This is a genomic window from Vibrio bivalvicida (assembly GCF_001399455.2).
Classification (GTDB): domain Bacteria; phylum Pseudomonadota; class Gammaproteobacteria; order Enterobacterales; family Vibrionaceae; genus Vibrio; species Vibrio bivalvicida.
This window is the reverse complement of sequence record NZ_LLEI02000083.1, coordinates 115,343-171,889: the sequence shown is the minus strand read 5'-3', so window position 1 is coordinate 171,889 and position 56,547 is coordinate 115,343. Positions and strand designations below refer to the sequence as shown.

59 protein-coding genes (2 of these 59 only partly in view) are annotated in these 56,547 nt (G+C 44.5%); 31 read left to right on the top strand and 28 right to left on the bottom strand.

Annotated elements, in window-relative coordinates; translation table 11 throughout:
* Positions 1–73, bottom strand: partial view of a M20/M25/M40 family metallo-hydrolase gene (locus tag APB76_RS20700; protein WP_049843936.1) — the 5' end (the start) only. The gene continues 1,034 nt to the left of window position 1, outside the view; 73 of the gene's 1,107 nt are visible here — the first part of the coding sequence; it begins with the start codon at positions 71–73; its stop codon lies beyond the left edge, outside the window.
* Positions 74–528: 455 nt separating this feature from the next.
* Here APB76_RS20700 and hppD point away from each other — a divergent pair, with 455 nt between their 5' ends.
* From hppD to maiA, 4 genes are read left to right on the top strand one after another with little or no spacing between them, the layout of a single operon-like run.
* Positions 529–1,602 (top strand): 4-hydroxyphenylpyruvate dioxygenase, encoded by a 1,074-nt coding sequence (gene hppD / locus APB76_RS20695; RefSeq protein ID WP_049843937.1) that lies wholly within the window; start codon positions 529–531, stop codon positions 1,600–1,602.
* Entirely contained in the window at positions 1,595–2,725 is a 1,131-nt protein-coding gene (locus tag APB76_RS20690) for a homogentisate 1,2-dioxygenase (protein WP_054962496.1), read from the top strand. The genes hppD and APB76_RS20690 overlap by 8 nt, the downstream gene beginning before the upstream one ends.
* 13 nt (positions 2,726–2,738) lie before the next feature.
* On the top strand, positions 2,739–3,752 hold the full coding sequence (locus tag APB76_RS20685) for a fumarylacetoacetate hydrolase family protein (protein ID WP_054962495.1): 1,014 nt from the start codon (positions 2,739–2,741) through the stop codon (positions 3,750–3,752).
* On the top strand, positions 3,745–4,401 hold the full coding sequence (gene maiA / locus APB76_RS20680) for a maleylacetoacetate isomerase (RefSeq protein ID WP_054962494.1): 657 nt from the start codon (positions 3,745–3,747) through the stop codon (positions 4,399–4,401). Before APB76_RS20685 ends, maiA begins: the two co-directional genes overlap by 8 nt.
* Here maiA and APB76_RS20675 read toward each other — a convergent pair.
* From APB76_RS20675 to APB76_RS20650, 6 genes are all read right to left on the bottom strand, one after another.
* Positions 4,352–5,536: a GGDEF domain-containing protein gene (locus APB76_RS20675; protein WP_049843941.1), complete on the bottom strand. Its 1,185-nt coding sequence runs from the start codon at positions 5,534–5,536 to the stop codon at positions 4,352–4,354. The genes maiA and APB76_RS20675 overlap by 50 nt on opposite strands.
* A gap of 152 nt (positions 5,537–5,688) precedes the next feature.
* A complete protein-coding gene (locus APB76_RS20670) occupies positions 5,689–5,874 on the bottom strand; it encodes a hypothetical protein (RefSeq protein ID WP_049843942.1) in 186 nt (61 codons plus the stop codon).
* A gap of 170 nt (positions 5,875–6,044) precedes the next feature.
* The gene (locus APB76_RS20665) at positions 6,045–7,076 is read right to left on the bottom strand and encodes an SEL1-like repeat protein (RefSeq protein WP_054962493.1); all 1,032 of its coding nucleotides are present in this window, start codon (positions 7,074–7,076) and stop codon (positions 6,045–6,047) included.
* 146 nt (positions 7,077–7,222) lie between these two features.
* Complete coding sequence (locus APB76_RS20660; RefSeq protein ID WP_157633231.1) at positions 7,223–7,885, bottom strand: OmpA family protein; 663 nt, start codon at positions 7,883–7,885, stop codon at positions 7,223–7,225.
* 150 nt (positions 7,886–8,035) lie between these two features.
* Positions 8,036–8,719: a DUF2786 domain-containing protein gene (locus tag APB76_RS20655; RefSeq protein WP_049843944.1), complete on the bottom strand. Its 684-nt coding sequence runs from the start codon at positions 8,717–8,719 to the stop codon at positions 8,036–8,038.
* Positions 8,720–8,908: 189 nt separating this feature from the next.
* The gene (locus APB76_RS20650) at positions 8,909–9,592 is read right to left on the bottom strand and encodes a DUF3334 family protein (protein ID WP_049843945.1); all 684 of its coding nucleotides are present in this window, start codon (positions 9,590–9,592) and stop codon (positions 8,909–8,911) included.
* Between the two features lie 204 nt (positions 9,593–9,796).
* Here APB76_RS20650 and ydiJ point away from each other — a divergent pair, with 204 nt between their 5' ends.
* Together ydiJ and APB76_RS20640 are read left to right on the top strand one after the other, a co-directional pair.
* Positions 9,797–12,829, top strand: coding sequence for a D-2-hydroxyglutarate dehydrogenase YdiJ (ydiJ, locus tag APB76_RS20645; RefSeq protein ID WP_054962491.1), 3,033 nt, complete (start codon positions 9,797–9,799; stop codon positions 12,827–12,829).
* Between the two features lie 65 nt (positions 12,830–12,894).
* Positions 12,895–13,356: a methyltransferase family protein gene (locus tag APB76_RS20640; RefSeq protein WP_054962490.1), complete on the top strand. Its 462-nt coding sequence runs from the start codon at positions 12,895–12,897 to the stop codon at positions 13,354–13,356.
* A 68-nt stretch (positions 13,357–13,424) separates the two neighbouring features.
* Here the strand turns inward: APB76_RS20640 and hutH are convergent, their stop codons facing one another.
* The 5 genes from hutH to hutC all read right to left on the bottom strand — a co-directional run bounded on the left by hutH (position 13,425) and on the right by hutC (position 19,799).
* On the bottom strand, positions 13,425–14,966 hold the full coding sequence (gene hutH / locus APB76_RS20635) for a histidine ammonia-lyase (protein ID WP_054962489.1): 1,542 nt from the start codon (positions 14,964–14,966) through the stop codon (positions 13,425–13,427).
* An 11-nt stretch (positions 14,967–14,977) separates the two neighbouring features.
* On the bottom strand, positions 14,978–16,675 hold the full coding sequence (gene hutU, locus APB76_RS20630; protein WP_054962488.1) for a urocanate hydratase: 1,698 nt from the start codon (positions 16,673–16,675) through the stop codon (positions 14,978–14,980).
* Between the two features lie 88 nt (positions 16,676–16,763).
* Entirely contained in the window at positions 16,764–17,762 is a 999-nt protein-coding gene (gene hutG, locus APB76_RS20625) for a formimidoylglutamase (protein WP_054962487.1), read from the bottom strand.
* Positions 17,755–18,972, bottom strand: a complete 1,218-nt coding sequence (hutI, locus tag APB76_RS20620; RefSeq protein WP_054962486.1) for an imidazolonepropionase — start codon at positions 18,970–18,972, stop codon at positions 17,755–17,757. Before hutI ends, hutG begins: the two co-directional genes overlap by 8 nt.
* Positions 18,973–19,088: 116 nt before the next feature.
* Positions 19,089–19,799 carry a histidine utilization repressor gene (gene hutC / locus APB76_RS20615; protein WP_054962485.1) on the bottom strand — a complete coding sequence of 237 codons (711 nt, stop codon included), beginning with the start codon at positions 19,797–19,799 and terminating at the stop codon, positions 19,089–19,091.
* A 189-nt stretch (positions 19,800–19,988) separates the two neighbouring features.
* Between hutC and APB76_RS20610 the strand changes: the two genes are divergently transcribed.
* Positions 19,989–20,732: a sporulation protein gene (locus tag APB76_RS20610; protein WP_049843953.1), complete on the top strand. Its 744-nt coding sequence runs from the start codon at positions 19,989–19,991 to the stop codon at positions 20,730–20,732.
* On the opposite strand, the gene APB76_RS20605 is transcribed toward APB76_RS20610, so the two are convergent.
* Entirely contained in the window at positions 20,729–21,703 is a 975-nt protein-coding gene (locus APB76_RS20605; RefSeq protein WP_049843954.1) for a DUF3187 family protein, read from the bottom strand. The genes APB76_RS20610 and APB76_RS20605 overlap by 4 nt on opposite strands.
* Positions 21,704–21,808: 105 nt before the next feature.
* On the bottom strand, positions 21,809–22,582 hold the full coding sequence (locus APB76_RS20600) for a RelA/SpoT domain-containing protein (RefSeq protein WP_054962484.1): 774 nt from the start codon (positions 22,580–22,582) through the stop codon (positions 21,809–21,811).
* 339 nt (positions 22,583–22,921) lie between these two features.
* Here APB76_RS20600 and APB76_RS20595 point away from each other — a divergent pair, with 339 nt between their 5' ends.
* Entirely contained in the window at positions 22,922–23,572 is a 651-nt protein-coding gene (locus APB76_RS20595; protein WP_049843956.1) for a thiopurine S-methyltransferase, read from the top strand.
* Positions 23,573–23,624: 52 nt separating this feature from the next.
* On the opposite strand, the gene purT is transcribed toward APB76_RS20595, so the two are convergent.
* Positions 23,625–24,800, bottom strand: coding sequence for a formate-dependent phosphoribosylglycinamide formyltransferase (purT, locus tag APB76_RS20590; protein ID WP_049844108.1), 1,176 nt, complete (start codon positions 24,798–24,800; stop codon positions 23,625–23,627).
* Between the two features lie 293 nt (positions 24,801–25,093).
* Here purT and APB76_RS20585 point away from each other — a divergent pair, with 293 nt between their 5' ends.
* Positions 25,094–26,299: an HD-GYP domain-containing protein gene (locus APB76_RS20585; protein WP_049843957.1), complete on the top strand. Its 1,206-nt coding sequence runs from the start codon at positions 25,094–25,096 to the stop codon at positions 26,297–26,299.
* A 50-nt stretch (positions 26,300–26,349) separates the two neighbouring features.
* On the opposite strand, the gene cdd is transcribed toward APB76_RS20585, so the two are convergent.
* The 4 genes from cdd to sbcB all read right to left on the bottom strand — a co-directional run bounded on the left by cdd (position 26,350) and on the right by sbcB (position 30,090).
* Positions 26,350–27,237, bottom strand: a complete 888-nt coding sequence (cdd, locus tag APB76_RS20580; RefSeq protein WP_049844109.1) for a cytidine deaminase — start codon at positions 27,235–27,237, stop codon at positions 26,350–26,352.
* Positions 27,238–27,480: 243 nt separating this feature from the next.
* Positions 27,481–28,158 carry a CidB/LrgB family autolysis modulator gene (locus APB76_RS20575; protein WP_049843958.1) on the bottom strand — a complete coding sequence of 226 codons (678 nt, stop codon included), beginning with the start codon at positions 28,156–28,158 and terminating at the stop codon, positions 27,481–27,483.
* The gene (locus tag APB76_RS20570) at positions 28,158–28,523 is read right to left on the bottom strand and encodes a CidA/LrgA family protein (protein ID WP_049843959.1); all 366 of its coding nucleotides are present in this window, start codon (positions 28,521–28,523) and stop codon (positions 28,158–28,160) included. The genes APB76_RS20575 and APB76_RS20570 overlap by 1 nt, the downstream gene beginning before the upstream one ends.
* 142 nt (positions 28,524–28,665) lie before the next feature.
* Positions 28,666–30,090 (bottom strand): exodeoxyribonuclease I, encoded by a 1,425-nt coding sequence (gene sbcB, locus APB76_RS20565; protein ID WP_049843960.1) that lies wholly within the window; start codon positions 30,088–30,090, stop codon positions 28,666–28,668.
* 372 nt (positions 30,091–30,462) lie between these two features.
* Here sbcB and APB76_RS20560 point away from each other — a divergent pair, with 372 nt between their 5' ends.
* Together APB76_RS20560 and APB76_RS20555 are read left to right on the top strand one after the other, a co-directional pair.
* The gene (locus APB76_RS20560; protein WP_049843961.1) at positions 30,463–30,768 is read left to right on the top strand and encodes an NIPSNAP family protein; all 306 of its coding nucleotides are present in this window, start codon (positions 30,463–30,465) and stop codon (positions 30,766–30,768) included.
* A gap of 214 nt (positions 30,769–30,982) precedes the next feature.
* Complete coding sequence (locus APB76_RS20555) at positions 30,983–31,510, top strand: GNAT family N-acetyltransferase (RefSeq protein WP_049843962.1); 528 nt, start codon at positions 30,983–30,985, stop codon at positions 31,508–31,510.
* Between the two features lie 62 nt (positions 31,511–31,572).
* Here APB76_RS20555 and APB76_RS20550 read toward each other — a convergent pair whose 3' ends face one another.
* Together APB76_RS20550 and APB76_RS20545 are read right to left on the bottom strand one after the other, a co-directional pair.
* The gene (locus APB76_RS20550) at positions 31,573–32,946 is read right to left on the bottom strand and encodes an L-cystine transporter (RefSeq protein WP_049843963.1); all 1,374 of its coding nucleotides are present in this window, start codon (positions 32,944–32,946) and stop codon (positions 31,573–31,575) included.
* 189 nt (positions 32,947–33,135) lie between these two features.
* On the bottom strand, positions 33,136–33,822 hold the full coding sequence (locus APB76_RS20545) for a Rossmann-fold NAD(P)-binding domain-containing protein (RefSeq protein WP_237767932.1): 687 nt from the start codon (positions 33,820–33,822) through the stop codon (positions 33,136–33,138).
* 508 nt (positions 33,823–34,330) lie between these two features.
* On the opposite strand from APB76_RS20545, the gene APB76_RS20540 reads away from it, so the two are divergent.
* From APB76_RS20540 to btuD, 9 genes are all read left to right on the top strand, one after another.
* Entirely contained in the window at positions 34,331–34,942 is a 612-nt protein-coding gene (locus APB76_RS20540) for a flavin reductase family protein (protein WP_049843965.1), read from the top strand.
* A 7-nt stretch (positions 34,943–34,949) separates the two neighbouring features.
* Positions 34,950–35,981, top strand: coding sequence for a nicotinate-nucleotide--dimethylbenzimidazole phosphoribosyltransferase (gene cobT / locus APB76_RS20535; RefSeq protein ID WP_049844110.1), 1,032 nt, complete (start codon positions 34,950–34,952; stop codon positions 35,979–35,981).
* The gene (locus APB76_RS20530) at positions 35,981–36,754 is read left to right on the top strand and encodes an adenosylcobinamide-GDP ribazoletransferase (RefSeq protein ID WP_049843966.1); all 774 of its coding nucleotides are present in this window, start codon (positions 35,981–35,983) and stop codon (positions 36,752–36,754) included. The genes cobT and APB76_RS20530 overlap by 1 nt, the downstream gene beginning before the upstream one ends.
* Positions 36,754–37,296: a bifunctional adenosylcobinamide kinase/adenosylcobinamide-phosphate guanylyltransferase gene (gene cobU, locus APB76_RS20525; protein WP_049843967.1), complete on the top strand. Its 543-nt coding sequence runs from the start codon at positions 36,754–36,756 to the stop codon at positions 37,294–37,296. Before APB76_RS20530 ends, cobU begins: the two co-directional genes overlap by 1 nt.
* Positions 37,297–37,929, top strand: a complete 633-nt coding sequence (locus tag APB76_RS20520; protein ID WP_049843968.1) for a histidine phosphatase family protein — start codon at positions 37,297–37,299, stop codon at positions 37,927–37,929.
* Entirely contained in the window at positions 37,926–39,716 is a 1,791-nt protein-coding gene (locus APB76_RS20515) for a M3 family oligoendopeptidase (RefSeq protein WP_054962483.1), read from the top strand. The genes APB76_RS20520 and APB76_RS20515 overlap by 4 nt, the downstream gene beginning before the upstream one ends.
* Positions 39,717–39,919: 203 nt before the next feature.
* A complete protein-coding gene (locus tag APB76_RS20510; RefSeq protein ID WP_054962482.1) occupies positions 39,920–40,948 on the top strand; it encodes a succinylglutamate desuccinylase in 1,029 nt (342 codons plus the stop codon).
* An 87-nt stretch (positions 40,949–41,035) separates the two neighbouring features.
* The gene (gene btuC / locus APB76_RS20505; protein WP_049843971.1) at positions 41,036–42,031 is read left to right on the top strand and encodes a vitamin B12 ABC transporter permease BtuC; all 996 of its coding nucleotides are present in this window, start codon (positions 41,036–41,038) and stop codon (positions 42,029–42,031) included.
* Positions 42,018–42,773, top strand: coding sequence for a vitamin B12 ABC transporter ATP-binding protein BtuD (gene btuD, locus APB76_RS20500; RefSeq protein WP_054962481.1), 756 nt, complete (start codon positions 42,018–42,020; stop codon positions 42,771–42,773). The genes btuC and btuD overlap by 14 nt, the downstream gene beginning before the upstream one ends.
* A 292-nt stretch (positions 42,774–43,065) precedes the next feature.
* On the opposite strand, the gene APB76_RS20495 is transcribed toward btuD, so the two are convergent.
* The gene (locus tag APB76_RS20495; protein WP_054962480.1) at positions 43,066–43,641 is read right to left on the bottom strand and encodes a nucleoside triphosphate pyrophosphohydrolase family protein; all 576 of its coding nucleotides are present in this window, start codon (positions 43,639–43,641) and stop codon (positions 43,066–43,068) included.
* Between the two features lie 186 nt (positions 43,642–43,827).
* On the opposite strand from APB76_RS20495, the gene APB76_RS20490 reads away from it, so the two are divergent.
* Complete coding sequence (locus APB76_RS20490; protein ID WP_049843974.1) at positions 43,828–44,913, top strand: sensor domain-containing diguanylate cyclase; 1,086 nt, start codon at positions 43,828–43,830, stop codon at positions 44,911–44,913.
* Positions 44,914–44,994: 81 nt separating this feature from the next.
* Here APB76_RS20490 and APB76_RS20485 read toward each other — a convergent pair whose 3' ends face one another.
* Entirely contained in the window at positions 44,995–45,567 is a 573-nt protein-coding gene (locus APB76_RS20485) for a DUF1415 domain-containing protein (protein WP_054962479.1), read from the bottom strand.
* Complete coding sequence (locus APB76_RS20480) at positions 45,564–46,799, bottom strand: MFS transporter (protein WP_054962478.1); 1,236 nt, start codon at positions 46,797–46,799, stop codon at positions 45,564–45,566. Before APB76_RS20480 ends, APB76_RS20485 begins: the two co-directional genes overlap by 4 nt.
* Before the next feature lie 111 nt (positions 46,800–46,910).
* Here APB76_RS20480 and APB76_RS20475 point away from each other — a divergent pair, with 111 nt between their 5' ends.
* The 3 genes from APB76_RS20475 (at position 46,911) to APB76_RS20465 (ending at position 49,711) form a co-directional block, all read left to right on the top strand.
* Positions 46,911–47,780: a LysR family transcriptional regulator gene (locus APB76_RS20475; RefSeq protein WP_054962477.1), complete on the top strand. Its 870-nt coding sequence runs from the start codon at positions 46,911–46,913 to the stop codon at positions 47,778–47,780.
* Between the two features lie 117 nt (positions 47,781–47,897).
* Positions 47,898–49,361, top strand: coding sequence for a molybdate ABC transporter ATP-binding protein ModF (gene modF / locus APB76_RS20470; RefSeq protein ID WP_054962476.1), 1,464 nt, complete (start codon positions 47,898–47,900; stop codon positions 49,359–49,361).
* Positions 49,362–49,465: 104 nt separating this feature from the next.
* Entirely contained in the window at positions 49,466–49,711 is a 246-nt protein-coding gene (locus APB76_RS20465; protein WP_054962475.1) for a Rho-binding antiterminator, read from the top strand.
* Here APB76_RS20465 and APB76_RS20460 read toward each other — a convergent pair.
* Positions 49,708–49,941: a glutaredoxin family protein gene (locus tag APB76_RS20460; RefSeq protein WP_049843979.1), complete on the bottom strand. Its 234-nt coding sequence runs from the start codon at positions 49,939–49,941 to the stop codon at positions 49,708–49,710. The two genes, APB76_RS20465 and APB76_RS20460, sit on opposite strands and share 4 nt — an antisense overlap.
* A 115-nt stretch (positions 49,942–50,056) precedes the next feature.
* Between APB76_RS20460 and APB76_RS20455 the strand changes: the two genes are divergently transcribed.
* Genes APB76_RS20455 through APB76_RS23340 form a run of 3 tightly spaced genes read left to right on the top strand, consistent with a single transcriptional unit; the run spans position 50,057 to position 51,836 of the window.
* A complete protein-coding gene (locus APB76_RS20455; RefSeq protein ID WP_049844112.1) occupies positions 50,057–50,560 on the top strand; it encodes a M48 metallopeptidase family protein in 504 nt (167 codons plus the stop codon).
* 4 nt (positions 50,561–50,564) lie between these two features.
* Positions 50,565–51,617, top strand: coding sequence for a 23S rRNA (adenine(1618)-N(6))-methyltransferase RlmF (gene rlmF, locus APB76_RS20450; protein WP_049843980.1), 1,053 nt, complete (start codon positions 50,565–50,567; stop codon positions 51,615–51,617).
* A 27-nt stretch (positions 51,618–51,644) separates the two neighbouring features.
* The gene (locus APB76_RS23340; RefSeq protein WP_049843981.1) at positions 51,645–51,836 is read left to right on the top strand and encodes a hypothetical protein; all 192 of its coding nucleotides are present in this window, start codon (positions 51,645–51,647) and stop codon (positions 51,834–51,836) included.
* Here APB76_RS23340 and pilW read toward each other — a convergent pair.
* The gene (gene pilW, locus APB76_RS20445) at positions 51,833–52,531 is read right to left on the bottom strand and encodes a type IV pilus biogenesis/stability protein PilW (RefSeq protein WP_054962474.1); all 699 of its coding nucleotides are present in this window, start codon (positions 52,529–52,531) and stop codon (positions 51,833–51,835) included. The genes APB76_RS23340 and pilW overlap by 4 nt on opposite strands.
* A 122-nt stretch (positions 52,532–52,653) precedes the next feature.
* Here pilW and APB76_RS20440 point away from each other — a divergent pair, with 122 nt between their 5' ends.
* Positions 52,654–53,472 (top strand): alpha/beta fold hydrolase, encoded by an 819-nt coding sequence (locus tag APB76_RS20440; RefSeq protein ID WP_049843983.1) that lies wholly within the window; start codon positions 52,654–52,656, stop codon positions 53,470–53,472.
* Here the strand turns inward: APB76_RS20440 and metA are convergent.
* Positions 53,469–54,410 (bottom strand): homoserine O-acetyltransferase MetA, encoded by a 942-nt coding sequence (gene metA / locus APB76_RS20435; RefSeq protein ID WP_049843984.1) that lies wholly within the window; start codon positions 54,408–54,410, stop codon positions 53,469–53,471. The genes APB76_RS20440 and metA overlap by 4 nt on opposite strands.
* Before the next feature lie 120 nt (positions 54,411–54,530).
* Between metA and APB76_RS20430 the strand changes: the two genes are divergently transcribed.
* Together APB76_RS20430 and APB76_RS20425 are read left to right on the top strand one after the other, a co-directional pair.
* Positions 54,531–54,926, top strand: coding sequence for an ATP-binding protein (locus APB76_RS20430; RefSeq protein WP_049843985.1), 396 nt, complete (start codon positions 54,531–54,533; stop codon positions 54,924–54,926).
* Entirely contained in the window at positions 54,902–55,339 is a 438-nt protein-coding gene (locus APB76_RS20425; RefSeq protein ID WP_049843986.1) for a DUF3859 domain-containing protein, read from the top strand. Before APB76_RS20430 ends, APB76_RS20425 begins: the two co-directional genes overlap by 25 nt.
* Positions 55,340–55,439: 100 nt before the next feature.
* On the opposite strand, the gene APB76_RS20420 is transcribed toward APB76_RS20425, so the two are convergent.
* Positions 55,440–55,823 (bottom strand): hypothetical protein, encoded by a 384-nt coding sequence (locus tag APB76_RS20420; protein WP_049843987.1) that lies wholly within the window; start codon positions 55,821–55,823, stop codon positions 55,440–55,442.
* Between the two features lie 273 nt (positions 55,824–56,096).
* Between APB76_RS20420 and APB76_RS23505 the strand changes: the two genes are divergently transcribed.
* Positions 56,097–56,547: the beginning of a methyl-accepting chemotaxis protein gene (locus APB76_RS23505; RefSeq protein WP_049843988.1), read on the top strand. 845 nt of this gene lie beyond the right edge of the window; the window shows 451 of its 1,296 coding nt (coding positions 1–451); its start codon is at positions 56,097–56,099; the stop codon falls past the right edge of the window.

Here is a 56,547-nt window from a genome sequence, read left to right as displayed (position 1 = left end):
TGCGAGATTCACTGTCAATTTTTACCAATTGAATAAAGTGCTCGACCAGACGTTCGCGGTTGATTTGAGTCATTGTTAAACCTCGTTAAGGAACAGAAGGCATACCTTAATGGCTAGGTAGTCAGATTAGTCTGAGCTATATCAATCTATTAGCAACTCTAATGTCAATTTACGGTTAGCTATACGTTTGGTGGATATGAGTGGTGATTGCAATAATTAGTTTCAATATTTAGTGGTGAGCATTCCAGTAGTGCATTGTAGCTTTCGGCTTGCAACTCGTGACTAATCTATACTTACTGTTAAGTTGAAAGTAATAATACATGGTTAAATGTAAATTAATTGTTACTTTAAGTTGTTTTGTAACTAGCTGATTTTTAACGCTTAAACTAAAAAGTATTGAACGTGTTTACAGTTTTGAGCTACATGCTGTTAACTTTGATTTGGGCTGGCAAGGTTCAAATTTGCATTTAGTTGAGCCAAGTTATTGATAGTTACACGGTAGTTGGATCAATAACGAGGGATATAGAAATGAACGAAGCGTACAACCCACTGGGTACAGATGGATTTGAGTTTGTCGAATACACAGCTGCAAATGCAAAAGGTATTCAAGATCTTAAAGACCTATTTAATTCACTTGGGTTTGCAGAAGTGGCTAAACACCGTTCAAAGGAAGCATGGTTGTATCGACAAGGTGATGTGAACTTTATCGTTAATGCTCAACCTCATAGTCAGGCTCATGAATTTGCTAAAGTCCATGGCCCTTCGGTGTGCGGCATGGCATTTCGCGTTAAGGACTCTGCTGTTGCCTTACAACAAGCATTGGATAACGGTGGTAAAAAATACACCACTGAAATTGGTCCGATGGAGCTGAGTATTCCTGCTATTTACGGTATTGGTGAGAGCTTACTTTATTTTGTCGATCGCTACCAAGACGGCAGTATCTATGAAGTTGACTTCCGTTTTTATGATGATGCAAAACAGCGTCTAGAGAAAATGGATGTAGGCCTGTATGAGATTGACCACCTAACTCACAATGTGAAACAGGGTAATATGGATGTATGGTCTGGTTTCTACGAGCGTATTGGAAACTTCAGAGAGATTCGTTATTTTGATATCGAGGGCAAACTGACGGGGTTGGTTAGCCGAGCGATGACGGCACCTTGTGGCAAGATTCGTATTCCTATCAATGAATCCTCAGATGATAAATCGCAGATCGAAGAGTTTATCCGTGAATACAACGGTGAAGGGATTCAGCATATCGCACTAACCACAGATGATATCTATCAAACAGTACAAACACTGCGTGATCGCGGTATGGACTTTATGCCAACACCAGACACCTATTATGAGAAAGTTGACGGGCGTGTTGAAGGCCATCAAGAAGACGTCTCAAAGCTGCGAGATCTAAGAATCTTGATCGATGGTGCGCCAATGAAAGATGGCATTTTGCTTCAGATTTTTACTCAGACAGTCATTGGTCCTGTGTTCTTTGAAATTATTCAGCGCAAAGGTAACGAAGGTTTTGGCGAAGGCAATTTCAAAGCTTTGTTTGAATCGATCGAAGAAGATCAAATCCGTCGCGGGGTATTAGACGATGCATAAATGGATAACATTCCCTCATCGGGAGGGAGTGTGCTCCAAGCAGGCGCACGCTGATTTCCCCGAAGAGGCAATTTATGAACGCGAAGCGGGACGCAGTGGGTTTTTTGGCCCTGCTGCTCATTTCCATCATCAACATGCCCCGACAGGTTGGAGTGAATGGGAAGGAGAACTAAAACCACGCGCGTTTAACTTTAATCATGTTGAAGCGTCTCAGCAGGTTTCTCCTTGGTCTGTACCGCATCTTCTCCACAACGCAAACTGCAAAGTACGCGTGTGGAAGCTTGATAGTGTTATGTCTCACTTAGTCAGAAACGCAGATGGTGATGAACTCTTGTTTATTCATCAAGGAACGGCGGATCTCTACTGTGATTACGGGCATTTAGAAGTCGTTGAAGGGGACTATGTGATGATTCCCCGCTCGACGAATTGGCGTTTAGAGCCTAATGAGCCCATGTTTGTGCTGATGATCGAAAACACCGATGCTGCCTACACGCTTCCAGAGAAAGGCATGGTGGGCAATCACGCTGTGTTTGATCCGGCGGTATTGGATGTGCCAAAAATTGATGATCATTTTAAAGCTCAATACTCGGAAGAGTCGACACAAGTCCATATCAAACGCCACGAACAGGTCAGTGCCGTAACTTATCCGTTTAACCCGCTTGATGCGATTGGCTGGCATGGGGACTTATCCGTGGTGCGTGTCAACTGGCGTGATATTAGACCGTTAATGTCACACCGTTATCATTTGCCACCATCGGCGCATACCACCTTTGTTGGACAGGGGTTTGTGATATGTACCTTTGTCCCAAGACCGATTGAAAGCGATCCTGGAGCGCTTAAAGTCCCGTTTTATCACAATAACGATGATTATGACGAAGTATTGTTTTACCACGCGGGTGACTTTTTTAGCCGCGACAACATTGAAGCGGGTATGGTGACGTTTCACCCCGCAGGCTTTACTCATGGCCCACATCCGAAGGCATTCAAAGCTGGTCAAGAGCACAAGAAAAAATTCACTGATGAAGTAGCGGTGATGATTGATACTCGGCATGCGCTCCAGATTGGTGACGAGGCACAGCAAGTCGAAAACGAACAGTACGTATACAGTTGGCAAGAGAAGTAAAAAGGGATTTAGTATGAAGTTAGCAACCCTAAAAAATGACAGCCGCGATGGCTTATTGGTTGTGGTAAATAAACAATTATCTAAATGTGTCGCGGTACCAGAAATTGCGCAAACGCTGCAAGAAGCGCTTGATAACTGGCAACGTGTTGAATCTCAACTGAGTGAAGTTTATGTTGCGTTAAGCAATGGAGAACTGACCAGTGAGATGAATTTTGATGCTTCATTGTGTGAATCTCCGTTACCTCGTGCGTATCAATGGGCTGATGGTTCTGCTTACGTAAATCATGTGGAATTGGTTCGCAAAGCACGTGGCGCGGAGATGCCGCCGAGTTTCTGGACTGATCCGTTAATGTATCAGGGCGGATCCGATGCGTTTATTGGACCGTATGATGATGTTCCGGTTGTCAGTGAAGAGTGGGGCATAGATTTTGAAGGAGAAGTTGCAGTTGTAACTGGCGATGTACCTATGGGCGTCTCAGTGGAAGAGGCGGCGAAGTCAATCAGGCTCATCATGTTGGTCAATGATGTTTCTTTACGCGGCCTTATTCCTAATGAGCTGGGTAAAGGGTTTGGTTTTTTCCAATCTAAGCCTTCTTCAGTCTTCTCACCGGTTGCAGTGACGCCAGATGAGCTTGGAGATGAGTGGGATGGTGGTAAAGTCAACTTGCCACTCCTAAGTTTTTACAACAACTATCCCTTTGGCTGCCCGAATGCAGGTGTTGATATGACATTTGAGTTCCCGCAACTGATTGCTCATGCAGCGAAGAGTCGTCCGTTATCAGCGGGGGCGATAATAGGTTCGGGGACTGTATCAAACAAACAAGGCACTGATTTTGGTACCGCGATTTCTGAAGGTGGAGTCGGGTACTCTTGTATCGCCGAAGTGCGTATGATCGAAACTATTCGCGATGGTTCGCCATCAACCAGCTTTATGAAGTTTGGTGACCGTATCAAGATGGAAATGAAAGATGCAGATGGCAATTCCATCTTTGGCGCTATTGACCAGCAAGTGGTGAAATATGAGTGATCGTATTCTCTACGGATACTGGCGTTCTTCAGCTGCATACCGTGTGAGAATCGCGCTTAACCTGAAAGGATTAAGTTACCAGCAGCGATCGGTGCATCTAGTGAAAAACGGCGGAGAGCAACACTCCGCCGAATACAAAAAGCTTAACCCTAACCAGTTGGTGCCCGTGTTAGTTGATGGAGATGTATCTCTCAATCAATCGTTGGCCATTATTGATTACCTTGATGAAACCTATCCGCAAGTGCTTTTAACACCACAAGACAAAGAAACTCGTTATTTGGTTAAAGCATTGGCGCAAGATATCGCTGTGGACATTCACCCGCTGAACAACCTTAGAGTGTTGCAATATTTATCGGGTAAGCTATCGATTAGTGATGAAGACAAAGGCCAGTGGTATCGTTATTGGATTGAGCAAGGTTTCTCGGCGTTAGAAAAACGGCTTGATTCGTGCAGTGGTAAGTATAGTGTGGGTAATAACGTCAGTTTGGTTGATGTTTGCCTAGTCCCACAGGTCTACAATGCTAAACGCTTTAATGTCGACCTAAGCCTATATCCAAATATCATTGGAGTGACAACGTCACTAAATGAGTTAGATACATTCAAGAGTGCTGAACCTGAAGCTCAACCGGATGCAGATGTTGCTCGCTAGCCGCTACCTGATTTCTACCGCCCTCTTTCGCTTTATAGAGGGCCTTGTCTGCTCGCTCCATCAATTCAATAATCGAAGAGCTTTCTTCTAGTGAGCTAATCGCCACTCCTGCGCTAATGGTAATGACATCTGAGCAAGAGGAATATTGGTGTGAAATCGAAGCACTTTCTATGTCTAATCTAATTCGCTCTGCAAGCTGAATCGCTTTGTCTATAGTTGTGTTGGGTAGAACTGCTACGAACTCCTCGCCACCCACTCTGGCAAAAAAACTGTATTCCGCTTCAAGATCGATAAGTTTAAGCCGTTTGGCAACTTTGCGTAGAGCTTTATCCCCAGCGATGTGTCCATAGTTGTCATTGAAGGGTTTAAAGTGGTCGATATCAAACAAGATGACACAAAGGTCTTGGCGTTTTTCTAGAGTTCGTTGCCACACCACTTCTATCTTGTGATTAAAATAGGTCCGGTTTTTCAGCTCAGTTAAAGCATCCTGCTCAGCGAGTAGTTTGATTGAAAGGTTTGCCTCGGAAAGCTGGTGGATGAGCTGCTCTTTTTCAATTTCTTCTGTAATTCTCTTGATCGCTTTATTGTGTAGGAACCGAGTATATAAGCTGACATATATAACGCCACATAGCACTAAAATAAAGGCTTCAAACAATCGCTCTAGCCCAACTGAAAAATACGCCACTAGGGGCAAAATCAGTGACCAAAAATAGATTTGCAGAGCGGAAATTGAATTAATGTGGAAGATAGTTCCAGCGAAGGCAAGGGCAGTACACCAAATGGTGGTAGAAAGTAAATTGTCTTCAGGTGCAATCTGAATGTACCAAATGGAGCCCAGTGACCAGACGAAGCCAATTAAAGAGCGGGTAGTCAGTAGGCCAAACCAATGCACCTTGGTCATACTATGAGTATCTATCCGAGGCCGAAGCGAATGGTCTATGGCATAGCGCGCTGTAATAACGCAAACAAACAATAATGCCCAGACAATACTTTGATCTGATAGCCCATAGTTTAAGACGGTTACACTTAGCACTAAAGTGGCCAGAGCCCCTTGCAAAAGAGCGATCATAGGAAAGGCATCCATCATTTCAAGATGCTTTCTGCGCTCTACTTCGATTGCAATATCTGGGTTCATTAAGCGGCTACCATTCCTAATACTTAGTTTGAACCTACCTTAATCTCAATATGATGTAAATGAAGTGTTAACAAAACTGATGCTTATGACATTAATACAAAAAGCCACCGTAAAAGGCGGCTTTAGTGTCGTCCTTGGAGAAAGAGCACGAACTAACGTAGTGAGCTAACTTGTTGCTCACGCTGTTGCAACTCTGCAATGTTGAACTGACGTACATCCAATGTCGCTAAGTCATTGCATTCAATACACGCGCAATGACTTTTGCCGTCAACGTATTCATGTTTGGTTAGCATGCTTGGTTTTTTGCACCAATCGCATACACCTTCAATTGTAAACATAGATTTCTCCCCACCTTAATGTACTAGGTGTTATTTTTGGGGCGGATTATGACATGAACTACGATGGGTGGTTAACTATTTGTTACGCGTAATGGGAGGGTGATCGATTGCGTAAGCCCGTAATTAAAGACGTGTCGGAAACTGAGAATTAAACCCCAATGGAAGTGTAACTATTTGTTAACGTGTTTTAGGATGACTTTTAGCGCTTGGTTTAAGCGTTTCATTTCCTCTTCGCTACCTTTTAGATCTGGATGATACACCTTCGACAATTGCTTGTAGCGCAGTTTGATTTGTTTCTCGTCTGGAATTTTGGTTGGGTTAAACCCAAATAGGGTGCAAGCTAAAGCGATGGGCTTGTCCTGCGCAGAAACCGGCTGCTTGGCGCTTTGTTTAGGTTGGGCTTGTAGCTTTTTAATATGCCGATACATCGCTTCCATTTGACGTTTTTGCTGTTTTAGGGTGTCATTTTTACGTCGCAGCTCTCTATCAAGTTTGAGTTGCTGCCTCTGGGCGTCTGAATCAGAGGTGCTATTCAGTGCTCTTAAAGTGCGATTGGATCGAAGCAGCCAAAATATGATGGCACTAGAAAGAACGATGATGGCCAACAAAGCGTATAAAGACGTATTTTTCGTTTGTTCATGGTGAGCCAGTGACTTGGCTTTGGGGCTTAACTCGATATCTTGGTGATCAAAGGCGACTTCTAACTGATCGATAGCGGCAACTTGCTTGGCTCTACGATTATTAAACTGTTGCTCGAGTACGCGAGCATAATCTTTTTCTGCTTGTGGGTTTTCTTTCGCCGCTTGCTCGTACCAAAGTTCGGCTAGATCGAGATTATCGGGTTGTTCTGTGGTTTGTTCGTACAGCTGGCCCAGTAGCAATGGGGCTTGCTTATCACCAGATATTGCTGCTTTGCTAAGCCAAAATATCGCGTTTTCGATGTCTATTTTTGTGCCTAGTCCTTTATAGTATGCTCGGCCTAGGTTTCCAGCTGCCGCATCACTCCCGTTGTCCGCAGCTTGCTGATACCAATAGAATGCCTCGGAATCTGACTGTTCAATACCTTGTCCTTTTGAGTATCGTTCGGCAAGCTCTAGTTGGGCATGGACATTATTGTTTCGGGCACTCTGGGTAAGCTCTTCTACTGTTTGAGCAAAACTTATCGAAGAATACGCAAGGAGTAGAAGGGGTAAGATTCGCAAATCAGCCTCTAGTTACTAAGGTAAAATGGTTGTATTTGCTAAGTATATCAATTGACCAGAAAAAATAGACAATTATTGTCGTAATTCCGCATGCCAAATAAAAAATGGCTTCCGTTGAAGCCATTTCTAGTAGAGGAGTCAATGTCCTATTTGAGGGGCAATATCTGAATTTCTACTCGTCGGTTACAAGCTCGTCCTTCGGAAGTGCTATTGCTACATAAAGGGTAGCGTTCACCATTGCCGCGAGCGACGGCGCGACCAGTTGCTACACCTTGTGAAATTAGGTATGAGCGCACCGATTCTGCACGGCGTTCTGACAAGATCTGGTTTGTGGTATCACTACCAGTGCTATCGGTATGACCATCAATCACAAGGCTAGTTTCTGGGTACTCAATCAATATACGTGCGACGCCGCGAAGGGTTTTATGAATGCTTGGATCAAGCTGATATGAGCTGGTCTGAAAACCGATGCCATTTTCTAGTCTTAGTAGCAGTTGATTCTCACCCACGCGTTCGACTTGCACACCAGAATCTAAAAGCTCTTTACGCAGTGCCGCTTCTTGTTGATCAAAGTAGTAACCAATACCACCACCAACCGCAGCACCACCCGCAGCGCCAATTAAAGCGTGCTGTCGACGCTCTTTTGCATCATCACCTGTTGCCAGTCCAACCGCTGCGCCAGCGATGGCACCGATGAGTGCACCTTGCGCTGTTGAATTGGTCTCGGTTTCACCAGTTGTTGCGTTTTGGCGTTGAGTGGCTTGGCAGCCTGAAAGGGCAATTGCGATGGCTAAAGCAGCCGTAATCATTTTCACAATAACATCTCCGTGTATCATTATTATTTGCCAGAGAAGAGAGTCTGGTCGTTGAATGCCATGAATAAAACCCATGGCATTCGTTATGTCAACGCAGAAAAGATTAATTGACTGAATATTAACGGTGGGTGAACAAAGCTTGCTCTATCTGAGCATTTTTGGTGCTTGAGCACCGTTGATTGGACGGTTGACAGAAACAGTGCGACCCTTTTTCAGACCGACTTCATAATCTTCGGTTAGGTTCTTCATTGCTTCTCTTAGTTGCTGCTTAAATGTTTCACGGTCGATATTTTGAAACTCTTTATCGATGTAATCATCGATCTTTTTTGCCGACTCTTCATCAGGGCTGATGATAGGTAGTTTCTCTAATGCCCCTTCAACCCAGCCAGATAAGAAAGAGTTAACACGACGAGTCACTTCAGCCGTTGGTGTGCCAGAGCCCGCAAAACCATTGCGAAAGCGGCCCGTTTGCTCGTTCATTTCTCGGTAAACAATATCAAAGGCAAACGCGGCAAAGATTGCTCGGTCGGCTTCGCCGATGAACTCAACTCGTTTTAAGCCTTTATGGTTTAGCAAAACGGCTTCGACTCCAAACTTGGTATTAATACCACGGATGATTCTTAAGATGTTTGAGCCAACATTGGCTGGTAGTAGATGCGTCGACTGGGTTTTGCCCATCTTGATAAACTCGATATCGTCTTTATCGAGGCCGTACTTCAGCATCAAGCGGTGCGCCATCTTGATTGCATTCGCCGCTTCGTTGACGTTAGCAGAGTTACCAAGCTCTAAACATTTGGCAATTTTCTTGAGGGCTTTTTGTTTATCCATCGACCGCATCAAATCTCACTAATTTAGCAAAGTCGGACATTTTACCGCTTTCAGGCTCAAAACGGAAATGAGTTGTAGTTATAAGCTGAGAATTCAAGATATTGAGAATTGACAATTGACAATTGAGAATTGAGAATGCCACCGAGTGTTCGATGACATTCTTATTGAAGTGAAAAGTTATTCGCTAAGTTAGATGCCTAGTTCGTCGAGTAGGTCGTTAGCGTTGCTGTCTTGTTTCTCTTCTTTTTTGTCGGTCTTTGCTTTCATCTTTTGTTGAGCTTGCTCCAAGATATCATCCGGGCATTCATCTTCAGTTGCTTCAAATTCTTCTAGCTGAATAAATTCGGTTTTATCCATTGCTAACTCTAGATAAAAAATGTTGCCTTGCTCTGTAGAGAAGGTTACACGACGCGCCTGAGGACGATCTAGGTTGGTGTCGACAGACAGGTTTACCTGCTTGTTCAAAGAAAGCATCTTTGGTTGGTTCTGGGTAATGTGAGTTTGAAGGTCTTTACGTACTTGGTTGGTGAAGTGACCAACCAATTGGTTCATCAGTTCGCCGAGCACATCTGCCACTTCGTCTGATGTATGCAAAACAGCAAGCTCTTCTTCAGGCATACCCATATTGCGCATGTAGTTGGTGTAGACCTCTAGGGCGGCTTTAGAGGTGAAGTTGATAACGACTAAGCCCGAAAATCCTCCATCAAATAGTACGAAACAACCAAAGTCAGGCTTTAAGCTTGTTTTGGTAATCTTTTGTACCATTGCTGAGTACGAAACTTGCGAGCTAGTTGCAGAGGTTAAAACGCCAGAAACGGACTGGCACAATTTCAAAAGAATATCTTCTGTTGTGATGACTTTATTTTTTTTCATTGATGATTCGCTCATAAGAGACACTTAAATTTAATCCAATTTCTTTAAGTGTGGGAAAAAAATGCGATAAGTTCCATTCTGACACTGCATTTCTGTTTTGATCACCCTTTTAAATGTTGTAAAGTGACCTGACTCAAATAATAGTTTTTAAACTGAAGCAAACCCACTGCTGATTGGATCAGCGTCGTAGGGGGCAGGAAGCAAATGTTACCAAGATTACATTCACAATCGGATGTGGATCCGATCGTACTCACCTTTCTCGAACAACTTAAAGCCGCTGGGTTTAGTGGTGACATCGAAAGCCAGTTTTCTAGTCGCTTAGCTGTCTCCACCGATAACAGCGTTTACCAACAGTTACCTCAAGCAGTTGTGCATCCTAAAACTACCGAAGATGTTTCACTTATAGGTAAGCTTAGTACTCAATCTCAGTTTGAACGAATCAAGTTTTCACCGCGTGGTGGTGGTACAGGCACAAACGGCCAGTCTTTAACGAAGGGCATCGTGGTTGATTTGTCTCGTCATATGAACAAGGTTCTAGAGATTAACGAGAAAGAAGGCTGGGTTAGAGTCCAAACGGGCATTATTAAAGACCAGCTCAATGATGCGGTTAGGCCATTCGGTTATTTCTTCTCGCCAGACTTGTCGACTAGTAACCGTGCGACGTTAGGCGGTATGATCAACACCGATGCCTCTGGTCAAGGGTCTCTTAAGTATGGCAAAACGTCTGATCATGTTCTTTCTCTTCAAGCGGTATTTGCCGATGGCTCATGTTTAGAATCTGACTTATCCAGTGGAATGCCTCTGGAAGGGGAGAACGCTTTTGAAGCTTTCCACGTCACCGAAAAGGTTTGCCGAGAAAAGCGTCCTCAGATTGATGAAAAATTTCCGCCGTTAAACCGCTTTTTAACCGGTTATGACTTAAAGAATGCGTTGGATACCCATGCAGATAAGTTTGATTTAACGCGCGTACTTTGTGGTGCGGAAGGCTCTCTTGCTTTTATTACTGAAGCCAAACTTAATCTGACTCCAATTCCGAAAGCACGTACCTTGGTCAACGTTAAGTACAATAGCTTTGACTCTGCTCTACGTAATGCCCCCTTTATGGTTGAGGCAAATGCGTTGTCTGTTGAAACCGTCGACTCGCGAGTGCTTAATTTAGCCAAGCAAGACATTGTTTGGCATACAGTCAGTGATCTATTAACCGATGTTCCCGGCAAAGATATGCAAGGGATCAATATGGTTGAATTTGCCGGTCAAGATGTTCAGGAAGTTGAACAACAGGTTAAAGCACTGACAGATCGCCTTGAAACTATGCTTGAAAGCAGCGAAGCAGGTATTATTGGTTATCAAGTATGTAGTGATATTGCTAGTATTGGCCGTATCTACAACATGCGTAAAAAAGCAGTGGGTTTACTGGGTGCCGCCAAAGGACGCGCAAAACCTGTGGCGTTTGCAGAAGATACCTGTGTTCCACCAGAAAACCTCGCTGATTTTATTGTTGAGTTCCGCGAGCTTCTTGATGCTAAATCTCTCAATTACGGTATGTTTGGTCACGTCGATGCAGGTGTCCTTCATGTTCGACCTGCACTTGATCTGTGCGATCCAAAGCAAGAAAGCCTGATGCACGAAATCTCCGATGAGGTGGTTAAGCTGGTGGCGAAATACGGTGGCTTGATGTGGGGTGAGCACGGTAAGGGATATCGTTCCGAATACGGTCCTGAGTTTTTTGGTGAAGAGTTGTTTACCGAGCTACGCCGAGTGAAAGCGGCGTTTGATCCTCATAACAAGATGAATCCGGGTAAGATCTGTACGCCGCTAGAAAGTACCGAAGCGCTGGTGAAAGTCACCGATACTAAGCGCGGATACTTTGACCGTCAGATCGATGTTCAAGTGCGCGACAGCTTTAAGCAAGCGATGGAGTGTAACGGCAACGGCTTGTGCTTTAACTACGACACGTCATCACCAATGTGCCCTTCAATGAAGGTGACAGCAGACCGCAGGCATTCTCCAAAAGGCCGGGCTGGTTTAGTTCGAGAATGGTTACGTCAGTTAACAGAGCAGGAGATCGATATCCTTGACCTAGAAAAGCAGGTGCTTGAAGGAAGCGCTTCAATCAAAACCATGATTGATCGAGTGCGCAACAACATAAACAAGCGACATGAGTATGACTTCTCTCATGAAGTCTATGAAGCGATGAACGGTTGTTTAGCCTGCAAAGCGTGTGCAAGTCAGTGTCCAATTAAAGTGGATGTGCCTAGCTTCCGTTCGCGATTTTTAAATATCTATTACTCGCGTTATCAGCGTCCTGCTAAAGATTACTTGGTCGCTAATATAGAGTCTCTGTTGCCTATATTGGCAAAAGCACCCAAATTGGTTAATGGTGCGTTGAAGCAAAGGTTGGTTCAAAATTTAACCGCAAAATCAGTCGGTTACGTGGATTCTCCTTTACTTTCAGTGCCCACGCTCTCTAAAAGACTGTCGTCACTTAAGTCATTTGATCTGCAAGATCTTGCTGCGTTGTCAAAAGAAGACAAAGCCGATCATGTCGTGATTGTTCAAGACCCGTTTACCAGTTACTACGATGCCCAAGTTGTCGAAGATTTTGCCTCTTTGGTTACTAAACTCGGGAAGACGCCCGTATTACTTCCATTTAAACCCAATGGCAAAGCCCAGCACATTAAAGGCTTCTTAAAACAGTTTGCTGTTAATGCGAAAAGTACCGCTGCCTTTTTACAGCAGGTAGCTGATATCGGTATCCCGTTAGTAGGTGTAGACCCTGCATTAGTGCTCTGCTATCGCGATGAATACCAAGAAGTGTTGGGTGATAAGCGCGGTGATTTCCAAGTCCTCACTGTTCATGAATGGCTTGGACCTAAGTTGAGTGAATTGGATAAACAGCCACCAAATGGTCAAGAGCCTTGGTATCTATTTGCTCATTGTACCGAAAAAACCAAGATGCCAAATGCCGAGAAAGAGTGGGGGGCGATATTTGCTCACTTTGGCGCAAGGCTAGATACGGTACCTGTGGGTTGTTGTGGTATGGCAGGAACTTTCGGTCATGAAGTCGATAAGCTGCAAATGTCGAAAGATATATATGGCCTTAGCTGGAAGCCTAGTTTACAAGACTTGCCCAAAGAGCGTTGCTTGATTACTGGTTACTCATGCCGAAGCCAAGTAAAGCGCTTTGAAGAGGTCAAAGTGAAACACCCACTGCAAGCTTTGCTGCAGATAGTCTAAAGTTAATAGCTCAGTCCAATTGGCTGAGCTATTTTACTTGTAGCGGTACAAATCAAGGAAGACTAATGGATATGCTTGAAAGGAAGATCCCCCCTGTTGCTCTGTTTTTGCTGTTCTTTGTGGTGATTAATCATATCAGTCATGAGTTTCTGGCCTTTAAAGTCGGTTTGCCCTTCAATTCAATTATTTTCGGATTGTGTTTTTTAGCCGCAGGCATTGCGGGATTAGGCGGGGTGTATGAGTTTAAGCGAGCGAAAACCACAGTGAATCCGATCAAGGTAGAAACGGCCTCTTCCGTGGTTGATTCGGGAATCTTTGGCTACAGCCGCAACCCGATGTACCTCGGTTTGTTTCTTCTGCTGTTTGGTTTTGCTTACTGGCAACAAAATTTGGCGGCAATTGTCTTTAGCTATGGTTTTGTCTTGTATATGAATCGTTTTCAAATCCTGCCTGAGGAACGCGCATTAGAAACACTATTTGGCGCCGAGTATTTAGATTACAAACAGCGAGTTAGGCGTTGGATATAATGCCTATACAAACAAAAAGCCCTACTCATTGAGTCAAATGAGTAGGGCTTTAGCTTATATAACGGTGATTAGTTTACAGTTAAGCTAGGTAGAATTGCCTCTGGCATTAGGTGATTGTGCACCGCTAGTTTTAGAAGCGCGTTGGCAGCTTCGATATCGGGTGCGAAGTAGCGGTCTTTATCGTAGAACGATACTTTTTCGCGCAGAATCTGCTTCGCTTCTTCGATACGAGCAGAAGACTTGTTTGGCGCTCTGAAATCTAACCCTTGAGCGGCCGACAAGTACTCGACAGCCAAGATGCCACGGGTGTTCTCTGCCATGTCACGTAAGCGTCGGCCTGCAAAGGTTGCCATCGAAACATGATCTTCTTGGTTTGCTGAGGTAGGTAAGCTATCAACAGAGGCTGGGTGAGCTAGCGTTTTGTTTTCACTTGCCAGTGCAGCAGAAGTCACCTGCGCAATCATAAAGCCAGAGTTTACGCCGCCATTGTCTACTAAGAATGGTGGAAGTTTGCTCAACGCACTATCAATCAGCAGAGCCATGCGACGCTCTGACAAGCTGCCTACTTCTGCAATCGCGAGAGCGAGATTATCTGCAGCCATAGCAACAGGTTCGGCGTGGAAGTTACCTCCCGAGATAATGTCGCCATCTTCCGCAAATACTAGTGGGTTATCAGAAACGGAGTTAGCTTCAACTTGCAAAATATCAGCAGCGTTACGGATCTGCTGCAAGCAAGCGCCCATGACCTGAGGCTGACAACGAAGTGAGTATGGATCTTGAACTTTCTCACAGGCGGTGTGAGACTGGCCAATTTCACTATTCACATCAAGCAGGTGACGATAAGCGGTTGCAGCATCCATCTGGCCTCGATGACCGCGAACGCGATGAATACGTGGGTCAAATGGACGACGACTCCCTAATGCGGCTTCAACCGACATCGCCCCACACACAGCGGCTGAGGCAAATAAGTCTTCTGCTGCGAACAGGCCTTCTAAAGCGAAAGCAGTGGATGCTTGAGTACCATTGAGAAGGGCTAGACCCTCCTTAGGAGCAAGTGTGATAGGCTCTAATCCTGCAATTTTAAGCGCTTCAATACCTGAGATAATTTTACCATTGTGACGAGCTTGCCCCTCACCAAGCAACACCGTGCTCATATGGGCGAGTGGCGCCAAGTCACCTGAAGCACCGACTGAGCCTTTTTGTGGCACACAAGGGTAAACTTGTGAGTTAACTAAGTCGATCAATGCTTGGATGACTTTCAAACGGATACCTGAGTAACCGCGAGACAAGCTATTGATTTTCAACACCATCATCAGTCTGACGGTTTCATCAGACATAAACTTGCCGATGCCTGCTGCATGAGAAAGGACGATACTCTTTTGCAGTGTTTCCAAATCTTCTGGTGCAATGCGAGTGTTTGCCAACAAACCAAAACCCGTATTAATGCCGTAGACAGTGCGATCTTCAGCAATCACTTGCTCTACGACTTGAGTACTCTCCTCAATCGCCGGAAATGCTTCTGGGTCTAACGCTAGATTGATCGGTGAGCGACTCACTTGGCGCAGTACAGGAAGGCTAAGCTGCCCCGGTTGTAAGGTTAAGTTTAACATCTTCATAATCCTTATTTCAGCTTACGCAGTTCTTCGTTGAGCATTGGCAGGTCAAGTTTCTGTTCAGAGGCACACTGTTTAGCAATGTCGTAGCCTGCATCAGCATGGCGCATAACACCAGTGGCAGGGTCATTGTGCAGAACACGTGCAATGCGTTCAGATGCATCTTGGCTGCCATCACAACAGATCACCATACCAGAGTGCTGAGAGAAGCCCATACCCACACCGCCACCGTGGTGCAGTGATACCCAGGTGGCACCGCCTGCCGTGTTTAGCAGAGCATTCAGTAGCGGCCAGTCAGATACTGCATCAGAGCCATCCATCATGCCTTCGGTTTCACGGTTAGGGCTGGCGACAGAGCCTGAATCTAGGTGGTCACGGCCAATGACAACTGGCGCTTTTAGCTCACCGTTTTTCACCATCTCATTGAATGCTTGGCCTAGACGCTCACGATCTTTCAGGCCAACCCAGCAAATACGTGCAGGAAGCCCTTGGAACTGAATACGCTCACGTGCCATATCAAGCCAGTTGTGTAGATGCGGGTTATCTGGAATTAGCTCTTTTACTTTTTGGTCTGTCTTGTAAATATCTTCAGGATCACCAGACAGTGCTGCCCAGCGGAACGGACCAATACCTTCGCAGAACAACGGGCGGATATATGCCGGCACGAAACCTGGGAAGTCAAATGCGTTTTCCACGCCTTTCTCTAAAGCCATTTGGCGAATGTTATTACCATAATCTAGAGTTGCTGCACCACGGTTTTGCAGAGTCAACATAGCTTTAACTTGAATAGCCATCGATTCTTTCGCTGCGTCGACAACCATTGCTTCGTCTTTGAGGCGCAATTCTGCGGCATGCTCCATAGACCAACCGATAGGTAAGTAGCCGTTTAGTGGGTCGTGCGCAGAGGTTTGATCCGTGACGACATCTGGTGTGATATTGCGTTCTACTAATTCTGGGAATACATCTGCTGCGTTGCCTAGTAGACCAACAGATACTGGTGTTTCTGATTCATAAATGATCGCTAGTGCTTCGTCTAGACTTGTGGCTTTTTTATCGACATAACCTGTGCGCAAACGGTAATCGATACGCGACTCATCACACTCTACAGCGATCATTGAGAAACCCGCCATAGTTGCAGCTAGAGGCTGAGCGCCACCCATGCCACCAAGACCCCCAGTTAACACCCAGCGACCTTTTGCTTCGCCGTCGAAGTGCTTCTTAGCAACAGAAACAAAGGTCTCGTAAGTACCTTGAACAATGCCCTGAGAGCCAATGTAGATCCAACTGCCTGCCGTCATCTGGCCGTACATCATCAAACCTTCTTTGTCGAGCTGATTAAAGTGCTCCCAGTTTGCCCAGTGAGGAACGAGGTTCGAGTTGGCAATTAAAACTCGTGGTGCGTTCTTGTGAGTTGGGAAAACACCGACAGGTTTACCAGACTGCACAAGTAGGGTTTGGTCATCTTCCAATCTTTCTAAGACTTCAATGATTTTGTCATAGCACTCCCAATCACGTGCTGCGCGACCAATACCACCATACACAACCAAAGCGTGAGGATGTTCTGCAACATCAGGATCTAGGTTGTTCATCAGCATACGAAGTGGTGCTTCTGTGAGCCAAGATTTTGCTCTCAATTCCGAGCCGTGTGGGGCGCGAATAGTTCTACTTGTATCGAGGCGCATCTCTTCAACTTGGCGCTGTGTCATGGTAAGACTCCTTTTGGTTCACGTTATCCAGACAAACGCGGGGCTAGGGCGCTTTCTAGCACCCACAATTGCCACCGTTTCTGGTTAGTTATTTTTCGGAGAAAGCGTTCGCAATATCCCAACAAAGTCGAGCGGCCAAACGAGCGGTCTGGCTGTCAACGTCATAAGTAGGGTTGTATTCTGCGATATCTGCAATCACCAGTTTTTGTTTGTAATGTAAGATTCTGTCGATAAAAGGAGCAAGCATATCCATACTGACTCCTCTCGCGGCCGGAGCACTCACGCCCGGAGCGGTTGCAGCAGGAAATACATCTAAATCAATAGTGAGGTAAATGTAGTCACACCTGTCGATAAAGTGCTGCAATTGTGTAAGGTGGTAAACATGATTTAAGTGCGCTAGGTCTTTGTCTTCAATGTACCAAACACCCAACTCATCTGCGCGCTGGAATAGGGCTTCGGTATTGCTGGCTCGGCTGACACCTAGGCAAGCGTAGTGAAATGGCCAATCTTTCTTCACGCAGTAATGTTGTATTTGGTTGAAGGGTGTGCCAGAGCTAGGTTTTATGTCTGTGTGTTCACATTCAAATGCTCTTAAATCAAAATGAGCATCGAAGTTGATAATACCAATCTTAGGTGGTTTAGCAGGATTGAGGTATTCGAAGTACTCAGCAAGGCCTTGAAACGACGCCCAAGCGACTTCATGACCGCCACCAAGAATGATGACTGGTGTAGATTTTAGTGCGGTAGCAATCACGTCGGCACAGTGTGATTGGCTTTGCTCCAACTGGTCATCGTCGCAAACCACATTACCGAGATCGATCAATGCGCTTTCTCTATGCCATGCCATGTTAGCAAGAGCACGACGAATCAGATCCGGTGCCCTTTTGGCACCAACACGGCCTTTGTTACGAACGACACCAGCATCGCAACAAAAACCAAGTATGCTAACGGCATTACGGTAAGGTTGAAGCTCATCCACTTGAATTTGTTTGATTACATGATGGACACGTTTACCTTGTGATCCATCCTCAGCGTCGTGGCGACCTTGCCAATGAAACTCTTGATTAGTGGTTAAATGATTAGACATGATCGAGCTCTCCAGTAACAAGGCGAGCTGATAAACGAGGCGCACCTTGCAAATAGCTAAACTCGGCTGGGTGAGCCACATCCCATATAGCGAGATCAGCATCAAAACCTGGTTTGATTTGACCTCTGCTTTCACCATAGCCGAGGGCTTGAGCTGCGTGATTGGTTACGCCACGTAAGGTTTCTTCCGGTGTTAAACCAAATAACATGCAACCCATATTCATCATCATAGTCAAATCTGCGAATGGTGACGTGCCAGGGTTCAAATCAGTGGCGATTGCCATCGGTACTTTATGTTTGCGAAGTAAATCTATAGGTGGCAATTGTGTCTCTTTTAGAAAGTAAAATGCACCCGGTAGAAGGGTTGCCACAGTGTTGGATTGAGCCAAAGCTTCAACACCACTCTCGTCTAAAAACTCAATATGATCGGCTGATAAGCCAGAATATTTTGCTGTTAATGCTGCGCCACCAAGGTTTGACAACTGCTCTGTGTGCCCTTTAATTGCGAGTCCATTTTCAATCGCTGCTTGGTACACTTTCTCTGTTTGAGCGAGGTTGAAACCAATCGACTCACAAAAAACGTCTACGCTGGTCGCTAGCTCCTCTTCGGCGGCAGCAGGAATAATTTCCTGACAGATAAAGTCAATATAATCGTCTGCACGCCCCGAGTACTCGGGTGGGAGAGCATGTGCAGCGAGTAAAGTCGTAGAAACACGAATTTTTCTGTGCTCTTCTAACGCTTTTGCTGCTCGAAGCATTTTTAGTTCGTCATTTAGTGTCAACCCATAGCCTGATTTAACCTCAACCGAGGTTACGCCAGATTGAATCAGACCATCTAAACGTGGCAGTGCTAATTCTGTTAACTGTTGTTCACTAGCTTGACGTGTTGCGCGAACAGTAGAAAGAATGCCGCCACCTTGTTTGGCTATCTCCTGATACGGCACACCTTGCAAACGTTTTTCAAATTCGTCAGCACGGCTGCCCGCGAAGACAAGGTGGGTATGGCAATCAATAAAACCGGGTGTGACAAGTTTGCCTTTGCAGTCGAAATAGCGATTAGACGAGGTTGTTTCACGATCTATGGATTCTTGAGTAATTGATTGAATCAGTCCGTTTTTGATGGAAATGTTGCAAAGTGGCGAAATCGCATAGCCACCCACGTCGTGTGTCATCGTGACTAGCTTTGCATTTACCAATACCAAATCGCTCATAAGGCTCAAAATCCGTACTAAAAATTAAATGTATATACAAATATTGATTCAAGTATAGATTTTGATCAAGCGTAATGTTGCGAAAATGTGATCGGTAAAAAGTATGTAATGCTATATCAGAGAAGAACCTTAGAGCTTAATTTGTACCGAGCCCCAGGGTGGTAGAGTAATGCCGTACTGACGAGCTTATCTTCACTCCATGTGCGTCGGTTAAGAAGTAAGCACGGTTCATTGACGCCGATACGAAGTGCCGAGCGAACCGATTCATCAGCGACGATCGCTTCGACGGTATGTTCAATTGCACTTAAAGGGCAGTTTTCTGAAAGATACTGGTTCGGGGTGATTTCTGAAAAGTCTTGATCTAGATAGTTAGGAGCGTAGTTCGCATTGACCCAGCGAATTTCAAGTTGAATCGGCGACTTGTCTTCAAAGTGAATGATTTCACTATAAAAAATAGGGCTACCTAACATGACACCTAACTTCATGGCGACATTATCATCTGCAGATAGCGCTACTTGCGTTACAACTTTACTGCTGTAATCTTTACCCCGTTGTTCGACCTCTTTAGCGATATTTCGAATATCGAGTAGTGGAGATTCTGCTTTATCGTCTGGAGCACAAACGAATGTGCCTAGGCGTGGTCGTCTTACCAGCCTTCCTTCAGAAACCAGATCACGGATCGCTTTATTTACCGTCATCCGACTGACATTAAACTGTTTGGTTAGCTCTAACTCTGTAGTAATTCGGTGACCGATAGGCCAGATCCCTTGCTCGATTTGCTCAGTAATGTAGGTTTTGATTTGCAGGTAGAGAGGCGAATTACTCATAGGGATCTGATTCTTAAATTGACTATACAAATGGTTATACATTTATTATATAAATGCAAGAAATTAAGTGGTAATGAGCTTCAAATTGGAGTATTTCGCACGTTTTCTCTGTGAGTATTCAACAAAGGGCTTGCCAAATACATCGCAGTAAGCAAAATCATCACTGCAATAGAATCATAAGGATAAAGTATGTTTGGAAAGTTAAAAGCTTCATTGGGAATTGGTGCAGCGAAGGTAGATACAGTGCTAGAAAGCTTGTCTGTTTTTCAAGGTGAAACACTAAGAGGCAACGTCCATATTCAAGGTGGTGATGTCGAACAACAGATTGACGCAATTAATCTAAAGTTGTGTACTGAAATGAAGGTTGAGAGCGATGAAAGTACCAGCTACCAAGATTTTGTCTTGGCTAAGCTTGAAGCTGTCCAACCATTTGTTATCCAACCGAATGAAACCAAACAGGTTCCGTTCGAGCTGAGTTTAGATGATGAAACGCCGATTACGGCTCTAAACGCTGCTAAAAATCAGTGCCACGTTTGGTTAGAAACGACGTTAGATATTGATTTCGCCATTGACCCTAAAGATCGAGACTTTGTTGAAGTGAAACCTCTACCTGTGGTCGCTAAGGTATTATCTGCAATTGAACAAGCGGGATTTGGTATGGTGAAAGCTGATGTGGAAAAGGGCTTTCTACGCGGTGGTAACTTTTCTTCTAAGTCGGGGTGTTACCAGGAAATTGAGTTTCGTAACAATGGCTTTGTCAATAAGAAAGAGATTGAGCTTTCGTTTGTGCTTGAAGGGGGATTGGTGCACTGCTTGGCTGAGGTTGATCGTTCGTTGAGTATGCGTGGCGACCAGTACATTTCTTTCTCGCTGAATCAAAATGCTTCAGATACAGAGATTGCTTCAGCGGTCAATCGCATTCTTTCGGTTTAGGCACTGGCGCCAAAACGATAGCGATACGCAACGCCAATAGCGATATCGGTACTATTGTCAGCGTGAAACATGTTTTCGACTAGTGTGATTTCGATGGCGCTGTTTTGTAACGTGTAGCGATAGCCATAGGTAAACTCGGTGGAGGGTTTAGAAAACTCTCCGCCATCATCTATTAGCCCTTGATGTGTCGCCAGTTGAGCGATTAAAGTGTGGTTTTCGAACCACTGGTAACGGTAGCTTAACCCCAGAGTCCAGGTAGTGCTACGATAGGGCATATGTGTAAAGTCGGTGGGCGTATCTCTGATGGTTATTGCAGCCGTCGTATCAAGAGCATGTTTATCTTCAACATAGCCATAATTAATTTGTACACTTTGCTCAAATCTCGAACCGCTAAATAGACCATTACTGGTGTCGTTGTAATAGAGTGAAGCACCAAATGATAGCCCGTGGTGGTCATCGGCAAAAGCTTGATACTGGATATAGCCTGTTAACGCGCTGCTTAACGTCTCTCCCCTAAATCCTTCTTCCTGAACACCATAGCTAGGCATATCGATAACAAACCTATGTCGATCGACATCTTCACGTCCATTTTGGTCAATACCAACGAATTCATGAAACGCCATCGTCGGTTTATCTAGGTGATTGTTGGCTGCGAAATTCCAACGATATTGTAGATCAACTTGCCAACTTGAATCGAGCTGCCATTTACTGCCAATGGCGAGTTGGTTTTGGTAATAATCGAGTTCATAAGTGGCGGTGATCGCCCAGACACTAGCAATGGTACCAGACATGTACACTTCCTGTTCTTCAGGATCTAAAGAGAAGCCAGAACGTAACTGAGGGGAGTGAACATTGGTATGGAGAGGGGATTGAGTATAGCTTTGTAGTGGGCCGTAGCCGTCAGCTGCAAGGGCACAGCGGAGAGGTAGAAATAATACTAAGTAGCTCAATAGCCAAAGCTTTCCTCTCATGGTTGCCCCCAACTTTTTTATTATCTATTTGATAACAATAGTTTAAGAGGAAGAGCTTTGCTAAATGGAAAAGCTTACCTGTACGAACAGGTAAGCTTAGTGTGATTAGGCCGCGCTTAGGTGAGTGGTGATGTATGGCTGCCAAGCATTTTGGTACAGTTCTTTAGACTCACTGCGCATATTACGAATTTGTGCCATTTCAAACTCGTTGTAGTCTCGCGCCTCAACTGCTGCGGCGCGTTCAATCTTTTGAATGCGTTCATAGATGTCGTGTTCTGGACCACTTTTAACGTCAGCAATGGCTTTAAGGTGAAGCTGTACTTCGGCAATTAAGTTAGTTTTTGGAAGCTGAACTAAGACGTTCAAATCGCGGTAACCTGACTCAGCGGGTTTCTTAAAACGGTTTTTTACTTTTACAACCGTGGTTTCGCGATTTAGTACTTCATATGCAGACATCAAACCTTCGATATCGTCGGCGACAATTGTTGCGCGGGCTAGATCAGTGATGCGCTCAGCTTGGCCATTAAGTTCATAAGCAACTTTTTCTTTTGCACGGTCAGACGATTTAATGCCAGCGAAGAAAGATTCAGTTGAAGTGAGCAGGGCTGTACTTTTACAGATGGTTTCAAGTTCAGCTTGGGCTTGGTGCGCTTTGCTATACAGCACGTCGAAATCGGTGTATGGCTGAAGTGGAGTCGTCGACATTGATTTAATGCCGTAAAGGCCGCTTAGGTTGTGTTTGAATGCTTTGGAACACACTTCGTTCTGGTTCGTAGAACGGTTTTCCTCGTTACCCGGCGCAGTTGGAATAGCAGCAAATGCAGGTGCACGGCTGAGCATTAGAAGCATCAGGGCCGTAGTTCGCAGAAATAGGCTCATTCACTCTCCTTAGATGTGTAGGGCTTAGCTAATAAGTTGTCGAAAAAGGTTTCAATCACTAGCGCTACTCATCTCTACATAGTTAATGGGGGCTCTTTGTGCGATTCCAATCGCTTTCCCTTAGACTGTTTAAAAAAGCTTGAACAGTCTCGCATTTCCTTGGTGCTTAATTAGAGTGCAGCCCTATTCAAAGGTTCATCTTCAATATGTAACTAAGTATAAAGACTGAAAATGAACCTAATCTGAATGAAGTATTCAGACAGGAGTTTAAGTTGATATACCACTTCCCATCGCTTTCAGGTAGCCTATGCACCACAAAGTCAGTAACAGAGAAAGAGCATGAAAGACCCAGAGTTTTGGCACGGTAAATGGGCGGCAAACCAAATTGGTTTTCACCTAGAAGATGTTAATCCGCTATTGATTAAGTATTGGCAGCACACGAATCCAAGTCACGACGATGATGTGTTTGTTCCTTTGTGCGGGAAGTCAGAAGATTTAGTCTGGCTTGCGACTAAGCATTCGGATGTGCAAGGGGTAGAGTTGAGCAATATTGCTGTACGCGCTTTCTTTGCAGAGCACTTCTACACACCAATGGTTATGCCGATAAATGGTCAGCATGAACTGTTTCAGTTTGATGAGCTATCCATCTATGTAGGAGATTATTTCTCTGCGCCAATCAAACCTGTTGATATCGTTTATGATCGTGCTTCTTTGGTTGCTCTGCCTAAAGAAATGCGAGCGCAATATGTAGAACGGCTCAAATCGTTGCTTAAGCCTGGTGGACGAATATTGCTTGTCACTCTCGATTACGATCAGGAGCTTATGGCAGGGCCTCCATTTTCTGTACCTGAATCAGAGGTGAAGGAGCTCTATCGAGGCTGCAAAATTACTAAGCTAGAGAGCAATGAAGAGGCTGAAAAGCATCCAAAAATTACCAAACACGAATCAGCACGATTTGTCGAAGAAGTTTACCTGATTGAGACGATGTAAATAATAAAGGCTTGGTTATAACGACCAAGCCTTTTTCTATCGACTAAAGACCTTAGTAGATAATTTTAACTTTACCTGCACTGTGTTTAGCGTCCTCAATCGCTTGTTCGATAGAGTTGCGACGAGTGATTGCAACGCCAAGACGGCGGCGACCATCAATATCTGGCTTGCCAAACAAGCGAAGTTGAGTTTGTGGTGCAGCTAGGGCATTCTCAAGACCTTCAAATCGAATATCCGTTGATGTGCCCTGGCCTAAAATTACCGCAGAAGCGGCTGGGCCATAGTGAGTGATGTCTGAGATAGGCATTCCAGTGAATGCGCGTACGTGAAGGGCAAACTCGGAACTGTCTTGTGACATTAAAGTGACCAAACCCGTGTCATGAGGGCGAGGGGAGACTTCATTGAAGATCACGGTATCGCCTTTAACGAACAACTCGACACCAAAGATACCGTGCCCACCAAGTGCATTCACGACTTTTCCAGCGGCTTCTTGCGCGGATGATAGTGCTTTGTCTGTCATGTGCTGTGGCTGCCATGACTCACGGTAGTCGCCATCTTCCTGACGGTGACCAATCGGCGCGCAGAAGTGAACGCCATCGACTGCGCGAACGGTAAGGAGTGTAATCTCATAATCGAAGTCAATGAAACCCTCAACAATCACACGACCTGCTCCAGTACGCCCGCCTTCTTGAGCATAGTTCCACGCCTTGTCGATATCTTTAGCGGATTTGAGAACGCTTTGCCCCTTACCAGACGAACTCATGACTGGTTTACAGACACAAGGTAAGCCTACCGTTTCTACCGCAACCACAAACTCTTCATAATTGTCTGCAAAGCGATAGGGAGATGTTGTGAGGTTGAGTTCTTCAGCAGCTAAGCGGCGAATACCTTCGCGGTTCATTGTTAGTTTGGTTGCTTTTGCAGAAGGTACAACGTTCAAACCTTGAGTTTCTAACTCGACCAAAGTATCTGTTGCAATAGCTTCAATTTCAGGGACTACGTAATTTGGCTTTTCTTTTTCGATGATCGCTTGCAGTGCATCACCATCAAGCATATCGAGTGTATAACTGCGATGGGCGACTTGCATCGCTGGCGCATTTTCATATCGATCGCATGCGATCACTTCAAGGCCGAGACGTTGACATTCGATGGCGACCTCTTTTCCGAGTTCACCAGAGCCTAAGAGCAGAACGCGTGTTGCATGATATGCAGTTGCAGTACCGAACATAATTAACCCTAAAATTTGAAGAGGAATAGATAATTTTGCGAGCATGATACTCATAAAAACCCAAAAAGCAAACGTTTGCTTTTTGGGTTTTCCACAAGTGATAGCAGTTTCCAACGCTGATTAAACTCGATATAAAGAGCCGCTATTTTGCGTGGATCAAGACAAAGCTCAATTTTCTAGCCACTACTTGGGTGTTAATTGAGCAGTTGTATGCGCTTATTACGTAAATACTCATCTTTGGAGTTATAATCAATAGAAATAACAATTCCTAATATTATAGGGCTACCAACTTAATGCAGTTCGACCCGGAAAAATCCATAAAAATCCCAATAGATACGCTGACTGTTGGCATGTTTGTGACTGCAATAGAAGACAGTAAACGTGTAAACCTTGCTAATGCGGGACGTGTACCATCTAAACAAGCTGTTAAACAGCTAGTTAAAAATGGAGTTAAATTTGCGTGGGTAGACAAGGGATTATCAGCAAAAGGAAGCGTCTTTAAACCTGTTAAAGTCGTGGAAGAAGTCGATGAGCCGCAAGAAGCTTCCACTCCAGTGAAGCGAAAAAAGGTAAGTCGTTTTTCTCAACAGAAAAAAGCACAGAAGATAATCAAGGAAGCGAAGGGGCTTGCGCACAAGATCTTGACGCAAACATTCGACGGTCAACCGATACATGTCGATGAGCTGGACAGCCTCGCTGATGACATGATTGAATCTATTTTGCTTGATTCAGACGCGCTACATTGTGTATCTGCGCTACGTAGCAAGGATGAATACCTTCTAGAGCATTCCGTTAACGTTGCTACTTTACTGGTGACATTTGGTAAGCACCTTGGCTTACCACGAGATACGCTTAAACAAATGGCGATTGGCGGCATTATTCACGATGTTGGCAAGATCAAAGTAGATGATAAAGTTCTGCATAAACCAGCCCGATTAACGCCTGAAGAGTTTGAGCATATGAAGCTTCATCAGGTTTATGCTCAGCACATAGTCACGACCGTTGCAGGCTTAAGTGACATAAGCAAAGACGTGTGCTTAATGCACCATGAAAAGCTCGATGGCAACGGTTACCCTGCAGGGCTCAAAGGTGATGAGATACCTCTTCACGGGCGTATGAGCTGTATTGTCGACATTTATGATGCATTGACTGCAGATCGTTGTTACAAGCAAGGCATGAGTCCAGCAGAAGCGTTTAAGATTATTCTGAGCTTAACACCAAGCCATCTAGACAAAGAACTCGTGTATAAGTTTATTAACTGTATCGGCGTGTTCCCCGTTGGGGCTTTGGTTGAACTGAGCGACGGGCGAGTTGGTATTGTTTGGACGTCGAACGCGAATGAGCCGTTAAAACCAGAGATTAAGTGTTTTTACTCGCGCAAATATCACAGGTTTGTCGACGTTAGCTTTGTTGATATGAAAACAGCTAAGCTAACGATTAAAAAAGGCATAGCGCCCAGTCAATTGGAAGTCGACTCAAAACCATTTTTCGATGTATGATGCTAGCACTACCAAAAAAGTAAAGGCGCCAAATTAACGCCTTTCTTCATTTATAATTCCAAGTAAGTAATTGGTATGTCAGGGTTTAACGCTTCAAGTGTCGCTTGAGTATTCGCTAGGTGGCTGATTGTTCCTGCTTCCACTTCAACCAGAGCTGCGGCCTCAATATCATTTAGTCCTTGACGGTCGAGCAAAAGCTGAACTAGAGCAACTTGTAGTGGAGGCAAGCTAGGGTTAAACGCTGCGTTTTCTGCGTACGCACCTTGATAAACTTTGCCATCTTTCATTTTGATTGCCACACCACTTAGGTTGTGGGTGTATGGTGCATGGCTTCGGTTCAATGCGGTAATTGCAAGCTGAAGCAATTCATCTTGCTCATTACTTTGCTTACCGTGATCAACCGTGGTCATTAGTGCCGATTCGATACCAAGATCAGATGGTCCAAATGACTCAGGCAAGTATTCTTGAAGGGATTTACTATCGCGCTGTGGCAATTGAATTTTTAACTTGTCTGCGGTCGATAGCTCATTCATAAACTGACGACAATGACCACAAGGGCTAAAATTGATCGTAATGTCTGCAACGCCTTGTTCACCTTTCATCCAAGCATGGCTAATGGCGGATTGCTCTGCGTGAACCGTCTGCCCAAGTTGTACACCATCAAACTCTACATTCGCACCGAAGTAAAGTTTGCCAGACAAGCCGCGTACAATTGCACCGACATAGAAGTTTGAAAGTGGCGCATACGAATAAGCCGCAGCAAATGGCAGAAGGGCAACACGAAGTTCAGCATCATCTAGGCCAGAGATCGCGAGTAGTTGCTCAAACTGCTCTGAAGAAATCGTTGCGTCAAAATCGTCAGCAAGAAGAATAGGAGATAAGAAATCTGCTACGTTTTTTGGCACTTCAGATAGCGCCTGTTCAATGCGGCTTCTCATAGTGAGTCCTTTAATAAACATTGTTGATATCTTTGAGTTTAGAGCCAGAAGCTAATGTGTAAACTCCGATATTGGTATTACATTCTATGTAAAGGAGAGAATATTTCGGTGATCTGTGTCACGACAGTGATTGTAACGCGATTGCTTGTTGCATTATTTGAGTGATGTCACACATGATAACGATTGCAGCAAACAATTTAGTGATATGCGTCGAGCCACAAATTGCAGCTCGACTATAATCCATTACGCTGAAAGCCACACTGCAAGGGTAAAGAAAGAAGGGGCAAGGATTGATGTAATCACACCGCAAACGACTAATGCCAAAGAGCTAAATGCGGCATCTTGACCATCCTTCTCAGCACAGGTTGCAGTACCGAGCGCATGAGAAACTGTACCCATGGTTAACCCTTTAGCGATAGGGTGAGTAATATTAAGTAGGTTGTAGATTGGATAGGCCAAGATCGCGCCAAACAGGCCAACGATTAACACCAAAATTGCTGCGATTGCGGGCTCGCCACCGAGGTGACTAGAGACTTCCATCGCAATTGGAGTGGTGACCGATTTACCCAGTAGGCTCGCGATCAAAGAAATATCTGCTTTTAGGTAGACCGCGATCATACTTGATGTAAACATCGACATAATACTACCTACGCCGCAGGCTAACATGATAATACGCCAATTAGCGCGGATCTGCGGTAGTTGCTCATATAAAGGATAAGCTAACGCAACAACGGCAGGTTGCAGTAGGTAGTTGATCCACTGATTATCAGCGTAATAGGTTTCAAACGGTACTTTAAGGTAAGTAAGCAATGGAATGAGCACTACGAGGCTTACCAATAAAGGGTTCATAAAAGGGCTTCTAATCTTTTGGCATAACCAACGGGCAGCAAAGAAAACAAAAATAGTGACGATTAACCACATTACTTTTGTCCTCCTTTAAGCATTCGATCAAGCATCAGGCCAAGTAGAACTAGCACAATCAACGTACCACCAACTGCGCTGGCCAAGATAGGGAGAGCATTGGCGATCAACATGTCGAAGTGCTCCATCAAACCGACACTGATTGGGACAAACAGCAATACCATGTAGCGGATAAAAAGAGAAGCGCCCGGTTTTACCCACTCAGAAGGCACAAGTCCGCTCGCAAGCAGACCGAATAAAATCAGCATACCAATGATGCTGCCAGGGATAGAGATACCTAATAAGTGTTGAATATTAATGCCCGCGATAAGGCACAAAAATATCAGCCCCATAGATACGACGTATTGAAGCAAAGTTTTCGGCATAGTGTAAGGTCGTCCAACTGCTGAGCCTTCAGAGTACTGAAGGCTCGAATTATTCAAATGCCAACCCTGATTGTGAATAGGAATGATAGGGCTCAGCTAGGTTGTAGGGTGCAGGACTTGGTATTATTGTTATTTTTAACTACTAGGATACTCGCTTTTGTACGTATTGGTAGATGGATTTTAAAATAACGATTTTCTTTTCGTCACTTTCATGTTCGTGAACTAAGTTTTCCAAATTTAGCATGTAGTCTTCAATACGACTTTCGAAGTAGTCACGACAGTGCGTTGCCCAGCGTTGCTGCTCTGACTCATCGAGCGTCCATGGGAAGTTTCGCGCGCGATAGCGGAACAGCAGTGGCGCAATACGGTCATCACTAAATGAAATATCAAGCGCAGATAGGTTATTGGGGTCAGTTTCACGAATGATGCTCATCGCTGCTTTATCTGCCGGAGAGAAGAACCCATCGTAGAGCATGCTATCGACATCATTGCTCTTTTCATATTCCCGCTCGATGCCATATACACCAATCAGCTTTTCACGAATTTCAGGGTGCTTGCGTAGTAGAGCTAAGTTCTCTAGGCATTTTTCACGGTCAATACCAATTTTCTCGGCGTTTTCAGCAGTGAGGGTTTTAGCCGGAGCAAGAATAGGGCACTTATTGAGATGGATAAGCTTAACAGGGACTGGAAGCTCGTCAGGTGCAAGCTCAGAACGCTTAGTATACAGTCGCTCATTAAGCTGCTCGGTATCCAAATCCAATAGGGCTTGAGGGTCTTTCGCCAAATCAACACAAATGACCGCATTCTGATTAGTCGGGTGCCAAGCAACAGGAACAACCCAGCTAGTGTAGTTACACTCTTTGCCCAACATACCTGAAACGTGCATCAATGGTGTCATGTTGACGATGTCAATCAGCTCATTCAGCTTGCGCTTGTGACGCATACTTAGAAAGTAATCAAATAATTTTGGTTGTGCCTCTTTAACCTTTTTGGCCATTTCAATCGTCGCGATAACATCCGCCATCGCGTCGTGTGCGTTCTCATGCTCAATGCCGTTTTCAACAGACAAATGCTCTAGTTTAAAGCTAATAAAGCCCTCATCGTTTTCTGGCCATTTGACTCCTTCAGGGCGAAGCGCATAACACGCACGCATCACATCAAGTAGATCCCAACGTGAATTCCCGTTTTGCCAGCTCCATGCATATGGGTCGATAAAGTTGCGGTAACAGGTGTAGCGCGTTACCTCATCATCAAAGCGAATGCTGTTGTACCCTAAACTAATGGTGTTTGGGGTTGCCAGTTGTTCGTGGATCTTAGCGATAAACTCTGGCTCTGAAAGACCTTGGCTTTCCGCAGTTTGTGGCGTAATGCCTGTGATCAATGCGGCTTCTGGTGCCGGAAGATAATCCGCAGGCGGTTGGCAATAGATAACAAGAGGATCACCAATAATATTGAAGTCCATATCGGTACGAACACCCGCAAACTGACATGGTCGATCTTTCGCTGGGCTAGTTCCCCACGTCTCATAATCAAAAAAGAAAAACGTAGGTTGATGCTCTTGCTGCATTGTCTTTATTACCAAGGGTTTGAAATTCACTTGGGTATTAGACCACTGCCGTGACAACAAGGCAATGGAGTTAAGGGATTAGAAGGGCGAGAGGTCGAGTTTTGGGCGGTTGTGTGGCTTTTGCAATATCTCAGTAGCGAGATTTATTCACTATTTTAACTTTGGATTGAGAAACGGTAGAGACATAATCTTCCAACTCGCAGTATAGTAGAACTTCGGTGACTAATTGTTCGCCAGAATCTGTTTTAGTTTCTAACGGCAACTCGGTTTACTTGTATTCAGGTAGAGAGCCAAGTGATGAGTTCAAGCAGTATTTCGTTAGCTAACAATTATCGGGACCGATAGCTTAAACCTTAAAAAGGAGTTCAAAAGATGGTTACCTGTTATCTTAAGTACGTGATAGATCCAAAGAAAGTGAGTGAGTTTGAGCGGTACGCCAAAATGTGGATTCCGCTGGTCGCTAAATTTGGCGGACAGCACCATGGTTACTTTTTACCTTCTGAAGGTGCGAATAATATCGCCTTAGCACTGTTTACATTTCCAAGCCTGGCGGAGTATGAATCGTATCGTACCGATTCTTTTAAAGATGATGAGTGCATTGCGGCATTTAAATTCGCCGAGGAGACCGATTGTGTTATTAGCTACGAGCGAAGCTTTTTTAGACCCGTATTGGATTAAACTTTAAAACTACAAGGAGGGCTAGGTGAAGATTATAGTGTTGGATGGCTATCTTTCCAATCGTAGGTTGTGCATCGTAATCAATGATTGAGGAGGATTGTTTGATTAGCCACCTTTGCCAATGGAACAATCCAATCGGTCTACTTTTTGGACCCTGACTCAAATTTGATAGAAGTCAGCGTTTATTAATTATTTTACCAGTTAGGTAGGTTATATGGTCATGTCATTTACCACTGCAAGGATGCATATTGCTGAGATAGAGAGTCAAGTTTCACCTCAGGAGTGGCACGCTTTGCTGATGCGTGTACCTGAGATCTTAACGCCCTCTGTTGTCGAAAATTTGCCACCGTATTTTCATGCGATCAGCTCAGCTGACTTAGCGCAGGTTTGGCTTGATAGAATGCTGTCAGATAGTCGTTTACTGCAAGTAAAATCAGCCGCTGACGAGGTGATTGGTTTTCTATTTATTCATATAGAAAATCAGCGAGATGCTCATATTGGTTACTTGCTGGCTGAAGAATATTGGGGTAAGGGGTTAGCCAGTGAACTGCTCAAAGGCTTTATCCAAGAGGTCTCTATGTCTGAGCCCTGGAATAAACTGATAGGCGGAGTAGATCGCTCTAATCTTGCTTCTGCGCATTTGCTTAAAAAACTAGGTTTCGTCGAACGCGATGGTGGTGAAGGGCTAGTTGCTTTTTATGAGTATGCGATAGCCAAAAATGACTCGTCTAGTATGTCGTGAAATGAAAGAAAATGGCCGTTTCTGCCGACCATTTCCCATTATATGCTGAGTGCTTAGCCAGATCACGCTTGTTGCGTTTCTAGCTCTTCATCTTTTACTGTTTGCTTCATTAAGCGGCTAGTAATGCTGCCCGCTGTCATTGCGCCTGAAACGTTTAGTGCGGTACGTGCCATATCAATAAGTGGTTCAATAGAGATTAATAGCGCAGCGATAGTCACTGGTAACCCCATTGCTGGCAACACAATCAGGGCTGCGAAGGTTGCACCGCCCCCCACACCAGCGATACCAAATGAGCTAATCACAATAATGGCAATCAAAGAAAGGATGAAGTTGATGTCCATTGGGTCGATACCTACGCTTGGTGCGACCATTACTGCTAACATCGCAGGGTAAATGCCAGCACAGCCGTTTTGACCTATGGTTGCGCCAAACGAAGCGGATAGGTTAGCGATCGCTGGTGGAACACCAAGCTTGTTGATCTGCGCTTCAACGTTCAAAGGAATGGTTGCTGCTGAACTACGTGAGGTAAATGCGAAGGTCAGTACAGGCCAAATCTTCTGGAAGTACTCTTTAGGACTAATGCCTACGAAAGAGACTAAGATACCATGAACCACAAACATCAGCGCAATAGCCACATACGACGCGATGATAAAGCCGAGTAGATTAAGGATGTCTGAAGCACTTGAAGTGGCGACTACTTTTGCCATCAAAGCCGCAATGCCATAAGGCGTGAGTGCCATGATCATCTTAACTAAGCGCATAACAATAGATTGGGCCGCTTCTACAAAAGTGCGAATTGGTGATTCCAGCTCTTGCTTCTCAGCCATTACTTTACGCGCAGCAATACCGGTTAGTACACCAAAGATAACCACGGCAATGATAGAAGTAGAACGAGCGCCTGTCAGATCGGCAAATGGATTGGTTGGAATAAAGCTTACCAGCATTTGCGGGATAGTAAGATCACTCACGTGATCTGCACGCGTTTCTAGTGCCGCGATACGCGCTGTTTCACGAGCACCTTCAGTTAAGCCTTCCGCGCTTAGACCAAACGCTTGAGTAACAATAATACCTATCAAGGCTGATATTGCGGTGGTCGCAAGTAAAACTGAAATTGTTATACCAGAGATCTTTCCGAGAGCACCACCTTTCTCTAGCTTAACTACCGCAGCGATCATGGAAACCAAGACCAGTGGCATGATTACCATTTTTAGTAGGCCAACATAGCCACGGCCTACCACATTTACCCATTCAAGAGTTTGAGCGATGACAGGGTCACCTTCACCGAAAATGAGCTGAAGTGCTAATCCAAACACACTGCCCAAAACTAGGCCAAGTAAGACGAGTCGCGATAGGGTGTTCTCTTTTTTCTGTTGTCCATAGAGGAAAAAGAGAATGCCAACAAATATCGCTAACGATGCGATAACCACTACTGACATATATGAATATCCTTTAGTTTTTGGAGGTGATATTGATAAAAATAATATCTTATGGAATTTTATTCGGTATGAAGGGTAATGATTTGAAATGCTTAATTGAAGTTACAAAAGAGCATGAAATATAGCGAACAGTTATTAACATGCATCAATAGGGGGGAAGTTGTTCATATGAGGGTGAAACTGAGCAGTTTATTGATACTTTTTAATCAAGTTTCGCATCGCAACGGTATCTAGTATTTCTAATTTTTTGTTCGAGTGAGAAAACAGCGAATATTGCATGGCTAATGCGACATCAGCAGCATCAATTGGGATCAGCTTGGCAAGTGGACCAATCATAAGCGGCTGACAGACTTTCAACATGGTTTGGACGACCACCTCATCTTGGCGCGGTTGCTCTCTTAATCCTTTTAATGGCCCAGATCTAACAAATACCACTCGCTCAAAACCCATACGTTCAATGGTTAGCTCCATGCGCCCTTTACAGCGCAGGTAATGAGAAAAAGCACGAGCCGACGCACCATAGCTTGAAACCACGGCTATTTGCTTTACACCAAGCAGCTTCATCTCTTGAGCGATATCGCACACTAGCTGATAGTCAACTTTCTCTAGTGCTTGTTTTGATCCCGCCTGTTTGAGCGTCGTTCCTAAGCAGATAAAACCAAATTGTGGCCTTGGTTTCTCCTCTACCCACTCTTGGATGCGCAGCTCAGGGTGTTGAAGCTGTTCAAGCTTCGGGTGAAAGAAGGGCAGTGTGCGGCGGGTCAGGGCATAGATGTGCTTGATAGGGTCGCGTTCTAACATCTGCTTGATCAGCTCGTTACCTATCAGGCCTGTGCTGCCCGCAATAATTACAGTGATGTTGTTAGAGTTTTCCAAGATGAACAAACCTATCTGCAAATACACATTGGGTGAATGGTTGAGCATCTTACAATCAAACGTCGATGTCTGTGATCTGAAACAATATTGATACATTGAAAAGCAAAACTAAACCGCAGATAAAGCAGTGGATGGAAACCAACAAGACCTCGCACTTAGGCGAGGTCTGCTCTTGTGGTTAAGTTAATGATAGAGGAACTTTCTTTTGGTTACGTTGTGGTTTGTTCTGTTTTTGTTTTTTCGATTGTTGATTGGCAATCATAAAACCTCCTTGCACTATCAATGGGGAGAAAATATTGTCACGACGAAAAATAATGCACAGTTTGTGCCGTTATAAACGCTCTCCCTAGCTTAGAGAATAGGTGCTTTGACGAAAAATTTCAGTTTTGTTCTCAACTTGACGGATTATTCTACCAATCAGAAAGACAAAGGTTTGCTGGAAAAGCGTGTTAACTCTTTGATTTCAAGTTACACTCGTTCCAATAGGAACCGCTAAGGAAGGTAAGGGATGAACATAGAGCTTAGTACGCTTGCACCAACCCAAATTTATCATTTGATGACACAGACTGTAATACCAAGGCCCATTGCTTGGGTGTTGACTGACTCTGAACAAGGTAACTACAACTTAGCACCATTTTCTTATTTTACCGCTGTTGCAAGTAATCCACCTTTATTGATGTTTTCAGTCGGTAAAAAGCCTTCTGGTGAGGTGAAAGATACAACACGCAATGTGCTGGAAACCGGAAAACTGGTCATTCATATTGCGCATCATGACTCCGCCAACGAGGTGACTCAAACGGCTGCGACACTCGATCATGGCGAATCTGAGATTGAGGCGACAGGGTTAGAGTTAGCCGATTTTGATGGTTTTGATTTACCAAGAGTAAAAGATTGCCCAATCGCGTTTGCGTGTAAATTGTACGAAGTGAAAGAGATAGGCGAAGCGCCACAAAGCCTTATTTTTGCAGAAATCGAAAAGGTGTACGTCGATCCTAATGTTATCGGTGAGCGCAGTGATCGCTTGGTGGTTGACGCACTTAAAGTAAACCCTCTATCTCGTTTAGGTGGCAGTCAATATGCCACGCTTGAAAACGTCTTCTCTGTTGCAAGACCTAAGTAATAAAACTATGTTGAACCAAACTTATTCGGATGCTATTTGGCATCGTATTAACCAAAAAACCAAACCTTTGGGTGCGTTAGGACAGTTAGAAGCGCTTGCTCATCAAGTCGCACTGATTCAAAGTCAGGTTTATAGTGACGCCGTCACAAGTATTGAGCTTAGCAAGCCAATGGCAATTGTCTTTGCCGGTGATCATGGAATTGCTGATGAAGGTGTGAGCATTGCACCGAGCGCAGTCACACAACAGATGGTACTTAATTTTCTAGCAGGTGGTGCGGCAATCAACTGCTTTTGTCGAACCAATCAAGTTGAGCTTAGAGTCGTGGATACGGGCATTTTAATTCCCGTCGAGCAAGATGCGGACAACTTTATTGTGCAGCGATTAGGTAAGCGAACCAACAACTTTGCCAATCAAGCTGCTATGAGCCTAGTTACGGCAGAGCAGGGAATTGAACTGGGTAAGCAGCTAGTCAAAAGCATTATCGATGCGGGGTCAAACATAGTGATGTTTGGCGAGATGGGCATTGGTAACACCAGTAGTGCCGCCGCGATTCTAAGTGCTCTGAGTGGCCGAGCCGCTAAAGAGTGTGTTGGCCGCGGGACAGGGATCAGTGATGAGCAGTGGGTGAAAAAAGTCGAGCTTGTAGAAAGTGGCGTTTCACGCTGTGCAGGCTTAGGCATTATTGAAGTCCTTGCAGAAGTCGGCGGTTTTGAAATCGTTCAAATGGTCGGGGGATTCCTCGCCGCTGGAGAAAGCAACACCCCTGTTATTGTTGATGGCTTTATTGTTTCGGCTGCTGCCTACGCTGCATCGCTTATCGATCCAAGTTGTCGAGACGTGATGATTTTTGCCCACCAGTCTCATGAAGCGGGTCACCAATATTTATTGTCACAATTGGATGCCCGGCCTTTACTCGATCTTTCACTTAGATTGGGTGAAGGAACGGGGGCCGTTTTAGCCATGCCTTTAGTACGTGCAGCGGCTGAGTTCTACAACACTATGGCAAGTTTTGAACAAGCGGGAGTGGTTGTCGACTGATGCCTGCGCTTAAGTATCAATATCAGTTATTCATCTTGGCTTTGGGGTTCTTCTCTCGCATTCCAATGCCAAAAAATACGCCTTACAGTGAACAACGCATGAACCAAGCAGGGCGATATTTTGCCTTAGTTGGTTTGTTGCTCGGTAGTTTGTGTGCGTTGGTTCTATGGGCTTCTCAGCTTATTTTTCCTGCCAGTGTTTCCATCTTCACTATGATGATGTTCAGTCTGCTGCTCACTGGGGCATTTCATGAAGATGGTTTGACTGATATGGCTGATGGGATAGGGGGTGGAATGACGGTCGAACGCCGTTTGACCATTATGAAAGACAGCCGCATTGGAACATATGGTGCCAGTGCATTGGTCATGGTGTTACTTGGAAAGTTTGTCCTGTTGTCTGAATTGATTCAGTTTGAGCAAATTTTACTGTTTATCTTAGTGGCCTATACCTTAAGTCGAGCTGTCGCAGCCTCGCTGATTTATGATATGCCTTATGTTAGTGATAATGATACCAGCAAAAGCAAGCCTCTTGCTCAGCGACAATCAAGCACCGAACTTGTGGTATTGATTGTTAGCGGCTTGATTCCATGCCTATTGCTTGGTTTGACAACCACAGCGTTGTTGGTTGTCGTGATGTTGATCTTTAGAGGGGTGTTTAAGCGTTGGTTAACCGCTCGTATCGGTGGCTTTACTGGAGACTGCCTTGGCGCAGGCCAACAAATTGCAGAGCTGCTAATCTACCTCACACTGATCGCGATTGAGATAAATAGCTAATGACGATTCATTTGATTCTCGGTGGTGCGCGCTCAGGGAAGTCGAGTTTTGCAGAAGCCCAGACAGAAAATATATGCCTTGGTAATTCTAAACATTATGTCGCGACGGCGATTGCGTTTGATAATGAAATGAAACAACGAGTTGCCCATCATCAGGCCTCCCGTGGTGACAGTTGGATCGAGCATGAATGTCCGATTGACCTTGTCGGTCTAATTTCTCAATTCACAGCAACAGACGTGGTGCTGATTGACTGCTTAACACTGTGGCTTAACAATGTGATCTACAATGATGGCGCCACCCTCAATGACCACGCGATAAAGCAACAAGTCGAGAAACTCGTACTTGCGCTTGAGCACTCGAAAGCCGATATCTTAATGGTTTCAAACGAAGTTGGGTTGGGGGTTATACCTCTTGGCGAAGTCTCTCGGCTGTTTGTGGATCACGCGGGGTGGATGAATCAAGCCATTGCAAGAGTTGCGGATAAAGTGACGTTTGTGGCTGCTGGTTTACCAATGACCTTGAAAGAAACTAAAGAGAAGTAAATGCCAAAGACAATTAATATTTATCTTCTTCGTCATGGTAAAACAGTGGGAGAACCTGCTTTATATGGTCATACCGATGTTGAGGTGGCTGCTGATAAACAAGCCGAGATTTGCCGTATTCTCCTAAAACAAGAACTCGGTTTTGCTGCGTTGCAAACTTCACCGCTTAAACGTTGCTACGATCTGTCAAAGCTTCTCTATGCAAATAGACCAGCTCTTGAGTTCATGGTCAATGCTGATTGGAAAGAGGCATACTTTGGCGACTTAGATGGCGTTCCTTTTGCAAAGGCAAAGTCATCATGGCCTCTGTTGGATGCTTTTTGGCAAGACCCCAAGCAAAATCCACTGCCGAATTCGGAAACATTGAGCGACTTTTACAGCAGAATCTCAACCACTTGGGACGAGTTTGCTAGAACTGTCGACAAAGACACATTAATCGTCTGTCATGGCGGTACGATTAGAATGATTCTTGCGAGACTACTTGCGCTAGATTGGGGTAATGCCGCACTTTATTCGACATTGAGCATTGCTCACCAATCTTTAACCCATATTCAAATTACTCAAGCAGATCAGAACTATTTTCGGGTTTGCATGATAGGAAAACCGTTAATCGGAGCGAAGGAATTATCATGACCGCACCTAGCTGGAACTTATCCATTGCTTATCAAGATCTTAATGACCCAAAAATCGAACAAGATATCGAATTAATCAAACAGTGTATTCAAGCGTTAGGACTACATGTCGATAATCGCGAGTCGGTGTCTGTGACTCAGAATGCCATTCAGACCAGTGAAGCGGCAGGAAAGCTACTTGCGACAATCAATACATTTGCGCAGTGTCATGCGTCTATTGACGCAACGGACACCCAAGCCAAAGGTCTCGTTGGTCGAGTGGCTAAACTAAGCTCAGAGTTATCGCAAGCCTTTGCTCCATTCGAGAACACGCTGACCATGGCATCGGAAAACTTCATCAATGAGCTGCTGAGTCATGCCAGCCCCGATGTCGCAGGACAAGCGTTTCAAATTGAGTGTACACGCAGGTTTGCTAAGACCAAACTTAGTGTGGCGCAAGAACAACTGCTGACAGCCTTAGAAGTCGATGGGCGTGATGCATGGGGCAGGCTTTACGACAATATTACTGGTTCGCTGCAAGTGACTTTGGGGGATGGACAAAACAGCAAAGTCGGCTTCTCTCAAGCGGCTAGCATTTTGTACGGTACAGACTTTGAAAATCAAGAGCTTGCTTGGCGTGGCATACAGTCTGCGATGAAAGATAACCAAGAGTCATTCGCGGCTATTTTAAATGCTTTGGCGGGTTGGCGACTGACCGAATACCAAAAGCGTTCAGCCAAACAAGATGTACATTTCTTAGATCCAAGTTTGCACGGTAGTCGCATTCAAGCTGCGACGCTTGAGGCTATGATGTCGACAGCGAAAGATAACCGCAGTATTGGACAAAAAGCTGGCCAGTTAATGGCGCGAGTGCATGGTTTACAGCAGATGCGCCCGTGGAATCACCTAGCGGGAATGCCGAGTTTAACCGACGCTGAACCGACGATTTATAGTTTTGATCAAGCCATTGAAATTATTCGTGCTGCGTTTGCTCAAGTTGATATCGAGATGGCGGAGTTTGTTGATTTGATGGTGGTCAATGGTTGGATTGATGCAGAGCCGACAGAAAATCGCCGTTTAGGTGCATACTGTACTAAGTTCGCTGCGACACGCACGCCACTAGTGTTTATGACATGGGGTGGAAGCCGCTCTGATCTACTTACGTTAGCGCATGAGTTGGGCCATGCATTCCACAACTGGGTTATGCGTGATATGCCACTTTGTCAGACTCGTTATCCAATGACGCTTGCCGAAACGGCTTCGATCTTCGCAGAGAACGTTGTCCGTGACTACTTATTGGCACAAGTGCAAAACCGTGAAGAAAAGCTCGAAATGTTGTGGGAAGAGCTATCAAGCTGCTATGCATTGATGGTTAATATTCCGGTTCGCTTTGAGTTTGAAAAACGTTTCTACGAGCAGCGTAGTGACGGTGAACTTACTCCACCTCAATTGTGTGAACTGATGAGCAAAACATGGGTGGAGTGGTATGGAGAGTCGATGTCTGAGCCTGATCCATACTTCTGGGCAAGCAAACTGCATTTCTCTATTTCAGAGGTGAGTTTTTACAACTACCCATATTTATTTGGCTATTTATTTAGCATCGGTGTTTACGCACAGCGTGAAAGTAAAGGTGAGCAGTTCTACAGCGATTATGTCAGTTTACTACGCGACACAGGATCTATGATGGCTGAAGATGTGGTTGATAAGCACTTGGGGATGGATTTATCAAAAGCAGATTTCTGGCAACAGAGCATTGATCGTGTAAAAGCAAAGATTGATGAGTTTGAATTGTTGCTAGATCAAAAATAAACAGCGTAAAATCATGATACTATCAGTTAGCCGAGTAGATACTCGGCTAATTTGTGCAGCGAGAGCCTTCTTTTCCTCCCCCTAGTGAGGAATTTGATAAATTACGATGAGGCACAAGATTTGTGTCAATAAGTGGGATCACTTCTACATAATTTGTCGGAACAATTCATTAACATACCCGCTGTGCAATAAAGGAGTAGCGCATGACGAAAAACCTCTTTCGCCAATCTTTTCTTTTTGACAGCTTAGACTTAGAACAAGAAATGCCAGCAAATGAAATCACAGTTGCAGGTGGAGCTGTCTTTAAATTACATCAACGTGGTGTGCTGGAGGTGATTCCAGCGAATCTTTCTGATGAGAGTAAGCACATCATTATTTCGTGTGGCATTCATGGCGATGAAACCGCACCAATGGAAATTGTCGATAAAATCATTGCAGATATTCAAACGGGGTTTCAACCCGTAACGGATAGGCTGCTATTTATCAACGCTCACCCAGAAGCGACGAATGCACATACACGATTTATAGAGACGAATCTTAATCGACTATTTGACAACAAAGACTATGAGCCTTCAAAAGAGCTTGAAATTGCACAAGATCTAAAGCGCGTTGTGGCAGAATTCTATCAAGGTACACCGCAGGCCCAGCGCTGGCACCTCGATCTGCACTGTGCCATTCGTCTTTCGAAGCATTATTCTTTTGTCGTAAGCCCAAAAGTTCGTCACCCTGTGCGTAGTGAAGCATTAATGGAGTTTGTTGCGAGTGCTCACCTTGAAGCCGTGATGTTCTCCAATGCCCCCTCAAGTACCTTTAGCTGGTTTAGCGCTGAAAACTTTGGTGCTCAAGCGTTAACGGTAGAGTTAGGACGTGTAGCAAGAATTGGTGATAATGAGCTAGATAAGCTGGTTGCATTTGATCTGGCACTACGTGACTTGATTTCTAGTAGTCAGCCCGAGCATTTGCCACGTAAACCGATCATGTACCGAGTGAGCCGAACTATTGTTCGCATCCATGATGATTTTGACTTTTTATTTGATGACGGTGTTGAAAACTTTACCGCTTTTAAACATGGCGAAGTCTTTGGTCATGATGGAGATAAGCCCTTGATGGCGAAAAATGAAGGCGAGGCGATTGTATTCCCAAACCGTCACGTTGCCATCGGTCAACGGGCCGCGTTAATGGTTTGCCCAGTGAAGACTCGCTACGAGGAAGGGCAGATAGTCTACGATTAAAATCAATAGAGGCTTTCTATTTTAATGGCTTAACGGTATCGTTAAGCCATTATTTTTTCCGGGTTTATCAGGCAATTCAGCAACAACATGGAATTTACTCAGCTCTTGGAGCGTAGGCGTCAAAGGTGGATGCGCTTTGGCCTAGTATTTATTGTTTCTCTTTTGCTTATCAGCAGCTTGTATTTAGTCGTTGGTGAGGTGTTCATTTCACCCTTCCAAGAACTCTCTTCTCTTCAAGAGCAGTTGATCCTTCAACTCCGATTACCAAGATTGCTGGCCGCGATTGCCGTAGGTGCTTCGTTAGCGGTTTCGGGGGCGGTACTTCAAGTGTTGTTAGGTAATGTATTGGCCGAGCCAGGGGTGTTAGGTATTTCGGGCGGTGCCAGTGTACTTATGGTGTTGGTGTTGTTTTTTGTTCCGGCACTCGCAACGCCAGTAGGTTTTATGCTTGCGGCGGTAATCGGTGCGTTGGCATTTACCTTGCTCCTGGTATTTGTTGCGAAAAAAATGCGTTTAACCACAACGCGACTGCTTCTGGTTGGCGTGGCTTTGGGCATATTATCGGGTGCTGTCGTTACTTGGGCATTTTATTTCAGTGATGACCTTAGCTTACGTCAACTTATGTACTGGTTGATGGGCAGTATTGGCGCGGCAAGTTGGTATCACCATGTGCTAACATTGGTACTAATTCCGGTTCTCGTCTGGCTGTGCTGTAAAGGGATGTTACTTGACAAGTTGATGATGGGAGAGCAACACGCTAAGCAACTGGGTATTGATGTTGATGAGGCGCGTTGGAAGCTAATTTTTGCCGTGTCTATCCTAGTTGGCGGCGCCGTCGCACTCGGGGGTGTGATTGGTTTTGTTGGCCTAGTAGTCCCTCATTTACTTAGACTTGCATTTGGCAGTGAGAACCGTTACTTGCTACCTATTTCAGCTTTAGCCGGTGCTATGCTGGTGGTGTTTGCTGATTTGATTGCGAGAACGGCACTAAACTCAGCTGAACTACCTTTAGGTGTAGTGACTACCTCAATTGGCGCTCCAATCTTTATCTGGATGTTGGTAAGCAATCATGATTCACGTTAATAGCCTTTCTGTTGGCTCACGGCTACTACCTCTTTCGTTTGATGTTTCTCCGGGAGAGATATTGCACGTGATAGGGCCAAATGGAAGTGGGAAAAGCACGCTGTTATCGGCGGTAGCGGGTTTGCTTGACTTTGACGGAGAGGCAAAGATTTTCGAGCAAAATGTAAAACTCGCCTCTATCGAAGCCTTGTCTAATAGCCGAGCATTTTTGGCACAAAGTGATCGTCCAGCATTCAACCTCGATGTGGTTCACTATCTATCCTTGTCTTTGCCGGCGACAGTGCAGTTCGACTCGGTTCAAATAGCTGGTGTACTTGAAGAGCTTTCACACCTATTAGCAATAGATGACAAATTGCATCGCTCTATTCATCACCTATCTGGTGGAGAGTGGCAGCGAGTACGCCTGTGCGCAATATGTTTGCAGATCTGGCCAACGCTCAACCCTCACGCTAAGCTGCTTATTCTTGATGAGCCCGCTGCACCACTCGATATCGGCCAAGAGACACTTCTATATAAACTGATTCAGCGTGTCGCTGAAATGGGAATTACAGTACTAATGTCTAACCATGACCTCAATCGGACTCTAAAGCATGCAGGCAAAGCATTGCTGTTAGACAAAGGGGTATTACAAGGTGTTGGTGACGTAGAGCAAGTGCTTTCCGTCACAGAGTTATCTCGAGTGTTTAGAACCCCAGTAAAGCGTGTGCTCGTAGAAGGTTCCCCCGTCTTATTATTCGATTGAAACTACCACTAAAGGGTTATGTTTGGTGCGCAGTGCACCTAAATTGATCACTTTGGGGTACTGTGATGAAAGATGGTGTAAATATATTCTTATAAAACAATTAGTTAAGTTTTATTTACAAACTGGCACACAATTGGCAAGAGTAAGAGTGATACATTCTCGTTCTTGTTAGGCGGATTCAAGCAGAGGTTAGTGACTGTAGGTGGGAGCTGAACTGAAGTTTGATGAAGTCATTTTTTACTATGGCAGCTTACGCCACCTAAGGGTTTACCCAAAGGTGGCGTCTTTTTATCTATTCCGTTAGTTGGGCTAGATCGGCCGGGCGGTAGTAAACCGACTTAAGCACTTTGCCTTGACGAATAGTCTTTGCGTCAGACACAAAATCTTCGGCGCACTTAGCGATGATATAATCACCCTTTTGTACTGCCATTAGCTTGATACCTTGCTTGGCGTAGTGGGCTTCGGTTTCTGCGTATTCTTTCTCATTACGGCACACTTTGCTCATATTGCTTGAATGCACTTCATCCCAGCATGGTAGGAAGTCTATGCCACGGTTAACAGCGACATTAAGCAGCAAGTCTATGAGGTAGTTGATTGCTAGGTTGTCTTCAATCTTATCATGACCAAGATGAACCAGACGACCCATCAAAACGTACACGCTGTCGATAATTGCGTCCGCCTGTTCAGTCTTATGGTCCGCTTCAGCCAGTTCAGTAAGCTCTTCGATTGCTAGAGATGTATGCAGTGTATCGGCTTTATCGTCTAAACTATCAGGAGAGGCTACAGGTAAATCGAAAGTACTACGAAACTCTGAAATGTCGCGGTATAAGTGGTCAAAAATAGCGTTGGTCAGTTTTGAAAGGTGCATATCCAATAACCCGGATGTTTTTAAGATGGTGCAATACTATCAGAGCCACTCGGGTCTCGCCATGTAGGGATAGAGATTAATGGGCTGAGAGACAAATAATTGAGCGATGAAATAAGAAAATTGTTGCATTGTATAATTCGCTAACTCTATCTTAATTATAAGGATTTTTTAATTGGTGGAAAAGTTATGGTCGTAGAGAGTGAAAGTGAGAAGGTGATTCGTAGTCTGTACCAGATCACTAATGACTACCAAAAAGGGTTCGACATTCAGATAAGCCAATTACTTATGATGGGCCTTGAGCGTTTTGACCTTGATATTGGCATTTTATCTCACATTGACGGCAACAAATATACGGTACTTCATTGTGTGACACCTGAAGGAGTCGAACTGAATGATGGTGATACCTTTGAATTCGATAAGACCTATTGTGAGATCACTTGTCATTCAATTGGCCCGGTGATGATCGAAAACATGGGAGAGCACGACCAATACGCGATTCATCCCGCATATCAAGCGTTTGGCTTAGAGTCTTATATTGGTGTGCCGATTTTTATTGATGATGAGATTTTTGGCACTCTTAACTTCTCCTCTGCAATTCCGTATCCGCGTAAATTTAAAGATATTGATGTAGACGCACTCAAATTGATGGCGTCGTGGATAGAAGTAGAACTGATTCGAAGGAAACAGGAAGATCGTTTGCAGCAGCTTAATGCGCGCTTAGAGTACCAAGCTTACCACGATGCTCTAACTGGTGTAGCCAATCGGCGTAGTATGTTTAAAACTGTTCACCTAGACATCGAACGAATGAAGCGTGCGGGTGGTAAGGGGACGTTGGCAGTTGTCGATATCGACCACTTTAAACGAGTCAACGATACCCACGGGCATCAAGTTGGTGACGAGGTGCTGAAAAAGGTCGCCTCTGCAATTAAAGGGCAGTTGGTTGAAAGCGATTTTATTGCTCGCTTTGGTGGTGAAGAGTTCATAGTGTGGCTGCCAGAAAGAGATGTAGAAATTAGGCGAGAGATCGTTGAAAAAGTGCGGTCTTCTGTTAACAGCATTGAAATTGATGGTAGGCCGATGACTGTATCAGTAGGATCATGTGAGTTTGATTTTGCCAACTTAGAAAGTGACCAAAGTGATACTGCTACGTTACATGAAATTATTCAGGTTGCCGACAATAACCTCTATACAGCTAAAGATACAGGTCGTAACAGGACTGTCTGCTCTAGCTGGTGTGAGCAGAGAAATACATCGAGCGAAGTGCAAACATAAAGTGCCACTCCTTTTTAGATGGAGAACAGTCTTAAAAGCGCCAAAGGCGCTTTTTTAGTTTCACAAGTGATGACTATTAATCTACCGGAACAAATAGGGGAACAGTTTTCTACGCTCCTCGGCAGTCAGTGACTCTACACGGGTGATATTGGTATCAGGAATTGCTTCTGGATTTGGATAGTGCTTAAGCACCTTCTCCATGCTCTCTTCACGAATCAGATGGAATACCGGATAAGGTGAGCGATTGGTGAGGTTTTCATCATCTTCTGGCTCTGCCCCGCCAAAACAATAATCAGGGTGGAAAGTCGCCAACTGAAAAATACCTTCCCACTCTTGCTGTCGGATGAGTGCTTCAACCCAATCAATAAACAAGTTGTAGTCGTAAAAGTCGCTCAACATATTAGGAACGGCAACAAGCGTCGTTTCTAGTTCTTCAGGCTCGGTTGCGTCTAGCTCCATCAGCTGGGCTAGGATATCTTCAAGTAATGCTTCTTCTTTGGTCGCTTCAGTAACAAAGATCTTGATCTGCTTATTACGTTGCGGCTTTGCGGCAAAAGGGCATAGGTTAAGACCAATTACGACATCATTGAGCCATTGATTAACGGCGCTTTTTACTTCTTCGACATCGGTTCGGGTTGAGCTATTGGTGGTCATTTTGCTTCCAGTTTAGAATTTGGCGCAAGAATAGCAGAATCTTCAAGTTGTGGCTTGTGCTCTTCCCATTTTGATAGCTTGCGGCACAGAGTAAAAATAGTCGCGTAGAGCAATGAACCCCCTGCGATAACATAACTCCATCCACCGTGTTGCCAACAATAGATTAAGAAGAAACCGCCAATACTGCCGCCAACGTAGTAATGAACAAGATACAGTGCCGTTGCGGTCGCTTTTGCGTGTGTGGCTTTCTGACTGACCCAAGCGTATGCCAATGTGTGGGTGAAAAATGCGCCGAAGCTAATGAGCAACAATCCCATCATCATAAAGGCTAAAGAATCCACATAGGCGACAAGCATACCTAATAGACTGATTACGGTTCCTGTTACCATGCCAGAGACGCTCTGGTGTCGTTTACTCCATACTGAAGTCAGTTTAGAACTTAAGGTTCCAGAGAGGTAACAAAGGAAGATCAGTGATGCCAAACCGATCGGTAAGTTATGTGGCGCTGCGACGAGACGGAACCCCATCACGGAATAGAGGTTAACAAACAATGCGAAGTTTACTCCGCCAATCAACATCGCGATCCAAATTGTTTTGTTCTTTAGATGCTTAACCACAGCGCGATTGTGATAGCGAAGCATACCCCGTTGCGGAGTGAAATTGTTTTGTTTAGGCAAGCTAAATGCGACCACAAGTGCGCCAATCAGAGTGAATGCCGCCATGCTGATAACCGCTTGTTGCCAGCCGAACGCATCGGTTAGGGTACCACCGACAATACGCCCCGTGATGCCACCCAGAGAGTTAGCCGCAATATAGCCGCCGATGGCCTGACTGAACGCTTTGACTGACAACTCTTCCACCATGTAGGCCACCGCAACAGACGCAAAAGCGGCCAGCGCAATGCCCATCAAAGCTCGAAGTAACACAAGCATCACAATAGATTCGCTGATGAGCATTGCTAAACCAATAAAGGGCATAGCGATCAGACCAAGCAGCATGACATTACGTCGCCCAATGGATTCCGAAGCCACCGCCCAAGGAACTAAAGAGACGGATAAGGCAAGTGTACTTGCTGCGAACACCCAGTTAACTTGTGTTTCTGTCACTTCAAAGTGCTGAGCCATATAGGGCAGCATGGGTTGAAACAAGTAAAGATTACAGAAAACGAGAAAAGAGCCTAAAGCGAGGCTAAAGGTAACTTGCCGATATTGTTTGGTTTTTAGCTCAATCATAGATGGTTTTGTCAACAGACCCTAGTTATGTGAGCAAAATATCAGTCCGTTGATGATATATAAAATATATTATAAATATTAGCCTGATATATTTTTTATATGGTGATTTGATTGGACTCGAAACATCTCAAACATTTTGTTGCGGTTGCCGACCACGAAAATTTTACTCATGCAGCAAAAGCACTACACATCGCTCAACCAGCGCTGAGTATTTCAATTAAGAAGCTAGAGCAGAGCTTGGGCGTTGAGCTGTTTAGACGAGAAGATAGAAAAGTCTCATTGACGGATGAAGGCGCTGTTTTGTATGACCATGCAAAGCGGGTTCTTCAGCAGCTCGATGATGCGCAGTTAGCCATTAATGAGTTAAAGGGCCTTGAAAAAGGAGAGGTTAGGCTCGGTGCTCCTAGCATGATGGGCTCCTACTTCTTCCCGGAAGTCTTGATGGCGTTTAAGAGCCGTTATCCAAATCTCAAGCTCACTCTTGTTGATGCTGGTACACGTTCAATTCGACAAATGCTGCTCGATGGTGAACTGGATATTGGCGTCATCAACGATGAAAATGTACCTGATGATCTGGAAACCGACCATCTGTTACAGTCAGAAATGGTGGCGGTGGTGTCTAAAGAGCATGAGTTTGCTCAGCGGGAGTCAATCAGCTTTGAGGAGTTTTTTGATCATGAACTTGTGATGTTCAAGCCTGGTTACTTCCATCGAGATTTTATTGAAAACCAAGCGACCCAATGCCGTAAAGAGATGAAGTTTTCGTTTGAAACTAACTTGTTGCCTATGATTCTGAGTATCGTCAAACATGAGTTCGCCATCACTGCATTATTGGAGCTAGTGACACAACATGAGAAAGATGTCGTCGCTGTCCCTTTTAATGACCGAGTTCGGCTTGATTTGGCGCTAGCGTGGCGAAAAGATGGTTACCTATCAATAGCCGATAAAACCTTCATCGAGTTTGTGAAGCAATACGCCTAGCATTACTAAGTCTCTGCAAATATCACATTTTGTTGTTTCTCTATCGCGCTTGGGCAAGAGTTGGAGTAGTTTGGATCTACTCAATAAACTTAGACTGAAGGGTAGGGAAACCATTCTATGCAAATAAGCATCAATAACCTCGACATTGAATCTGGCACGAACCAATTGGCAATTGCTCAATGGAAAATTGTTGAAGGGCAATCTTGGGGGGTATTTAGTACCGAAGGGGATATTGGTTCGGCGTTAGGGTGCTTATTCTGTGGAGAATATGAAGTCTCTCCAGAGTCGTTGGAAGTGGGCTCTGGCAAGATTGCTCAAGTCTCTTTAGTAGAGCAGCAGAGACTGCTTGAAGAAGAAATTGCCAAAGATGACACCGATTTTCTCGACAAGGTCGATAAAGGCACAAGCGTATATTCACTGATTTTTGAGCAATGCCAATCTGACTCACTTACTGAGCAGTTGATTGTTGATTTGGATCTGTCACACCTTGCGCAGAGTGGATTTCGAGTTCTTTCTACCGGGGAGACTCGTCGTGTCATGCTCGCCCGAGCACTCGCTACTGAGCCGGAACTGATTGTTCTTGATAACCCCTTCACTGGGCTAGATATCGCTCATCGTGCTTCGCTCGCCAATTATTTAACCCAACTTGCCAAATCAACTCAAATGGTAGTGACCTTCAATCGCGAGGAAGATATACCTGACTGGATTGAACAAATCGCACTGTTTAACCATGGTAAGCTTGAAAGCGTTATGGGCAGGAGTGAGTGGGAGGCTCACCCGGTCATTAGTCAGATTAAAGCTCAATCTCAACAGCAAAGTGAGCAGATGCTGGATTTGATTCACCGGTATCAACACTCACATCACTTCGCCAACCCAGTGTTTGAGATTCGTAATGGTAAGGTTGCTTATACCGAGAAAACCATCTTTACAGACTTAAACTGGCGAATCGATAACGGCCAGCACTGGCAGATCAAAGGTCCGAACGGGTGCGGTAAAAGTACTCTGTTAGGTCTAATATTCGGCGATCATCCACAATGTTATTCCAACGACATTCAAATCTTTGGTAATCAGCGAGGATCAGGCGAGTCGATTTGGGAGATTAAGAAGAACATCGGTATGGTTTCTTCGGCACTGCATCTTCAATATCGAGTGAGTTGCAAAGCTATTGAAGTTATTTTGTCAGGTTTTTACGATTCGATCGGTCTATATCAACAGCCAAGTAAAAAAGAGATTCAAGTCGCGCGAGAATGGTTGGAGATACTTCACATGAGTGAGTATGCCAACACCTCGTTTAGACAATTGGAATACGGTCAGCAGAGACTGCTTTTGATTGCCAGAGCGATTGTGAAACAACCTGCTTTGCTCATTTTGGATGAGCCATATCAAGGGCTAGACTATTTGGGCAGAAGGTTAGTTAAAAACACCTTAGAGCTGATAGCGCAAGAAAACCTTAGCCAGCTGCTCTACGTGTCGCACTATCAGAAAGACAAGCTTGAGAGCATTAGAAATGAAGTTGAGTTTATTTATGATGACAGTGCGAGCTGCTACAAACCTCAAGTTCGTGCTGATCTTGAACAATAGTTTTGTCAGAGTTATGTAAAACTGTTGAACCATAAGTCTATTGTTATATCTAATGCTACTAGAACACAGAATGCGTATATGTGATAAATGCTTAGGGGGAGATTATGATTAGTTGTAACGACTACGATTATATCGAGATTGTGTGTATGTATCGTTATCCGGTACGGCTTCATCTCAAATCAGGTGTATATGTCGAAGGTGAAGCTCTCGATACGGCTCGAAATGAAGACAAGCAAGAGTGTATCAAGGTTTCTATGAGTGGAATCGAGCACTTAGTTGTACTCGACGATCTGGCGGAGCTTGAAGTGCTAACGAATAACCCTCACTTCATCAGCAAGCTGTTTTATTAGCCCTTTGACTTATACATCTTCTCAAAGTTATTTGGGTTCCAGCCAATCATATAGCGGTCGCCAATCTTAAGTACGGGTAGTGAACGAGCACCAATTGCGTCTAACTCTTTACGGCCACGCTGCATCTTAGCGTTGGTTAATCGGTACTGATAGCCCTTTGAGTCAAGATAGCGCTGTGCATCTTTGCAGTGTGGGCATTTGTCTTTTACGTACAGTACAAGTCGTTTCATGGTTTGTTCCTACTCGTTTATTAAGCGCAGAGTTTAATGAAAAGGTCGTGAATGGCAAGTGCGAATAGAGTAGACTTGTGCCCCTTTGTTAATGCTTAAGGCCTTCACAGTCAAGATGAATCCAGCGCTCCGTTATATTCAAGGTTATCCAGACCATATTGTTACTCCCGTTACTCAAATGGTCGAGGCTGGGCGTTTGGCCATATGGTTTGAGAAGCGCTACCCAGACAATCACAGCATAAAAAGTGAGAAAGCGCTGTTTGAATATGCGATGGCGTTAAAGAACCGTTATATGAAGAAGACGGCACCTTTGAGCAAAGTCATCTACGACAACAAAATTCACCTTATCAACAATGCTCTGGGGCTACATACCTATGTGGCTAAGGTTCATGGCGGTAAAATTAAATCAAAGAATGAGATTCGCATTGCCAGTGTGTTTAAGAATGCACCTGAACCATTGCTTCGCATGTTAGTGGTTCACGAACTTGCCCACCTAAAAGAAAAAGAGCACAACAAAGCCTTCTATCAGCTCTGCTGCCATATGGAGCCTGACTATCATCAACTTGAGTTAGATGCTCGCTTGTTTATGATCTACCTAGAAACTGACAAACAAAAATAACGCTATGACTCGCCCAAACAAATACTCTCAACCTAAGAAAACCGACAAAAAAGAATCGCCGAAAGTGAGCGAAATGAAAGTGGTCACCATAAAAGGGCAAAAAGGCTTACATAAGCGTAACCTGCACCAAGGTCGATATGATTTCGCTAAGCTGACAGCGGCACTGCCTGAACTTAAAAAGCATGTGGTAAAGAACCCAAAGGGCGAACCGAGTATCAACTTTTCCGATCCCTTGGCGGTTAAGCTACTCAATAAAGCACTGCTTGCTCATCATTATGGAGTGGCAGAGTGGGACATCCCTCAAGGGTATCTATGTCCACCAATTCCGGGGCGTGCAGATTATATTCACCGCCTTGCTGAGTTGCTTAATCAAGAGAGCAAAAGCCTTAATCACAAACAAGTCCGTGCGCTCGATATTGGAGTCGGAGCTAACTGTATTTATCCTATCGTTGGTGCAACACAGTACGGCTGGCATTGTGTGGGGTCGGATGTTGATGTTGTTTCAGTTGATAATTCTAATCACATTGCCCAGTCGAATAAGCTACTGAGTGGGCGCGTTGAAGCTCGATTGCAAAAAGATAGCCGTCATTTCTTCAAAGACATCATCAAACCAAACGAGTTTTATGATGTAACCACCTGTAATCCACCTTTTCATAAGTCGCTTGAAGAAGCACAGCAAGGAACAGAGAGAAAGATCAAAAACTTATCAGCCAGTAAAAGTAAACGTGGTCAACCTACCGGACAAATGAAAGCTAAATCGTCACCTATACTTAACTTTGGTGGTCAAAAAGCAGAACTCTGGTGCCCAGGTGGCGAAGCCGCGTTTGTAAAAAACATGGCATTTGAAAGCCGTGACTTTGCACAGCAGGTACTGTGGTTCTCTACGCTTATTTCCAAAAAAGAGAATGTGCGATGGATGCGAAAAAACCTCGAAAAAGCGGGTGCTAAAGAGGTGAAAGTGGTTGAAATGAGCCAAGGACAAAAAGTAAGTCGCTTTATCGCTTGGACATTCAAAACAGAAGTTGAACGCCAAAAGTGGCTGAAACTTAAGAGCTAATCTTGTCGAAAGCTTTACGGAGGGTATATGGAGTTTGAGATTTATATGCCCTGCGAACCCGCTTGGATCTGCGACAGTTTCTTGCTCTTATTTACCGTTTTGTTAGCAATGGGGCTTATCGGTTTTATATATATTCTCTACAAAGAGTATCGAAAAATACAGCGTGCTTCACGGGTTCGGCGTAGGCGAAATATCCACCATTCAAAACGAAAGCATTAGCTCATATTCTCTAGTTTTTGCTTATATTGTCTTTCCAACATCGGGTTTCCAGCTTTGCGTTCTAATTCTACTAGCAGCCTTAGCGATGGCTTTTGTAGCCCGTATCTCTGTTGGAATTTCAATAATCTCAATCTCGCATCGTTAAACGAACCGGCTTCTATTTCCAATTTGGCTAGCGTCAACAGTGAACGTGGTCGGGCAGGGTCATAGTCTAAGGCTCGTTTAAAGTATCTTATTGCTTGCGCCGTCTGCTGATTTTTTAGGGCGCAAAGTGCTGCATTCTCATAACTCGCTGATGACAAATAATAATAGGGTTGAGCAATGGCTTGGTTGAAGTATTGATCGGCGCGAGCGTAGTGGCCTTGTTTACATAAGAAAGTTCCGTAATTGTTAAGCACATTACCGTTTTTAGGGTGCAGCTTGAAGGCTAGGTTATAGAAGTGTTCAGCTGAATTAAGTTCACCGACTTGCTCGTAATAGTGGGCGAGTGCGAGTTGAGCACGGTAATAATTGGGGGCGTGTTCTATGGCTTGCTCTAGGTTTTCTCTTGCTTTGAGCATATTTCCTTTTTCCAAATAACCAACTCCAAGTGCAATTCGTGCTTCAGAACGTTGCCGAGCATCTGAAATTTCATGAAGGGTGGGTGCCATACAACCGGAAAGGATTAGACTTAGAGCGAGTGAAATTAAGCGCATAACAGGTCATGAGTTTTGTGAGTATGTTGAATGTATATCTCAACTCATCCGGTCTGATTAGCGAGTGGCGTAAAGTATGCGACAAGTTTTGCAGTAGGCGGTGCAAATTGATGAGGTGGAGAGTGACAAACAAAGCGGCAGTTCTAACAACGATAGTAAGCTTTATTATTGGTATGGCAGGCAAACCTTCGTCTGCAAATGAATTTGATGCTGAAATAGAGAAGACAACCGAAGGTTTAGCGTTTGTGAGAGTCGCTAATCCACAAGCGAGCAGCCGGGTAATATTTATTCACGGTTCTCCGGGCAGTCACGCAGCCTATACAGATTATTTGTCTGACGAGATGCTGAAATCTCAAGCAGAGCTTATATCTGTTGACCGCTTAGGCTATGGGGAGTCTAGCCCCAATTTGGTGACCAGCCTTGATCGACAAGCAGCGGCAATAGGCCAATTGCTTGCCAAGGATAAAGCGAATATTTTGGTTGGGCATTCGCTAGGCGCTACTATTGCGTTGGCTCTCGCGATCCAACTACCGAACATGGTTGACGGATTGGTCTTGGTGGCACCAGCACTGGATGCCAAGCTTGAAGAGCCAAAGTGGTACAACGAGATTGCAGATACCTGGTTGATTAATTGGCTACTGTCTCGCGATTGGCAGAGGTCAAACGGTGAAATGATGCCGCTGGCTAAAGAATTGAGTGATCTAAGTGCTAAAGACTGGACAGTGTTGGACGAGCGGCCAGTGACCCTAATTCATGGCAAAGAAGATACGATTGCAGACCCAGAGAATTCTGCTTTTGCCATCGCAAAATTAACTGGTAAGACAAAAAAATATCTCGAAGTTGAAAAAGAGGGACATTTTATCCTTTGGCAAAATATCCCTTTGATTTCTGAACAGATTCAACAAATAGTTTTGGCTGCTGACCAAGTAAAAGAGCATTAGTCGTCTTTGGTAAAATTTGCTTCGCTGAAGTGATCCAAGTCGTAAGGTGTTTGTTGGTAAACACAGTAGTTTAGCCAGTTAGCAAATAGCAGGTGTCCATGACTGCGCCAACTTGCGCACGGTTTGTTATCTGGATTATTGTTCGGATAGTAGTTAACAGGAATCGCAGGCTCCATTCCTTCACCTAGATCGCGAATATACTCGTTATGTAAAGTATGGGAGTCGTACTCAGGGTGACCTGTGACAAATACATTTCGTTTGTCTTTCGTTGCTGCCAGATACACGCCCGCAACGTCTGATGTTGCAAGAATATCTAGATCAGTGTGCTCGGCGAGATACTCTGAGGAAAAGTCAGCATAACGAGAGTGTGGGGCGAGGAACGTGTCATCAAAGCCGCGTAAAACCGGATGGTATGGCTGGTGGATCTTATGATGGTACACACCAGATAGCTTCTCTTTACGCGTGCGTTTCGGTAAGTCGTAAAGTAGCTTTAGTCCAGCTTGCGCTGCCCAACAAACGTAAAGGGTTGAAGTAACGTGCTCCTTTGCCCAACTCATAATCGTTTGCAAGTGTTCCCAGTAAATCACATCTTCAAACTGGACCAAGCCTAGCGGAGCACCAGTAATAATCAGTCCATCGAAGTTGCGCCCCTTGACCATTTCAAATTGGCGATAGAAGTTATCTAAGTGCTCAGTTGGCGTGTTTTTACTGGGTCTGTCGTCAATACGCAGCAGTTCAATATCTACTTGGAGTGGGCTGTTTGATAACAAGCGCAGGAACTGAGTTTCCGTCTCAATTTTCTTAGGCATAAGATTGAGGATCAGCACCTTGAGCGGACGAATTTCCTGTGTTGACGCACGAGATTCAGGCATTATGAATATATTCTCAGTACGCAATACGTCAGATGCGGGTAATTGATCGGGGATCTTAATTGGCACAGCTTACTCCCTAAGCATGTTTATGGACGTCTATACTTCTAAACTTAACTCAATCAGAATAAGATGTCGATAGCCAATTTATATTAATATTCGTCCGCTCATTCACTAGTTAAACTCACGATGACCTTAAAACTTACGTTGATTCGCGGGCTGCCCGGTTCAGGGAAAAGCACGTTAGCCAAAACAATGTCAGCCAAGCACTATGAAGCAGATATGTTTTTTATTAGTGACTGTGGCGCTTATGTTTACGACGCGACGAAAATTGCAAATGCACATCAGTGGTGCCAAGCAATGACGGAACAAACCCTTGCCAGTGGGAAAAGTGTCGTGGTTTCAAACACTTTTGTTCAGCGTTGGGAAATCGTTCCCTATTTCAAACTGGCTAAGCGGCTTAGCGCAAGATTTGAAGTTATCGAGTGCCATAACCACTATGGCAATATCCATGGCGTGACGGCGGAAACTATTCAATCAATGAAAAAACGGTGGCAAGAATGGCAAAGCGTACCCCAGTTGTAGAAATGACTTCTTACGGCATTTATCAGGAGTGGGATTCAAAATCGAAGCATCTGCCAAAGATTCAAGAATTCACAACAAAAGTGCCTGCAGATGAAGAAATCGAATTTGGCTTTATTGTGAACATCAAAAAAGCCAAGGGCGAGGTGATCGACTTTTGTATTGCTCACCCGGGAATTAGGGGTAAAAAAGGCCAAGTACTAGAACCATTTACTGGTGATTTGCACATAGGCAGTAACGATTGGGACTTCTATCTCGGAGATACAATACAGCTTCTGGATCCTATTGACGGGTTTGAGTCGAATATTGGTAAATGGCGAATGACGATCTCGCTGAACGGCAACATCATTGCGGAAAAAACATTTGATGTGTATGCACGTGATGAAGGTGAATTTTGGAAGCAACGCGGTTTTTAGTTCAAAGTAGTGGTGATAGTCTAAAAGCTAACCCTGATTAGGGAGGGGCGACTGGTGCTCTCTCAATAACAGAGTTCGCCCCTTACTCACAATAATTAAGTTAGATTCGAGAAAAGTCATACCCAGCGGCAAGCAATAACCCGCGTTCATGTTTTATTAACTGCGCACGGTCTTCGATAAGTTCATGCAGAGCTTGACGTGGTCTACCTGCGAGTTCTTTGTAAGCTTCAAATGATTGCGAGGCATCAATCGCTGTAAACATTTTACTGATTACGTTACGTGCTTCACATGGACTGCTGTTAGCTTTGAAGTACTCTACGCCTTTCGCGGCATCACGCATTTCTGCCAGTAGCTCTATAGGGCTTGTTTCCTGCGCCACAGCTAGATAATTATCTAGCACTCTTTTGGCAAACAGTAGCTCTTGAAGTGGAATATCACGGCCACTTTCGATCAGTGCCTGACTGAGAATGTTACTTGAGCTCATGTACTATCTATCCTTGGTTCAAATGTATCAATGACTCAAAGCAGTCTAAATTATCATCGCGCTAAAGGGAATAATCTAGTTACGATGATTTGAAAGTAAACACGAGTGATTTTCGCTTAATAATTCTTATGTTGCGTACTACTTTACAGCTTGAATGGTAGGTTAGTGACGCAGGTGTTCCGGATAAACTTTGAGATTAGCCAATTAATATTCCTCGGGTGTCTATAATTACAGCACTACAAGTAAGTGCATTTTCCCAAGGAAGGTTTATTTATGTTGTTTTTTAAGGATACCGAGTCCGCTAAGACCCCCAGTCATTCTGATCATGTCTATGCCGCAATCAAAAAACATGTTGCATGGATAGAGTTTAGCCCTGATGGCACTATTCAAGATGCGAGTCGGCTGTTTTTAAGTGTTGTAGGTTACTCCTTAGAAGAAGTAAAAGGAAAGCATCATCGTATATTTTGTACCGACAGTTATGTGAGTTCTTCTGTTTATCAGAGTTTTTGGCGTGACTTAGCGAATGGTGTTACGAAAGAAGGTACGTTCGAGAGAAAAAACAAACAAGGTGAAACCATCGTTCTTGAGGCGACCTATTTCCCTATATACGACTCTCAAGGTAAGGTGTCGAGTGTCGCCAAAATAGCCTCTGACATCACTCAAATTTTTCACAAGAACCAAAAGAATGATGCGCTTATTTCCGCACTGGATAAGTCACAAGCCA

What these genes read in the sequence shown, in the direction of transcription:
- APB76_RS20425 (WP_049843986.1), top strand. Translation starts at nt 54,902, where the DNA reads ATGGCAAAGCGTACCCCAGTTGTAGAAATGACTTCTTACGGCATTTAT.
- sbcB (WP_049843960.1), bottom strand. Translation starts at nt 30,090, where the DNA reads ATGCAGCAAGAGCATCAACCTACGTTTTTCTTTTTTGATTATGAGACG.
- purT (WP_049844108.1), bottom strand. Translation starts at nt 24,800, where the DNA reads ATGTTCGGTACTGCAACTGCATATCATGCAACACGCGTTCTGCTCTTA.
- rlmF (WP_049843980.1), top strand. Translation starts at nt 50,565, where the DNA reads ATGACTCGCCCAAACAAATACTCTCAACCTAAGAAAACCGACAAAAAA.
- btuC (WP_049843971.1), top strand. Translation starts at nt 41,036, where the DNA reads ATGGAATTTACTCAGCTCTTGGAGCGTAGGCGTCAAAGGTGGATGCGC.
- APB76_RS20650 (WP_049843945.1), bottom strand. Translation starts at nt 9,592, where the DNA reads ATGAAAAAAAATAAAGTCATCACAACAGAAGATATTCTTTTGAAATTG.
- APB76_RS20515 (WP_054962483.1), top strand. Translation starts at nt 37,926, where the DNA reads ATGACCGCACCTAGCTGGAACTTATCCATTGCTTATCAAGATCTTAAT.
- cobT (WP_049844110.1), top strand. Translation starts at nt 34,950, where the DNA reads ATGTTGAACCAAACTTATTCGGATGCTATTTGGCATCGTATTAACCAA.
- APB76_RS20520 (WP_049843968.1), top strand. Translation starts at nt 37,297, where the DNA reads ATGCCAAAGACAATTAATATTTATCTTCTTCGTCATGGTAAAACAGTG.
- APB76_RS20640 (WP_054962490.1), top strand. Translation starts at nt 12,895, where the DNA reads ATGGATATGCTTGAAAGGAAGATCCCCCCTGTTGCTCTGTTTTTGCTG.
- APB76_RS20575 (WP_049843958.1), bottom strand. Translation starts at nt 28,158, where the DNA reads ATGTGGTTAATCGTCACTATTTTTGTTTTCTTTGCTGCCCGTTGGTTA.
- APB76_RS20480 (WP_054962478.1), bottom strand. Translation starts at nt 46,799, where the DNA reads ATGATTGAGCTAAAAACCAAACAATATCGGCAAGTTACCTTTAGCCTC.
- APB76_RS20460 (WP_049843979.1), bottom strand. Translation starts at nt 49,941, where the DNA reads ATGAAACGACTTGTACTGTACGTAAAAGACAAATGCCCACACTGCAAA.
- APB76_RS20600 (WP_054962484.1), bottom strand. Translation starts at nt 22,582, where the DNA reads ATGAGCCTATTTCTGCGAACTACGGCCCTGATGCTTCTAATGCTCAGC.
- APB76_RS20530 (WP_049843966.1), top strand. Translation starts at nt 35,981, where the DNA reads ATGCCTGCGCTTAAGTATCAATATCAGTTATTCATCTTGGCTTTGGGG.
- APB76_RS20610 (WP_049843953.1), top strand. Translation starts at nt 19,989, where the DNA reads ATGTTTGGAAAGTTAAAAGCTTCATTGGGAATTGGTGCAGCGAAGGTA.
- maiA (WP_054962494.1), top strand. Translation starts at nt 3,745, where the DNA reads ATGAGTGATCGTATTCTCTACGGATACTGGCGTTCTTCAGCTGCATAC.
- APB76_RS20670 (WP_049843942.1), bottom strand. Translation starts at nt 5,874, where the DNA reads ATGTTTACAATTGAAGGTGTATGCGATTGGTGCAAAAAACCAAGCATG.
- btuD (WP_054962481.1), top strand. Translation starts at nt 42,018, where the DNA reads ATGATTCACGTTAATAGCCTTTCTGTTGGCTCACGGCTACTACCTCTT.
- APB76_RS20605 (WP_049843954.1), bottom strand. Translation starts at nt 21,703, where the DNA reads ATGAGAGGAAAGCTTTGGCTATTGAGCTACTTAGTATTATTTCTACCT.
- hppD (WP_049843937.1), top strand. Translation starts at nt 529, where the DNA reads ATGAACGAAGCGTACAACCCACTGGGTACAGATGGATTTGAGTTTGTC.
- APB76_RS20655 (WP_049843944.1), bottom strand. Translation starts at nt 8,719, where the DNA reads ATGGATAAACAAAAAGCCCTCAAGAAAATTGCCAAATGTTTAGAGCTT.
- APB76_RS20595 (WP_049843956.1), top strand. Translation starts at nt 22,922, where the DNA reads ATGAAAGACCCAGAGTTTTGGCACGGTAAATGGGCGGCAAACCAAATT.
- hutI (WP_054962486.1), bottom strand. Translation starts at nt 18,972, where the DNA reads ATGAGCGATTTGGTATTGGTAAATGCAAAGCTAGTCACGATGACACAC.
- APB76_RS20485 (WP_054962479.1), bottom strand. Translation starts at nt 45,567, where the DNA reads ATGACCACCAATAGCTCAACCCGAACCGATGTCGAAGAAGTAAAAAGC.
- APB76_RS20690 (WP_054962496.1), top strand. Translation starts at nt 1,595, where the DNA reads ATGCATAAATGGATAACATTCCCTCATCGGGAGGGAGTGTGCTCCAAG.
- hutG (WP_054962487.1), bottom strand. Translation starts at nt 17,762, where the DNA reads ATGTCTAATCATTTAACCACTAATCAAGAGTTTCATTGGCAAGGTCGC.
- modF (WP_054962476.1), top strand. Translation starts at nt 47,898, where the DNA reads ATGCAAATAAGCATCAATAACCTCGACATTGAATCTGGCACGAACCAA.
- hutC (WP_054962485.1), bottom strand. Translation starts at nt 19,799, where the DNA reads ATGAGTAATTCGCCTCTCTACCTGCAAATCAAAACCTACATTACTGAG.
- pilW (WP_054962474.1), bottom strand. Translation starts at nt 52,531, where the DNA reads ATGCGCTTAATTTCACTCGCTCTAAGTCTAATCCTTTCCGGTTGTATG.
- APB76_RS20455 (WP_049844112.1), top strand. Translation starts at nt 50,057, where the DNA reads ATGAATCCAGCGCTCCGTTATATTCAAGGTTATCCAGACCATATTGTT.
- ydiJ (WP_054962491.1), top strand. Translation starts at nt 9,797, where the DNA reads ATGTTACCAAGATTACATTCACAATCGGATGTGGATCCGATCGTACTC.
- APB76_RS20550 (WP_049843963.1), bottom strand. Translation starts at nt 32,946, where the DNA reads ATGTCAGTAGTGGTTATCGCATCGTTAGCGATATTTGTTGGCATTCTC.
- APB76_RS23340 (WP_049843981.1), top strand. Translation starts at nt 51,645, where the DNA reads ATGGAGTTTGAGATTTATATGCCCTGCGAACCCGCTTGGATCTGCGAC.
- cobU (WP_049843967.1), top strand. Translation starts at nt 36,754, where the DNA reads ATGACGATTCATTTGATTCTCGGTGGTGCGCGCTCAGGGAAGTCGAGT.
- cdd (WP_049844109.1), bottom strand. Translation starts at nt 27,237, where the DNA reads ATGAGAAGCCGCATTGAACAGGCGCTATCTGAAGTGCCAAAAAACGTA.
- APB76_RS20560 (WP_049843961.1), top strand. Translation starts at nt 30,463, where the DNA reads ATGGTTACCTGTTATCTTAAGTACGTGATAGATCCAAAGAAAGTGAGT.
- APB76_RS20490 (WP_049843974.1), top strand. Translation starts at nt 43,828, where the DNA reads ATGGTCGTAGAGAGTGAAAGTGAGAAGGTGATTCGTAGTCTGTACCAG.
- hutU (WP_054962488.1), bottom strand. Translation starts at nt 16,675, where the DNA reads ATGACACAGCGCCAAGTTGAAGAGATGCGCCTCGATACAAGTAGAACT.
- APB76_RS20570 (WP_049843959.1), bottom strand. Translation starts at nt 28,523, where the DNA reads ATGCCGAAAACTTTGCTTCAATACGTCGTATCTATGGGGCTGATATTT.
- APB76_RS20675 (WP_049843941.1), bottom strand. Translation starts at nt 5,536, where the DNA reads ATGAACCCAGATATTGCAATCGAAGTAGAGCGCAGAAAGCATCTTGAA.
- APB76_RS20420 (WP_049843987.1), bottom strand. Translation starts at nt 55,823, where the DNA reads ATGAGCTCAAGTAACATTCTCAGTCAGGCACTGATCGAAAGTGGCCGT.
- APB76_RS20430 (WP_049843985.1), top strand. Translation starts at nt 54,531, where the DNA reads ATGACCTTAAAACTTACGTTGATTCGCGGGCTGCCCGGTTCAGGGAAA.
- APB76_RS20660 (WP_157633231.1), bottom strand. Translation starts at nt 7,885, where the DNA reads ATGATTACGGCTGCTTTAGCCATCGCAATTGCCCTTTCAGGCTGCCAA.
- APB76_RS20465 (WP_054962475.1), top strand. Translation starts at nt 49,466, where the DNA reads ATGATTAGTTGTAACGACTACGATTATATCGAGATTGTGTGTATGTAT.
- APB76_RS20510 (WP_054962482.1), top strand. Translation starts at nt 39,920, where the DNA reads ATGACGAAAAACCTCTTTCGCCAATCTTTTCTTTTTGACAGCTTAGAC.
- APB76_RS20585 (WP_049843957.1), top strand. Translation starts at nt 25,094, where the DNA reads ATGCAGTTCGACCCGGAAAAATCCATAAAAATCCCAATAGATACGCTG.
- APB76_RS20685 (WP_054962495.1), top strand. Translation starts at nt 2,739, where the DNA reads ATGAAGTTAGCAACCCTAAAAAATGACAGCCGCGATGGCTTATTGGTT.
- APB76_RS20495 (WP_054962480.1), bottom strand. Translation starts at nt 43,641, where the DNA reads ATGCACCTTTCAAAACTGACCAACGCTATTTTTGACCACTTATACCGC.
- APB76_RS20555 (WP_049843962.1), top strand. Translation starts at nt 30,983, where the DNA reads ATGGTCATGTCATTTACCACTGCAAGGATGCATATTGCTGAGATAGAG.
- APB76_RS20540 (WP_049843965.1), top strand. Translation starts at nt 34,331, where the DNA reads ATGAACATAGAGCTTAGTACGCTTGCACCAACCCAAATTTATCATTTG.
- hutH (WP_054962489.1), bottom strand. Translation starts at nt 14,966, where the DNA reads ATGTTAAACTTAACCTTACAACCGGGGCAGCTTAGCCTTCCTGTACTG.